This is a genomic window from Streptomyces hokutonensis, assembly GCF_000376565.1.
Lineage (GTDB): Bacteria > Actinomycetota > Actinomycetes > Streptomycetales > Streptomycetaceae > Streptomyces > Streptomyces hokutonensis.
In genome coordinates this window covers 1-55,669 of record NZ_BARG01000047.1, presented here as the reverse complement: position 1 = coordinate 55,669, position 55,669 = coordinate 1, and the positions used below count along the sequence as shown (strand labels likewise).

Annotated in this window: 51 protein-coding genes, 2 pseudogenes and 1 riboswitch (1 of these 54 cut by a window edge); of the genes and pseudogenes, 26 read left to right on the top strand and 27 right to left on the bottom strand. The window is 71.2% G+C overall.

The genetic code is table 11. The annotated features are described in order from the left end of the window. A pseudogene (locus SSP08S_RS63650) lies at positions 1-333 on the bottom strand (hydroxymethylglutaryl-CoA lyase-like TIM-barrel protein) (its annotated part extends 66 nt beyond the left edge of the window); the annotation flags it as partial. A 135-nt stretch (positions 334-468) separates the two neighbouring features. Beyond that, positions 469-1,038, bottom strand: a pseudogene (locus SSP08S_RS63645) (TetR/AcrR family transcriptional regulator); the annotation flags it as partial. Between the two features lie 161 nt (positions 1,039-1,199). Between SSP08S_RS63645 and SSP08S_RS29025 the strand changes: the two are divergent. The 5 genes from SSP08S_RS29025 (at position 1,200) to SSP08S_RS29005 (ending at position 5,711) form a co-directional block, all read left to right on the top strand. Next, a complete protein-coding gene (locus tag SSP08S_RS29025) occupies positions 1,200-2,765 on the top strand; it encodes a bifunctional 3-(3-hydroxy-phenyl)propionate/3-hydroxycinnamic acid hydroxylase (protein ID WP_019071157.1) in 1,566 nt (521 codons plus the stop codon). A gap of 8 nt (positions 2,766-2,773) precedes the next feature. Continuing rightward, the gene (locus SSP08S_RS29020; RefSeq protein WP_019071156.1) at positions 2,774-3,637 is read left to right on the top strand and encodes an alpha/beta fold hydrolase; all 864 of its coding nucleotides are present in this window, start codon (positions 2,774-2,776) and stop codon (positions 3,635-3,637) included. Then, on the top strand, positions 3,634-4,641 hold the full coding sequence (locus tag SSP08S_RS29015; RefSeq protein WP_019071155.1) for a VOC family protein: 1,008 nt from the start codon (positions 3,634-3,636) through the stop codon (positions 4,639-4,641). Before SSP08S_RS29020 ends, SSP08S_RS29015 begins: the two co-directional genes overlap by 4 nt. Before the next feature lie 69 nt (positions 4,642-4,710). Then, positions 4,711-4,839 (top strand): hypothetical protein, encoded by a 129-nt coding sequence (locus tag SSP08S_RS64255; protein ID WP_019071154.1) that lies wholly within the window; start codon positions 4,711-4,713, stop codon positions 4,837-4,839. Further along, complete coding sequence (locus SSP08S_RS29005) at positions 4,836-5,711, top strand: EthD domain-containing protein (RefSeq protein ID WP_019071153.1); 876 nt, start codon at positions 4,836-4,838, stop codon at positions 5,709-5,711. Before SSP08S_RS64255 ends, SSP08S_RS29005 begins: the two co-directional genes overlap by 4 nt. 76 nt (positions 5,712-5,787) lie before the next feature. Here the strand turns inward: SSP08S_RS29005 and SSP08S_RS29000 are convergent, their stop codons facing one another. From SSP08S_RS29000 to SSP08S_RS28980, 5 genes are all read right to left on the bottom strand, one after another. Next, positions 5,788-6,003, bottom strand: coding sequence for a hypothetical protein (locus tag SSP08S_RS29000; protein WP_158697224.1), 216 nt, complete (start codon positions 6,001-6,003; stop codon positions 5,788-5,790). Between the two features lie 61 nt (positions 6,004-6,064). Beyond that, entirely contained in the window at positions 6,065-6,721 is a 657-nt protein-coding gene (locus SSP08S_RS28995; RefSeq protein ID WP_019071151.1) for a LysE family translocator, read from the bottom strand. 96 nt (positions 6,722-6,817) lie between these two features. Beyond that, positions 6,818-7,360 carry a DinB family protein gene (locus SSP08S_RS28990; RefSeq protein WP_019071150.1) on the bottom strand — a complete coding sequence of 181 codons (543 nt, stop codon included), beginning with the start codon at positions 7,358-7,360 and terminating at the stop codon, positions 6,818-6,820. A gap of 132 nt (positions 7,361-7,492) precedes the next feature. Continuing rightward, on the bottom strand, positions 7,493-8,047 hold the full coding sequence (locus SSP08S_RS28985) for a hypothetical protein (protein WP_019071149.1): 555 nt from the start codon (positions 8,045-8,047) through the stop codon (positions 7,493-7,495). A gap of 93 nt (positions 8,048-8,140) precedes the next feature. Continuing rightward, positions 8,141-8,509 carry a hypothetical protein gene (locus SSP08S_RS28980; RefSeq protein WP_158697223.1) on the bottom strand — a complete coding sequence of 123 codons (369 nt, stop codon included), beginning with the start codon at positions 8,507-8,509 and terminating at the stop codon, positions 8,141-8,143. Between SSP08S_RS28980 and SSP08S_RS28975 the strand changes: the two genes are divergently transcribed. Continuing rightward, positions 8,508-8,852 (top strand): hypothetical protein, encoded by a 345-nt coding sequence (locus tag SSP08S_RS28975; RefSeq protein ID WP_019071147.1) that lies wholly within the window; start codon positions 8,508-8,510, stop codon positions 8,850-8,852. The two genes, SSP08S_RS28980 and SSP08S_RS28975, sit on opposite strands and share 2 nt — an antisense overlap. 70 nt (positions 8,853-8,922) lie before the next feature. On the opposite strand, the gene SSP08S_RS28970 is transcribed toward SSP08S_RS28975, so the two are convergent. Next, positions 8,923-9,456: a MarR family winged helix-turn-helix transcriptional regulator gene (locus tag SSP08S_RS28970; protein ID WP_019071146.1), complete on the bottom strand. Its 534-nt coding sequence runs from the start codon at positions 9,454-9,456 to the stop codon at positions 8,923-8,925. Positions 9,457-9,499: 43 nt separating this feature from the next. On the opposite strand from SSP08S_RS28970, the gene SSP08S_RS28965 reads away from it, so the two are divergent. Next, positions 9,500-10,441 carry an EamA family transporter gene (locus tag SSP08S_RS28965; RefSeq protein WP_019071145.1) on the top strand — a complete coding sequence of 314 codons (942 nt, stop codon included), beginning with the start codon at positions 9,500-9,502 and terminating at the stop codon, positions 10,439-10,441. An 83-nt stretch (positions 10,442-10,524) separates the two neighbouring features. Further along, on the top strand, positions 10,525-10,947 hold the full coding sequence (locus SSP08S_RS28960; RefSeq protein WP_019071144.1) for a hypothetical protein: 423 nt from the start codon (positions 10,525-10,527) through the stop codon (positions 10,945-10,947). Positions 10,948-10,966: 19 nt separating this feature from the next. On the opposite strand, the gene SSP08S_RS28955 is transcribed toward SSP08S_RS28960, so the two are convergent. Both SSP08S_RS28955 and SSP08S_RS28950 read right to left on the bottom strand, forming a co-directional pair. Further along, complete coding sequence (locus SSP08S_RS28955) at positions 10,967-11,413, bottom strand: HIT family protein (protein WP_026178916.1); 447 nt, start codon at positions 11,411-11,413, stop codon at positions 10,967-10,969. Positions 11,414-11,505: 92 nt separating this feature from the next. Next, a complete protein-coding gene (locus tag SSP08S_RS28950; protein WP_019071142.1) occupies positions 11,506-12,432 on the bottom strand; it encodes a ScbA/BarX family gamma-butyrolactone biosynthesis protein in 927 nt (308 codons plus the stop codon). Positions 12,433-12,542: 110 nt separating this feature from the next. Here SSP08S_RS28950 and SSP08S_RS28945 point away from each other — a divergent pair, with 110 nt between their 5' ends. Continuing rightward, the gene (locus SSP08S_RS28945; RefSeq protein ID WP_019071141.1) at positions 12,543-13,178 is read left to right on the top strand and encodes a ScbR family autoregulator-binding transcription factor; all 636 of its coding nucleotides are present in this window, start codon (positions 12,543-12,545) and stop codon (positions 13,176-13,178) included. Here SSP08S_RS28945 and SSP08S_RS28940 read toward each other — a convergent pair. Next, the gene (locus tag SSP08S_RS28940) at positions 13,166-13,915 is read right to left on the bottom strand and encodes a class II aldolase/adducin family protein (protein ID WP_019071140.1); all 750 of its coding nucleotides are present in this window, start codon (positions 13,913-13,915) and stop codon (positions 13,166-13,168) included. The genes SSP08S_RS28945 and SSP08S_RS28940 overlap by 13 nt on opposite strands. A gap of 61 nt (positions 13,916-13,976) precedes the next feature. Next, positions 13,977-15,428, bottom strand: coding sequence for a sodium:solute symporter family protein (locus tag SSP08S_RS28935; protein ID WP_019071139.1), 1,452 nt, complete (start codon positions 15,426-15,428; stop codon positions 13,977-13,979). Positions 15,429-15,586: 158 nt separating this feature from the next. On the opposite strand from SSP08S_RS28935, the gene SSP08S_RS28930 reads away from it, so the two are divergent. Next, positions 15,587-17,143 (top strand): PucR family transcriptional regulator, encoded by a 1,557-nt coding sequence (locus tag SSP08S_RS28930; RefSeq protein WP_019071138.1) that lies wholly within the window; start codon positions 15,587-15,589, stop codon positions 17,141-17,143. Here the strand turns inward: SSP08S_RS28930 and SSP08S_RS28925 are convergent. Further along, on the bottom strand, positions 17,140-18,747 hold the full coding sequence (locus SSP08S_RS28925; protein ID WP_019071137.1) for a purple acid phosphatase family protein: 1,608 nt from the start codon (positions 18,745-18,747) through the stop codon (positions 17,140-17,142). The genes SSP08S_RS28930 and SSP08S_RS28925 overlap by 4 nt on opposite strands. Before the next feature lie 345 nt (positions 18,748-19,092). Between SSP08S_RS28925 and SSP08S_RS28920 the strand changes: the two genes are divergently transcribed. From SSP08S_RS28920 to SSP08S_RS28880, 9 genes are all read left to right on the top strand, one after another. Continuing rightward, a complete protein-coding gene (locus tag SSP08S_RS28920) occupies positions 19,093-19,626 on the top strand; it encodes a universal stress protein (protein ID WP_019071136.1) in 534 nt (177 codons plus the stop codon). A 165-nt stretch (positions 19,627-19,791) separates the two neighbouring features. Beyond that, positions 19,792-20,280, top strand: coding sequence for an SAV_915 family protein (locus SSP08S_RS28915; protein WP_019071135.1), 489 nt, complete (start codon positions 19,792-19,794; stop codon positions 20,278-20,280). Positions 20,281-20,292: 12 nt separating this feature from the next. Then, a complete protein-coding gene (gene lysA / locus SSP08S_RS28910; RefSeq protein ID WP_019071134.1) occupies positions 20,293-21,630 on the top strand; it encodes a diaminopimelate decarboxylase in 1,338 nt (445 codons plus the stop codon). Between the two features lie 86 nt (positions 21,631-21,716). Further along, on the top strand, positions 21,717-23,522 hold the full coding sequence (locus SSP08S_RS28905) for a methylmalonyl-CoA mutase subunit beta (protein WP_019071133.1): 1,806 nt from the start codon (positions 21,717-21,719) through the stop codon (positions 23,520-23,522). Beyond that, positions 23,522-25,708 (top strand): methylmalonyl-CoA mutase, encoded by a 2,187-nt coding sequence (gene scpA / locus SSP08S_RS28900; RefSeq protein WP_019071132.1) that lies wholly within the window; start codon positions 23,522-23,524, stop codon positions 25,706-25,708. The genes SSP08S_RS28905 and scpA overlap by 1 nt, the downstream gene beginning before the upstream one ends. After that, entirely contained in the window at positions 25,705-26,688 is a 984-nt protein-coding gene (meaB, locus tag SSP08S_RS28895; RefSeq protein WP_019071131.1) for a methylmalonyl Co-A mutase-associated GTPase MeaB, read from the top strand. Before scpA ends, meaB begins: the two co-directional genes overlap by 4 nt. 83 nt (positions 26,689-26,771) lie before the next feature. Continuing rightward, positions 26,772-26,997: riboswitch (cobalamin riboswitch) on the top strand. Positions 26,998-27,136: 139 nt separating this feature from the next. Then, complete coding sequence (gene metE, locus SSP08S_RS28890) at positions 27,137-29,455, top strand: 5-methyltetrahydropteroyltriglutamate--homocysteine S-methyltransferase (protein WP_019071130.1); 2,319 nt, start codon at positions 27,137-27,139, stop codon at positions 29,453-29,455. Between the two features lie 102 nt (positions 29,456-29,557). After that, on the top strand, positions 29,558-30,136 hold the full coding sequence (locus SSP08S_RS28885; protein ID WP_019071129.1) for a histidine phosphatase family protein: 579 nt from the start codon (positions 29,558-29,560) through the stop codon (positions 30,134-30,136). Between the two features lie 145 nt (positions 30,137-30,281). Next, the gene (locus tag SSP08S_RS28880; RefSeq protein WP_019071128.1) at positions 30,282-31,016 is read left to right on the top strand and encodes a polysaccharide deacetylase family protein; all 735 of its coding nucleotides are present in this window, start codon (positions 30,282-30,284) and stop codon (positions 31,014-31,016) included. 21 nt (positions 31,017-31,037) lie between these two features. On the opposite strand, the gene SSP08S_RS28875 is transcribed toward SSP08S_RS28880, so the two are convergent. Both SSP08S_RS28875 and SSP08S_RS28870 read right to left on the bottom strand, forming a co-directional pair. After that, positions 31,038-32,252 carry a cytochrome P450 gene (locus tag SSP08S_RS28875; RefSeq protein WP_019071127.1) on the bottom strand — a complete coding sequence of 405 codons (1,215 nt, stop codon included), beginning with the start codon at positions 32,250-32,252 and terminating at the stop codon, positions 31,038-31,040. Positions 32,253-32,373: 121 nt separating this feature from the next. Next, positions 32,374-33,387, bottom strand: a complete 1,014-nt coding sequence (locus SSP08S_RS28870) for a DUF2278 family protein (protein ID WP_019071126.1) — start codon at positions 33,385-33,387, stop codon at positions 32,374-32,376. Positions 33,388-33,501: 114 nt separating this feature from the next. Here SSP08S_RS28870 and SSP08S_RS28865 point away from each other — a divergent pair, with 114 nt between their 5' ends. Then, positions 33,502-33,942: an SRPBCC family protein gene (locus SSP08S_RS28865; protein ID WP_019071125.1), complete on the top strand. Its 441-nt coding sequence runs from the start codon at positions 33,502-33,504 to the stop codon at positions 33,940-33,942. 35 nt (positions 33,943-33,977) lie between these two features. Here the strand turns inward: SSP08S_RS28865 and SSP08S_RS28860 are convergent, their stop codons facing one another. Beyond that, positions 33,978-34,619, bottom strand: coding sequence for a LysE family translocator (locus SSP08S_RS28860; protein WP_019071124.1), 642 nt, complete (start codon positions 34,617-34,619; stop codon positions 33,978-33,980). A gap of 146 nt (positions 34,620-34,765) precedes the next feature. Here SSP08S_RS28860 and SSP08S_RS28855 point away from each other — a divergent pair, with 146 nt between their 5' ends. After that, a complete protein-coding gene (locus SSP08S_RS28855; protein ID WP_043259768.1) occupies positions 34,766-36,916 on the top strand; it encodes a serine/threonine-protein kinase in 2,151 nt (716 codons plus the stop codon). 10 nt (positions 36,917-36,926) lie between these two features. Here SSP08S_RS28855 and SSP08S_RS28850 read toward each other — a convergent pair whose 3' ends face one another. From SSP08S_RS28850 to SSP08S_RS28830, 5 genes are all read right to left on the bottom strand, one after another. Next, on the bottom strand, positions 36,927-38,078 hold the full coding sequence (locus SSP08S_RS28850; protein WP_019071122.1) for an XdhC family protein: 1,152 nt from the start codon (positions 38,076-38,078) through the stop codon (positions 36,927-36,929). A gap of 46 nt (positions 38,079-38,124) precedes the next feature. Beyond that, positions 38,125-39,585 carry an NCS2 family permease gene (locus SSP08S_RS28845; RefSeq protein WP_019071121.1) on the bottom strand — a complete coding sequence of 487 codons (1,461 nt, stop codon included), beginning with the start codon at positions 39,583-39,585 and terminating at the stop codon, positions 38,125-38,127. A 113-nt stretch (positions 39,586-39,698) separates the two neighbouring features. Beyond that, a complete protein-coding gene (locus SSP08S_RS28840) occupies positions 39,699-42,095 on the bottom strand; it encodes a xanthine dehydrogenase family protein molybdopterin-binding subunit (RefSeq protein WP_019071120.1) in 2,397 nt (798 codons plus the stop codon). Between the two features lies 1 nt (position 42,096). Beyond that, a complete protein-coding gene (locus tag SSP08S_RS28835) occupies positions 42,097-42,669 on the bottom strand; it encodes a (2Fe-2S)-binding protein (protein WP_019071119.1) in 573 nt (190 codons plus the stop codon). Beyond that, positions 42,669-43,559: an FAD binding domain-containing protein gene (locus tag SSP08S_RS28830; protein ID WP_019071118.1), complete on the bottom strand. Its 891-nt coding sequence runs from the start codon at positions 43,557-43,559 to the stop codon at positions 42,669-42,671. The genes SSP08S_RS28835 and SSP08S_RS28830 overlap by 1 nt, the downstream gene beginning before the upstream one ends. 311 nt (positions 43,560-43,870) lie before the next feature. On the opposite strand from SSP08S_RS28830, the gene SSP08S_RS28825 reads away from it, so the two are divergent. Both SSP08S_RS28825 and SSP08S_RS28820 read left to right on the top strand, forming a co-directional pair. Beyond that, complete coding sequence (locus tag SSP08S_RS28825; protein ID WP_019071117.1) at positions 43,871-45,544, top strand: PucR family transcriptional regulator; 1,674 nt, start codon at positions 43,871-43,873, stop codon at positions 45,542-45,544. A gap of 117 nt (positions 45,545-45,661) precedes the next feature. Then, positions 45,662-46,444: a hypothetical protein gene (locus SSP08S_RS28820; protein WP_026178914.1), complete on the top strand. Its 783-nt coding sequence runs from the start codon at positions 45,662-45,664 to the stop codon at positions 46,442-46,444. Between the two features lie 73 nt (positions 46,445-46,517). On the opposite strand, the gene SSP08S_RS28815 is transcribed toward SSP08S_RS28820, so the two are convergent. Continuing rightward, the gene (locus SSP08S_RS28815) at positions 46,518-46,787 is read right to left on the bottom strand and encodes a hypothetical protein (protein ID WP_019071115.1); all 270 of its coding nucleotides are present in this window, start codon (positions 46,785-46,787) and stop codon (positions 46,518-46,520) included. Between the two features lie 128 nt (positions 46,788-46,915). Continuing rightward, a complete protein-coding gene (locus SSP08S_RS28810; protein WP_019071114.1) occupies positions 46,916-47,728 on the bottom strand; it encodes a GntR family transcriptional regulator in 813 nt (270 codons plus the stop codon). 157 nt (positions 47,729-47,885) lie between these two features. On the opposite strand from SSP08S_RS28810, the gene SSP08S_RS28805 reads away from it, so the two are divergent. Then, positions 47,886-48,734 (top strand): (2Fe-2S)-binding protein, encoded by an 849-nt coding sequence (locus SSP08S_RS28805; RefSeq protein WP_019071113.1) that lies wholly within the window; start codon positions 47,886-47,888, stop codon positions 48,732-48,734. A 302-nt stretch (positions 48,735-49,036) separates the two neighbouring features. Next, a complete protein-coding gene (locus SSP08S_RS28800; protein ID WP_019071112.1) occupies positions 49,037-50,068 on the top strand; it encodes a DUF2637 domain-containing protein in 1,032 nt (343 codons plus the stop codon). An 81-nt stretch (positions 50,069-50,149) separates the two neighbouring features. On the opposite strand, the gene SSP08S_RS28795 is transcribed toward SSP08S_RS28800, so the two are convergent. Together SSP08S_RS28795 and SSP08S_RS28790 are read right to left on the bottom strand one after the other, a co-directional pair. Then, on the bottom strand, positions 50,150-50,548 hold the full coding sequence (locus SSP08S_RS28795) for an ATP-binding protein (protein WP_019071111.1): 399 nt from the start codon (positions 50,546-50,548) through the stop codon (positions 50,150-50,152). Between the two features lie 518 nt (positions 50,549-51,066). Then, positions 51,067-51,537, bottom strand: a complete 471-nt coding sequence (locus tag SSP08S_RS28790) for a hypothetical protein (RefSeq protein WP_026178912.1) — start codon at positions 51,535-51,537, stop codon at positions 51,067-51,069. A 183-nt stretch (positions 51,538-51,720) separates the two neighbouring features. Here SSP08S_RS28790 and SSP08S_RS28785 point away from each other — a divergent pair, with 183 nt between their 5' ends. Beyond that, positions 51,721-52,803 carry a helix-turn-helix domain-containing protein gene (locus SSP08S_RS28785; RefSeq protein WP_019071109.1) on the top strand — a complete coding sequence of 361 codons (1,083 nt, stop codon included), beginning with the start codon at positions 51,721-51,723 and terminating at the stop codon, positions 52,801-52,803. On the opposite strand, the gene SSP08S_RS28780 is transcribed toward SSP08S_RS28785, so the two are convergent. Both SSP08S_RS28780 and SSP08S_RS28775 read right to left on the bottom strand, forming a co-directional pair. Further along, positions 52,800-54,542, bottom strand: coding sequence for a pyruvate dehydrogenase (locus SSP08S_RS28780; protein WP_019071108.1), 1,743 nt, complete (start codon positions 54,540-54,542; stop codon positions 52,800-52,802). The two genes, SSP08S_RS28785 and SSP08S_RS28780, sit on opposite strands and share 4 nt — an antisense overlap. Positions 54,543-54,615: 73 nt before the next feature. Beyond that, positions 54,616-55,669 (bottom strand): protein phosphatase 2C domain-containing protein (locus SSP08S_RS28775; RefSeq protein WP_019071107.1); only part of this gene is annotated, 1,054 nt, incomplete at its 5' end.

Below are 55,669 nucleotides of genomic sequence, written 5' to 3'. Positions count from 1 at the left end.
GCCGTGGGCGTGTCCGAGCTTGTCGGCGGCGATGAACACCTCCAGCGGAACGTTGCCGGCACCGGCGCCCATGCCCGCGAGGACGGCGTCGACGCGTTCGGCGACCCCGTGCATGGTCGACAGACCGCCGGAGTCGACGACATGGACGCAGGTGGCGCCACGACTCTCCATCAGCTTCGCCTGACGGGCGAGGTGTGCCGGGTCGGTCATGTGGCTCATCATCAGGAAGCCGACGGTGTCCATGCCCAACTCCCGCGCGGCCGCGATGTATTGGACGGAGACGTCGGCCTCGGTGCGGTGCGTGGCCACGCCGACGACGGAGGCTCCCGCGCGGGTCGTGGACGCTGCCGCTGCCGCTGCCAGGCAGGAGGAGCCGGCGTGATGTCGAGGTTTCCAGCCTGGGCGGGCAAGCAGTCGTGGGCGCTGGTGACTTCGGGCATGACCGTCAACTCTCAGCGGGTCGATCGGCGCCACCAGGTCGACGGCGTCGCCATGGATCTCCCGGTGCACGAACAGACCGTCGGCGCCGGCGACGGCGACGGCGTAGGTGGCGAGCGTGCGCACGGCGTCCTCGTCCAGATCCGGGAACACCGTCCCGGCCACCTCGGTGATCTTCTGGGTGGCGATGTCACGGACCTGGAGGAACACCGTCCGGCCCCGGGGCTCGGTGGGCCGCCGCTCCAGGGCGAGCATCAGGCCGAGGCGCAGGAAGTCCGGCGCGTCGACCAGCGACCTGGCCACGTTCGCCGCCATGACGGTGACGCGCTCCAGCGTCGTGCCCGTCTCTTCGCCGGGCAGCTCGACCGCTGCCAGCCAGGTCTCGAAACCGCGCTCGATGCCGGCGGCGATCAGGTCGTCCTTGTCCTTGAAGTGCCAGTAGATCGAGCTCGCCGGCAGCCCGCACTTCGCGCTGACCGCCGCGATGGACGTGCCCTCGTCACCGCGCTCGCCCGCGATCTCGACCGTGGCGTCGAGGATGCGCCGCCGTGACTCCACCCCGCTCGCCCGCTTCTTGCGCGTCGCCTGCGGCCTGCTCATCGGATGCGCCCTTCCTGTCGTGCCGCCACTTGACCCCGTTCCGCCACGACCTTACCGTAGCGATCGTTCCAACTGGAGTAAACACTACAGCAACATGTCAGCAACACACCGCGACAGGGACGACAGCGAGGTGCCTGGTGAGCGAGTCCAGAGCCGGAGACATGACCTACGACGTGGCGGTGATCGGCTACGGCCCCACCGGCGTCACCGCCGCGAACCTGCTGGGGGCGCTGGGCCTGCGGGTCGTCGTCCTCGAACGCGACGCCGAGATCTACACCCGCGCCCGCGCGATCTCCACCGACGAGGAGGTCCTGCGGATCTGGCAGCGCACCGGTCTGGCCGAGCGGCTGAAGCAGGACATGCTGGCCGAGCGGCCCCTCGATTTCGTCGACGCGCGCGGCCGGCCGTTCCTCAGCGCGCACCCCACCCCGCGCGGACACGGGCATCCGCCGCAGATGTTCATCTACCAGCCGGCACTGGAGCGGGTCCTGCGCGACGGCGCCGACCGGTACCCCGACGTGGAGATCCTGCTGCGGCACGAGTGCCTACGGATCCAACAGAGCCAGGACAGCGTCGAGTTGACGGTCCTGTCCGCCGCCGACGATTCCGTACGACGCCTGCGCGCCTCCTACGTCATCGCTGCCGACGGCGGCTCCAGCCTCACCCGTGCCCAGCTCAACATCGGCTACGAGGGCAGGACGTACGAGGACCGCTGGGTCGTCATCGACACCGAGATACTGAAGCCGTGGCCGGACCACGACCGGCTGCGCTTCCGCTGCGACCCGGCCCGCCCCGCCGTCGACTGCCCGACCCCGCTCGGGCACCACCGCTGGGAGTTCCCGATCCTGCCCGGTGACGACGAGCAGTACCTGACCACCGACGAGGCCATTTACTCGATGGTGGCCGCGTACGGGATCGGCCGGGACCAGATCAAGATCCTGCGGGCCACCGTCTACAGCCATCATGTCCGCTTCGCCGCCCGCTTCCGCACGGGCCGCGTCTTCCTCGCCGGCGACGCCGCCCACGCGATGCCGCCGTGGATCGGCCAGGGCATGGCCGCCGGTGTGCGGGACGCGGCCAACCTGTGCTGGAAGCTGGCCGCCGTGCTGCGCGGCGAACTGCCCGAGGCGGTGCTGGACAGCTACGAGGCCGAACGCAAGCCGCACGTCAAGGAGATCACCGAGCGGGCGGTGTTCGTCGGGCGGATCATCACCGAACGGCGCCTCCCGGTGACCCGCGTCCGGAACACCGCACTGCGCGGGCTCAACCGCGTACCGGGCTTCGGCAACTGGCTCCAGGACTCCCACTGGATACCCGTCGCCCACTACTCCGCCGGCTTCCAGGCCCGACCCCGCACCAAGGCGTCCGGCCACCAGATCCCGCAGCCCTGGGTGACCGGCCCCGGCGGTGAACGCGTACGGCTGGACGACGTCCTCGGCGGCCGCTGGCTGCTCCTGCACGGCGGGCACCCCGTGCCCCATCCCGCGTGGGACCGCCTCGGTGTTCCCTCGCTCACCGTCACGCCCGCCGGATCCGAGCCGGCCGAGGGCACGGTCGTCGACAGCGAAGGGGTCCTGCTGCCCTGGATGGCCGGGCATCGCGCGGCCACTCTCGCACTGCGCCCTGACGCCTACGTCTACGCGGCCGCACCCACCGGTGCCCAACTCCCGCCGCCGCCCGCCGGTTTCGCCCCGGCGTCGCGCGCGACCGCCTCGATCGCCCTGTGAGGACTGCCATGACCACGCACACCGAACTGCCGTCGATGCGGGAGTCCCTGCTCGACGTCGCCGGCAAGAAGATCTTCGTCGCGGAGACCGGGGACGGCCCGCCCGTACTCCTGCTGCACGGCGGCGGACCCGGCGCCTCCGGAATCTCCAACTACCACCGCAACATCGCGGAGTTGGCCAATGAGTACCGGGTCATCGTCCCGGACCTGCCCGGCTACGGCCGCAGCGCCAAGGGCGTCGACGGCGCCGACCCCTTCGGGTACCTCGCCGACGCGATCCGCGCCCTGCTCGACCAACTCGGCCTGGAGAAGGCGCACTTGGTCGGCAATTCCTACGGCGGTGCCTGCGCCCTGCGTCTCGCCCTGGACACGCCCGACCGAGTCGGGCGGATGGTCCTCATGGGTCCCGGTGGCATCGGCACCACGCGCGCACTGCCCACGCCCGGCCTCAACAGCCTGCTCAACTACTACTCCGGGGACGGCCCTTCGCGGCTGAAGCTGGAGAAGTTCATCCGCACCTACCTGGTCTTCAACGCCGCCGACGTACCGGACAGCCTCGTCGACGCGCGCTATGCGGCCAGCATCGACCCGGAGGTCGTCGCGGCTCCGCCGCTGCGGCGCCCGAAGTCGCTGCGCGCCTTGTGGAAGACGGACTTCACGCGCGACAGGCGCCTGGCCCGGCTGCCCGTGCCGACCCTGGTGCTGTGGGGCGCCGCCGACAAGGTCAACCGCCCCAGCGGCGGCCGGATGCTGGCCGAGCGGATGCCCAACTGCGATCTGTACGAGGTCGCCAACACCGGTCACTGGGTCCAGTTCGAACGCGCCGAGCTGTTCAACCGGCTGTGCGCCGACTTCCTGGCAGGCCGCCGATGAAGGCCGCCGCTTCGGTCTTCGGCGCAGTCCACCTGGGCTACGTCGTCATCGAGACCAACCGCTTCGCCGACTGGCGCCGCTTCGGCACCGAGGCCATCGGCATGCACCGTGACGACCTCGACTCCGGCCTGACGCGGTTCCGGCTCGACGACCAGGAGTGCCGTTTCCTGCTCAGGCGTGGGCCTGCCGAGGACGTCGTCGCCACCGGCTGGCACCTCGACGACCACACGACCTTCGAGCGGATCGAGGCCCGTATACGCGCCCACGGCGTCCCCGTCGCCGAAGGCACCAGGGAGGAGGCGGAGTTGCGCGGCGTCGAACGTCTCCTGCGTTTCCCCGGCCCCAAGGGCATCACCCAGGAGATCTACACCACGCCCGTCCTCTCACCCGAGCCGCTGCGGATGCTCGCGTCCGGGTTCGTCACCGGCGACTCGGGCATGGGCCACATCGCGATCACGTCCACCAGGCCGGCTCAGCTGCGGGGCTACTTCAACACCGTCTTCGACGCCCGGCTGACCGACTTCATCGACGAGACGATCAGCGGCGTCAAATTCAAGATCCGCTTCCTGCGGGTCAACGAACGCCACCACTCCATCGCCGTCGCCGCCGTCCGCGGCCTGCCGATCGACCCGGTCCGCACCCGCGTCCAGCACCTCAACATCCAGGCCGCCACCCTCGACGACATGGCCCGCAGCTACCAGCGGGTGCACGAACTCGGCTTCGACATGGCCCTGTCCATCGGACAGCACACCAACGACAAGGAACTCTCCTACTACGCCCGCACCCCCTCGGGCTTCGAGTGGGAGGTCGGCTGGAACCCCGTCGTCGTCGACGAGACCACCTGGCAGCCCAGCACCCACCAGGGCATCAGCATCTGGGGCCACACCCGCGTCGGCCAGACGATCGTCGACAAGCTCGACCAGTTCCGGCTCGGGGCCCGCTCCCTGGCCCGCCCGGAGGTCACCGTTCCCGCCCTCAGCGGCGCAGGCATACCCGACGACTGACCGCCGTTCCCACCAGCGCATCACCGCGCCCGAACGTCACCGCATCCATGAGGCAGAGGAGAGCCGCCGATGCCCACCCCTCCGACCAGCCCGCTCCTGGGTCCCCCGCGGGACCGGGTCGACCTGGCGCACGGCGGCAGCAGCCTCCTGATCGCCCAGCTCAAGAACCACATGCTGCGACGGACGGAACGAACGTGAACCACCTGCCGAGCGACCACGAACCCCTTGCCATCCGCCCGGGCAGCACGACCAGCGGGAGTACGACCGCTCCGGTACCGACCACCTCAGGGATCTTCCCGGTCTGGCTCCGCGAGGACCTGAAGCGAGAAACCGCCCTCCAGTACTGGAAGGGACCGCACGCCCAGATCGTCGCGCGGCTGCCCGGCATCACCGAGTACCTCCAGCATCACTTCTCCCCCACCGATCACGGTTACTGGCCCTCGTCCCCCACCGTGGGCACCGCCGTCCCCCCGAACTGGCGCTGCGACGGCATCGCCGAGGTCAGGATGGCGAGCACGGTCGCCGCGCTCACCATCCCGGTCCACATGCGCGAGGTGTACCTCGACGAGCAGAACCTCTTCGACCGGGTTCTCGGAAACCTGACCGGCCCACGAGCGGGCCGCTGGTGGACCGACGGCCACGACGCGGGCGTCGGCCACCGCACCGTCCTTCTGCTGCGCCGACGTCGTGGAGTGAGCCGCCGCGCGTTCCGCAGGTACGTTCACGACCGCATCGGCCCCGCGCTCCACGAGGCCGGCGTGCGTGACCTCCGTACCTACACCTTCCTGCCCTGGACCTCGCTTCCGCATCCCACGCCCGGCGTCTCGCACGAGAATCCGACCTTCCGCCGCTACCACGGATGTGTCGTCCTCGGAGCCGGAAACCGCTCCGCCGTGGCCGAGATCCTGGCGTCCAAGCAGGTCGCCGAGCTGGTCGCCGATCAGCACACGGTCATGACAGCCGTCCACGCGTTCACCGTCGAGCACACCGAGCCGGTCATCGGGACAGGCCCCCTGGTCAGACGCTGCCAGGGCCGGCTCAGGGGCAGCGGTCCGATCGACCGGCGCTGACGGGTGGGCGGCCTGATAAGGCGGACGGCGCGTCGAAGCTCCGGGCGGTGCAGGCGACTTGACGCAGCCGTACGTCTCAGTCGGTCGGCAGGCGCAGGGCCGGGCAGACCGTGGTGCGGATGCCGTGAAGTACCGGGACGGACGTGCCCGGCGGGACCTGGCGCAGGACGAGTCTGCGGAGGTCCGGCAGGGTGGCGGTCATGGTCGGCAGGTCCGCTTCCGGCGACCAGTCGAGGACGACCGTGCGGAGGCCGTCCACCTCGTCGAACCGGATCCTTCGGGCGCCGGACACCAGGCTGAGGTGACGGACCCGCAGCCCGGCGGCGGCGAGCAGAGCGGGTCTCCCGTTCGGTTCAGTCGCCGAGCGCGAGGCGGAGACCGAAGGCGGCGATGGCCGCGCCCGTGACGCGGTCGAGACCGCGGCGTACGGAAGGCCGTTGCAGGCGGCCACGGAGCACACGCGCGAAGGCGATCAGCGCGCAGGACCAGCAGACGGCCAGAAGAATGTGAACGCCGGTCAGGAGTAGGCCCGTTGCGAGGTGGGGGGCGCCGACCGGGATGAACTGCGGGAGGACCGCGACGTAGAAGGCGCCCATCTTCGGATTGAGGAGGTTGGTGGCGCTCCCCTGACGCCAGCCACCGAACACCGTGTCGTCGTCGGCGCGCGGCCCGCTGTCTGCTTCAGCCCTGTCCGTCTTCGGGTGCTCGTCCGCCGAACGGCGCCAGGAGGCCCACAGCATCCGGCCTCCCATCCACATGAGGTACGCGGCTCCGGCCCAGCGGAGTACCTCGTAGGCGAGGTGTGAGGCGGTCAGGAGCGCGGTCACACCGAGCGAGGTGAGCACGCCCCAGATCAGCGTGCCGCACTGGATGCCGAGGACCACGCCCCAGGCGCGACGGCGGTGGCCGAGTCCGGCGGTGCGCAGGATGAGCGCGGTGTCGAGTCCGGGGGTGAGGGTGAGCAGTCCCACCATCAGGGAGAAGGTCCACAAGGCGTCGATGGCGATCACGAACGACGACCATAGACACCGAGTTGCCGAACATCCACTTTCCTGCCCGAAATCGGGCAGGATACGCCCCGGCGGCTTCGCGGGACGAGCGGTCGGTCACTCCCCCGTGGCACCGTCGATGGCCTCGCGGAGGAGATCCGCGTGGCCGACATGGCGGGCGTACTCCTCGATCACGTGCTCAAGGACGAACCGCACGTCCGTGTCACCGAACTCCGGGTTCGGCGCGATGCGCGCGAGGTCGGCGGTCACCGTCGCGAACACCTGCCGCGACTCCTCGCACGCCTTCAGGTAGTCCTCGTAGACAGCCTTGGCCGGCGTGGCGTCCGACTCGTCGTACCACTCGTCGCCGTCAGCGGTGACATAGGTCCGGTAGGGGAAGAAGCTGGGCGTCGCACCGGCCAACGTCCGCTGGAACCAGGCGCGTTCGACCCCCTGCAGATGGCGCATGAGCCCCAGCAGGGTCAACGCCGAGGACTCCAGGGGGCGTAGCCGCAGTTGTGCGTCCGAAAGACCCTCGCACTTCCACAGGAAGGTCGCCCGGTGGTAGTCGAGATTCGAGGCGATCACCTCCAACCACGGTCCCGATACGGTGCGTTCGGGCCTGACGATCTTCTGGACGACGAAGTCACGAGTTCGCATGCCAAGAAGACCTCTCTTCGCGTCGGAACTCATCGCTGAATGAACCCATCAGGTCGCTGCACCGGCGACCGCATGCGCGCCGGGCGTGCCGAGGAACACCGAGGCGGATCCCGACGGCGCCTACGGACTCGGTCATGTCCTCGGCGGCTTGCGAGGCTTGCGCGCTCTGCTCCAGCCACCCGATGGCCGGTCCCGGTCCCGGGCCGCCGCCGCGTCGAACTCGGCCTTGCTGATCACCGCACGTGGTTCAGGTACGAGCATGGTCGCCGTCGACCGCCACGGGACGGCCGACGACCAGCCGACCAGCGGCATCGTCTCGTCGTAGTGGGGAGCGAACTGCGCGACGACGACGGCAGGCATCCGATGGCGCAGGCCGCGGACGTGTGCGAGGAACGCGTCCGGCAGCGAGACGTGGTGGGTCTCCACGTAGTGCGAGAAGTCCTGGCGCCACAACCAACTGCCGTCCGTCATCAGGGACGAACATCCCGCAGAGTGCCGGTGAGGGCTCCCGGTGATGACGTCGTGGCCGCCTTCCATGACGTCGACGAGGACGTGGCCGCCGTCCAGGTAGGCCACCAGTTCCGCTTCATCCGCTTCACCGACCGGCCGGACGGCGTCGCGTATCGAACCGTTCGGTTGCCCGGAGCGGTTGTCCAACTCGTCGTAGAAGCCCAGCAGTTCCAGCACCGTCGCTCCTTACTCCTTCGCCGAGCCTTTGCGCGCCAAAAGCAGGTGCCCCATGTTCCCTCAAGCAGGCACCATGCCCGGTGAGCACCATCATCAAGTTCTTCGCGGCACACCTTCGACGCCGAAGAGGCGCTGCTCGAACGGGAGAGCATCTTCACCGGTCGGAGCTTCGATGCGCTCGTGGCTGCCATTGAGCCCGAAGTCGTCGCGGATCCCGGCGACGGCGAGGGCCCGACGGTCCTCGCCGCCTCCTACGCCCTTCAGGACGCACTTGCCGCTGCCGGCCGACCCCGGCTCGTCGAAGTCGGTCGGCTGTGGGTCCAGGAGCGGTCGGTGTCCGGCGAAGCGCTCGACCGGGAGATCACGACCCGGGTGCTGAGCGATCTGGCCCGACCTGCCCACGGGCTCCGCGGGCAGGACCACCGCCTGTACTGCTGGATGACACAAGGACGGAGCAAGCATGTGGGACGGCCCCTTCTACCGAGTCCGGCGCACCGGGTACGAGATCTGCTTCGCGCCCGGTGCGGGCGAGGATCTCGACGAGGTCTGCGACGTGGACATGTGGGTCGTCCGTGACGACGGCGAGCGCTGGTCGGGAACCGTGGTCACGGTCGACGAGGTGCGCCGCGTCATGGACAGGCGGCGGGAGGCGGGCGAGCCGGAAGGCGACTACTGGTGGTGCTGGGACGGCCTGATCGTCCGCGACCCGGGCGTGCCGTCGATGGTCGAGGTCATCGACGGGCTCGTCGCAACGGGCGAGTACGAGACGGTCCTTCGCAACGTGGGCCCCGAAGAGGACGTTTGATCCGGTTCACTCCGACCGGCCTCGTAAGTCGCAGAGCGGCACGGGCGATCACCGACGACAAGCCCCCCGTTCACCCGCCCTCCCCCGGCCGCGGGCCCTCCACCCGCGCGAGCCACTCAGTGAGCAGCCCCTCCAGCTCCTCCGCCTCGCCCGGCGTCAGCAGGCCCAGCAGCCGGTGTTCGTTGCGCATGTGGTCGGTGAACGCCCGGTCGATCAGTTCGCGTCCGGGGTGGGTGAGCGCGACGATCCGGCCGCGCTGGTCGTCGGTGGAACGGCGGCGGGTGACGAGGCCCGCGCGCTCCAGGCGGTCGACGCGTTTCGTCATCGCGCCGGTGGTGACCATGGTGTGGGCGGCCAGTTCGCCGGGTGCCCGTTCGTAGGGCTCGCCGGCGCGGCGCAGGGCACAGAGGACGTCGAACTCTCCCTCACTGAGTCCGTAGCGGCCGTAGACGAGGCTCAGTTCCTCGGTCAGGTGGCCGGCCAGGCGGTGCAGCCGGCCGATCACGCCCTGCGGGGAGACGTCGAGGTCGGGCCGCTCGCGGCGCCAGTCGGCCTGGATGCGGGCTACGCGGTCCGGCGGTTGCGGGTCGTCCATGCGCACCATGATAGCTTCCCGGGAAGCTATATTAGCTTCCATGGAAGCTAATATGCGGTGGGTGGCACTCACCGCCGTCGCACCGGTGGCCTGGGGCACCAACTACTACGTCACCCACCAGTTCCTGCCGCCCGACAGCCCGCTCTACGGCGCGGCCCTGCGCGCCCTGCCCGCCGGCCTCGTCCTGCTCGCCCTGTGCCGGCGACGACCGCGCGGCGCGTGGTGGTGGCGGTCCGCCGTGCTGGGACTGATCAACGTGAGCGTGTTCTTCGTCCTCGTCTACGCCGCCTCCCAGCTGCTCCCGACGAGCATCGCCGCGACCGTCATGGCGGTGTCCCCGCTGGCGATGATGCTCATCGCCTGGGCCCTGATGTCCGAGCGGCCGGGCCTTCCGCATCTGGCCGGCGCCGCGATCGGCCTCGGCGGGGTCTGCCTGATGCTGCTCACGGGGGCGGACGGAGTGAGCGTGCCGGGGATCCTCGCCTCGGCCGCGGCGATGCTCGTGTCGGCCTTCGGTCACATCCTGACCAAACGGTGGAACAGCACCGGTACCGACGTACTCGCCTCGACCGCCTGGCAGCTCACCGCCGGAGGGCTGTTCCTGCTGCCGGTCGCCGCGGCCGTGGAGGGCCCGCCGCCCGCGCTCTCCGCGTCGGCACTCCTCGCGTTCGGCTACGTCACCCTCGTCGCCACCGCGCTCGCCTTCGCCGCCTGGTTCACCGGGCTACGGCACCTGCCGTCCGGAACGGTGGGCCTGATCGGACTGCTCAACCCCGTCACCGGCGTACTGCTCGGCACGGCGGTCGCCGGAGAGACACTGACGATCCGTCAACTGTGCGGACTGGCACTGGTCCTGGCCGGAGTCGTCCTGGGCCGGCCCACCCGCGCCGACCGCCGCAACACCGACCGGACATCACCCCGCCTCGCACCCACCGAGCGTCCCGCCCCCACCTCCGCCCCCGCGCACGAACCCGCCGCCTGCGACCCCCAGTGATGAATCGACCGCGCGACCTGACGCGATGTCAGTGCGGATGAGTAAGCTCCTTTACAGACGAGTTGACACTGTGGGGGGGGCAAATGTCGGCGGAGAATCGCTTACGGCTGGACGACAACCGGATCCGGCATCTGGAGCTGATCCAGACGATCGTGGCCCGGATGGGGAACAACTCGTTCCTGATCAAGGGCTGGTCGCTGACGGTCACCGGCGCACTGCTCGCCTACGCCGCCGGGAACGGCAAGAGCTCGGTCGCGGTGGTGAGTTTCGTCCCCGTCCTGGCCTTCTGGCTCCTCGACGCCTACTTCCTGTACCAGGAGCGGCTGTTCCGGCGCCTGTACGACCGGGTGCGCCGCCCGGAGAATCCGATAGAGCCCTTCGCCATGAACCTGGCGCCCGGTCAGGAGAGCGCGGGCGTACTGAAGGCCGCCGTCTCTCCCACCCTCGCCTTCTTCTACGGGGGCCTGGCCCTGGGCCTGGTCTTCGCCCTGGTCTTCGTGCTGTGAATGCCGGGCCGGTGCCGCCTCAGTGCCGCCGTGCGGTCAGCGCACTGCGCAGTCGCCGCGCGGACTCGTCGAGCAGCTCCGGATCCCCCTCGGCCTTCGCGGGCCACAGATACGGCATCCGGTCGCCCTGGTAGCGCGGCACCACGTGGACGTGCAGATGGAACACCGACTGGGTGGCGACCGCGCCGGACGACTGGATGACGTTCAGCCCCTCGGGGCGGTGGGCGGCCCGTACCGCGTGGGCCGCCCGGAGGACCGCCGTGCCGACGGCCGCCGCCGTCTCCTCGTCGAGGTCCCAGATGTCCGCGACATGGCGCCGGGGCACGACCAGCACATGCCCGGGGTGCACCGGTCGCACGGGCAGGAACGTCAGCGTCTCCGCGGTCTCGGCGACGACGCGGGCCGGTTCGGTGCCGTCGGCGATACGGCAGAAGACGCAGTCGACACCGTGATGATCCACTCTCATGGGTCGACAATAGGCCCGTGCGCGGGCACTCCCCTCAGCGGACGCCGCCGCCGTCGTCGGGGAACGCCAGGGCGAGGTCGGACACGTACGTCTCAGGCCCACCACAGACTCCCCGCCGCCGTCACCGCCCCGCCCTGGGTGACCCGGAACTCCCACCCCTCCCCCACCGGCTCGCACGCGACGTACGCGGGCGGGTCCCAGTCCGTGAACCGGGAGGCCGTCATACGGCAGCCGGTCAGCCGGGCGGAGGTGTCGCCGCCGGTGAGGCATGCGGCCTGGCGGGCGGCTTCCAGGAGGACCATGCCGGGGATGTGGTCGCTGGGGTGGTCGAAGAACAAGGGATGGTGGAGGTCGGCCGGTGCCACCCGGAGGGGACCGGTTCCGTCCCGGGCGATCATCACGCCACCGGGGGCGGTGGCCGAGACATCGGCGGGCGGGAGTCGCCGGATGTCCTCGCCCGGTGCCGGAAACGCACCGGCGCGGGCACCTCGCAACCCCGTGTACTCGTCCTCCGTGAGAATGCGGGCCCGGCCCTCGGCGCTGCCGAACTCGGCGTCGCCCGCGGCCAGTTCGAGCCGGAGGCTGAGTGCGACGGGATGAGGGAGGCCTTCGACGCGGCGGACGTCGTAGACCCTGGCTCGGCAGGTCACGTCGGTCGCGCCGTAGCCGACCACGGGTTCCGTGGCGGGGTCGAGCCGGAAGCCGATGGTCTTGATGACGGACCTGCTCGTCGCGGGGACGCCGAGGAAGCGCCGGCAGAGGTACAAGCAGCCCTGTCGGAGGGTTTCGGCGATCAGGAGCGGGTCGTGCCGGTCGCCGGATCCGGGGCGGAACGTGGTGTGGGAGCGTGACCACTGCGCGGCGAGCAGATACCGTCCCTCGCCGAGGGCGTGTCCGTCGGTGAGGAGGACCTCCGCGATCGACTTCCGGTGGACGAGATCGCGCGGTACGGAGCGGTCCCAGCTCAGCGCCGGTACCGCCGCCGTATCGGAGGGGGGAGACCCGGTGGATTCCTTCATAAAATAATAGGATGCGTGATCCTTGCGGGTGCGGATAAGAAATGCCGCACTGTCCGATAGATTCGCCTGAAAAGACGATTCGGCGTGAAGGGCAAGGGTCGTTGAGGGCGATGCAAGAACGCGCGGAAGCCACCCGGCGGGCCGTCCTGGCGGCGGCGGCAGTGCTGTTCGAACAGCATGGATACGTCGGGACGAGCATCAGCGACGTGGCGCGGCAGAGCGGTTACACCAGTGGTGCCATCTACTTCCACTTCGGCAGCAAGGAGGGCCTGGCCGCTTCCGTCTTCGAGGCGCACTTCGGTGAATGGCCGCGGCTGGTGGAGACTTGGACCTCGCTCGACGGCCCCGTCCTGGACCGGCTGGTGGGCCTCAGCCTCGCGGTGGCACGCGAGTTCCGCGACAACGTGATCGTGCGGGCGGGCAACAGACTCTCGAACGAGAGCAAATCCATTCCCGCCGAATTGCCGCAGCCGTTCGTGGGCTGGATCGAAACCGTCGCCCAACTCCTGGAATCCGCACGGGAGAACGGCGAACTCGCCCCGGAAACCGATACCGAGCGGGCCGCGCGGGTCATCGTCGCCGGATTCTTCGGCACCCACACCGTGTCCGACGCCCTGGACGACCGCAGACACGTCGAGCAGGCGGTGACCGACCTCTGGCTCTTCCTGCTCCCCGCCCTCCAGGCCGCCCCCGATCCGCACGGCTGCCTGGACCGGGCCCGCACGCTGCTCGGTCAGTCCTTGTAGTCCGGGGCGATGCGCTCCACCAGGCGCAGCAGCGCCGACCAGGCGAGGTCGTAGGCCTTGTCGTCCTGGAGGTCCGACTTCTCGTCCTCGCCGGTGAGTTGACGGGCGGTCAGTTCGCAGATGTCGGGGGCGGGGGTGAGCAGCGGGGTGCCCGTGGCGGTCGCGGTGGTCTGGATCTCGCAGGCCTTGTCGAGGTAGTACATGCGCAGGAAGGCCTGCGCGGGGGTCTCTCCTACGGTGAGCAGGCCGTGGTTGCGCAGGATCATCGCGGGGTGGCCGCCCAAGTCGGCGACCAGGCGCCGCTGTTCGGCGAGGTTGAGGGCGACGCCCTCATAGTCGTGGTAGCCGAGCCTGCCGTAGAACTCCATGGAGATCTGGTTGAGCGGGAGCAGGCCGCTCTCCTGGGCGGCTACGGCGCAGCCCGCCCTGGTGTGGGTGTGCAGGACGCAGTGGGCGTCGGGGCGGGCGGCGTGGATGGCGCTGTGGATGACGAAGCCGGCCGGGTTGACCGGGTGGGGGGACTCCTCGACGGGGTGGCCGGACAGGTCGATCTTGACCAGGTTCGACGCGGTGATCTCCTCGAAGAGGAGGCCGTAGGGGTTGATCAGGAAGTGGTGTCCGGGGCCCGGGAGGCGGGCCGAGATGTGGGTGAAGATCAGGTCGGTCATCCTGAAGTGCGCCACGAGCCGGTAGACGGCGGCCAGTTCGCGGCGCAGCCGGAGTTCTTCCGAGGACATGGGGACCTTTCAGCGGGATACGGCACGTGCGGGTGCGGGTGGGGGGTTCCGGTACTGCGGGTCAGGCCACGCTCAACTCCGCTGCTGCGGGCGCCGGTTCGCCTGCCAGGCGGCGGTGCCAGGCCTGGACGACGGACTCCTCGGTCGGCTTGGTGGCGAGACTGACGGCGACGTAGGCGACGAGGCCCGCCAACAGGCCGTAGTAGATGGGCTCGTTGGCGAGGAGGCCGTCGGTCACCATGAGGACGACGACCGTGGTGCCGCCCGCGATCATCGAGGCCATGGCGCCGGGCAGGTTTCCGCGCTTCCAGACGAGGCCGCCGAGGATGGGCACCAACAGGCCGCCGACCAGCAGGTTGTAGGCGACGGTGAGGGCCTCGATGACATCGCCGAGGGCACAGGCCATGCCCATGGCGGCGATGCCGAGGACGACGATCGCGAGGCGGTTGGAGCCGATCTCGTCGTCCTTCGAGCCGGTGACCGTGCGCTTGCGCAGGCGGGCCCAGATGTCGTTGTTGGCGACGGTCGCGGAGGCGATCAGAGCGCCGCTCGCGGTGGACATCATCGCGGAGAGCGCGGCGGCCAGCACCAGACCGCGGACGCCGGTGGGCAGGGCGTGCCGGACGATCGTCGCGAACGCGTCGTCGGCGGCGGCGAGGTTCGGGTAGAGGGATTTCGTCGCCATGCCGATGACGGCTCCGGCCAGGGCGTAGACCAGACAGTAGACGCCGGCGACCGTGCCGCCCCAGGAGGCGACTCTGTCGGAGCGGGCGGTGAACACGCGCTGCCAGATGTCCTGTCCGATGAGCATGCCGAAGGTGTAGATCAGCACGAAGGTGAGGATGGTCTGGCCGCCGATGGAGGTCAACGAGAAGTAGCCGTGCGGCAGTTCGTCGGCCATCGCGCCGAAGCCGCCGGCCTTCACCACCGCGATGGGCAGCAGCAGGACGAGCACACCGAGGCTCTTGACCACGAACTGCACCATGTCGGTGAGCGTGATGGACCACATGCCGCCGAGCGCCGAGTAGCCGACGACGATCGAGCCGCCGATGACCACCGCGACCCAGCGCGGCACGTCGAACAGGACGTCGAAGACGCTGGCGTAGGCGATCGTGGAGGTCACGACCAGCATCAGCGTGTAGATCCACATCACCACGCCGGAGATCACGGCGGCGGTGTCGCCGTAGCGCAGCGAGAGCATCTCGGCGACCGTGTAGACCTTGAGGCGGGCGATGCGGGCGGAGAAGAAGACGCTCAGCGCCAGCAGCCCGAGGCCGATCGCGAAAACCATGGCGGCGCCGGAGATGCCGTAGGTGTAGCCGAGGCGGACGCCGCCGATGGTGGAGGCGCCGCCGAGGACGACGGCGGCCATGGTGCCGGTGTACATGAGGGGGCCGAGGCGGCGGCCGGCGACCAGGAAGTCGCTCTTGGAGGCGGCGCGTCTCTTGCCCCACCAGCCGACGCCGATGATGCCCAGCAGGTATGCGGCCATGACGAAGTAGTCGACGGTCATCGAAGACCTCCGGTTTGAGGGGTGGTGCCCTGGGAGTGGGATGACGCTATCGGCGTTCGCACTGGCGCCGAAGTGGCGGTTCTGTCCAATATGAAGTCGCCCATTGGATGATTCCGGCAGTCCCGTACGGCACCGCCGGGTCGGGAGGATGTCCCCTCATGACCGAGTCCGAGCAGCCGTCCGTGCCGCTGAGCGTGCTGCTCGCCGACCCCGCCCTCGGTCTGCGCCAGGTCGCCGGGCCTGCCGGGGATCGCCCGGTCAGCACGGTCGGCACCACGGAGATCGAGGACCCGTCGCCGTATCTGGTGGGCGGCGAGCTGCTCCTCACGGCGGGTGTGCGGCTGCCGCCCGACGCGGAGGGCGTCGACACCTATGTACGGCGGGTCGTCGCGGCCGGGGTGTGCGCGCTCGGGTTCGGGGTCGCGCCCGTGCACGACGAGGTCCCGGCCGAGCTGGTCGCCGCCTGCGACCGCCACGGCCTTCCGCTGCTACGGCTGCCGCCCGCGACCCCGTTCGTGGCGGTCGGGCAGGCCACGTACGCGGCGATCGGCGAGGCCCGCAACCGTGCGCTGCGCGAGATCTCCCGGGCCCAGTCGGCGCTGGCCGCGGCGGCCGCCCGGCCGGACGCGCTGCGGGCCGTGCTCGCCCAGCTCAGCGGGCACACCGGCGCCTGGGCGGTGCTGCACGACGCCCGGGGCAACGAGCTGTTCAGCGCGGGACCCCGGCCCGCGCCCCCGACACCGGGACGGGTGCGCGACCTGGCCGTGCGCACCCTCGCCCGGGTCCGCACCGGTTCCGGCGTCCGGTCCGCACCGGCCGCCGCGGCCGACCACGAGGGCGGTGTCCATCTGACCGTGCACACCCTGCCCGGCGCCGACCGCACCGCGACGGCGCTCGCCCTCGGCCAGGCGGCGACCGCGGCTCCGACTCTCGTACACCGCCAGATCACCGGCACGGCGGCCGTACTGCTGGCCCTGCTCACCAGCCCCCGGCACGCCCTGGGCACCGACACGCACAGCGCGGGCGCGCTGGTACGGCTCATGCTGGGCGCGAGCCCGGCCGACGTGGCACCCGCGCTCGGGCCCGCCGGGCACTGGGTCGTGGTCCACGGCCGGTACGCGACGGCACCGCCGCCGGGGGACGATCCGGCTCAACTCGCCATGCTGGGCACCGCGTTGGGCACGTCGTATCTGTATGTCGACGGCTCCGAGCTGAAGGCGCTGGTGCCCGGTGCGCCGGGCGTACGGCCCGAAGTGCCCGCTCAGGCGGCGGACTTGGGCTGGGTGCTCGGGTTCAGTGCGCCGGTGCCGGCCTCGGAGCTGGCGTACGCGGATGTCCAGGCCGGACGCGCCCTGCAGCGCGCGCTCGCGGCGCAGGTGCCGGCCGTCGTCCACACCAGGGATCCTCTCACCGTCCACGGGCTCGTTCCGGCGGACGGCGCCCGGGAGTTGGCTCGCACCCGGTTCGCCCCGCTCGACGAGGCCGGTTCCCCGGGCGCGCCGGTCCTGGTCGAGACCCTACGAACTTGGCTGACGGTGCACGGCAGTTGGGACCGTACGGCGGCGGCCCTGCAGGTCCACCGGAACACCGTGCGGCACCGTCTGGCACGGGTGGCCGAACTGCTCGATGTGGATCTGCAGGACCCCGGAGTGCGGATGGAACTCTGGTTCGCCCTGGACTGGTTGCCGGACGAGGACCTGGGGCGTACCGACTAGCGGTGGCCGTCCGAGCGCTTGCGGTGGAGGGTGAAGTTCTCGAACACCGAGAGGTCGCCGTTGGGCTTGTTCACGTTGTAGTAGGTCACGTGCATCCGGGTGGTGTCGCCGGGGTGCGAGCCGGGGTCGACGGTGAACGCGGCGAAGCCGTAGGGGTGTTCGGTGTCGCGGACGCCGATCCAGACCGCCTCCTCCTTGGTGTAGGTGGAGGTGCGCTTGCCGTTGGAGCCGGGGGTCGCCGACACGGACGTGATCACCTTGCCGGTGCCGTCCTTGAAGAAGCTCTGGTTCGTGGTGCCCGAGACGCCACCGCCGCCGAGGATCATGTGGACGGTGCCGAGGACGGTGTCGATGTCGTCGGTGGCCGTGGAGACCGGGTTGGGGGTCAGCGTCTCGGTGCCGCTGACGACTCCGCGCACGGCCAGCGAGCGCTCGTAGTTGTGCTCGTGGCCGCAGAGGACCAGGTCGACGCCGTAGCGGTCGAAGAGAGGGCCGTACTTCTGGCGCAGGCCCAGGTCGGCGCCGTTGGCGTCGGTGGAGCTGACCATGACCTGGTGCATGGCGACGACGATCCAGTCGGTGTCGCGCGAGGCCCGGGCCGCCTTCAACTCCTTCTCCAGGAAGGCGAGTTGACGTCCGCCGGAGTAGCCGCTGATGTAGACGTCGCCGCCGTCCTGGAGGCAGTTGTCGTCGTTCTGCAGCACGATGACCCGGACCGAGCCGGCCGTGAACGCGTAGTAGAGGCCCGCGAGTTCGGCGTCGGTCTCGGTGGAGGGGAGGGAGAAGTAGGTCTGGTAGGCGCCGAGTCCGATCGGGCCGTTGGCCTTCTCGATCTCGTGGTTGCCGGCCGCCGGCATCCAGGGGCGGAAGCGGGCCGAACGGGTGTTGTTGGTGAAGAAGTTGTTCCAGGTGCGCACCCGGTCGACGTCCAGGTTGGCGTAGCAGAGGTCGCCGTTGAGCAGGTGGAAGAGCGGGGCGACCTGCTCGATGCCGGTGACGATGTCCTTCGTCGCGGGCGTGGAGTTCGCGTCGAGCCCGACGGTGCCGTTGGCGGCCCAGGTCACCTGCGGGGCGGACTGGTCGCCGAAGCTGGTGAAGGTGAGCGGCTTGCGGCCGCGCGGGGCGGTGCGGAACGTACCGCTGTCGGGGGTCGCGCCCTCGTGGGTGGCGAGGTACAGGTAGTCGGTGTCCGGGCTGAGCTTGTTCAGCGCGGCGTGGTGGACGTAGACGGTGCGGCTGGAGGTGCCGTCGACGTAGGTGACCGTGCGGGCCTTGGCACTGGAGCCGAAGCCGTGCTCCAGCGTGCCGTAGCGCACGACCGGTTTGGACACCGGTCTGTCGGTGATCCACGAGACCGTCATCTGGGTGCGCGGGTCCGCACCGAAGGTGAGGTGCAGGCCCTGGACCGGCACCGCGCCGGAGGAGTCCGCGGTGAGGTGGAGTGCCGGGGCCTCCAGCGGGGCGGCCTGTGCCGTGCCTGCTCCCAGCAAGGGGGTGACGGCGGCGCCCGCGCCCGCCGTACCGAGGAGACCGAGCGCGTGCCGTCGGCTGACCCCCTCGGACGACTGCGCCGAACCGTCCGGTGTCTCTGTCTGTGCGGTCATGATGCCCTCCCTGGCGAGCAGTTGAGCTGACAACGTCCGCACCCTGGCGCTTCCCGGCGGCTCCTGAGTGAACAGTGCGTTGCCAGACGGTCATCGCGTCTCACGGGGTGGTCCGCGGCGACGATTCTTGCCCCGCGCTTTGCCAGGGGCCGCCACTCCGTTGACACGGGCGGGCGACGGAGGGCGAGTTGAGGGATCAATTCCGGCCATCGCCGCCACGGCGTCACGGGCGCGTCAAGAACCGGCCGTCGGGCGTCAGGCCCGCGCCAACACGGCGATACGTCGGCTCTTTCCAGCACTTCGATGGGCTGCGGAAGTCTGTCGTACGGCGAGGAGTGAGCGACGATGAGCGGTGCCGGGCGGCCGCGTGCGGTGGTCGGAGTGAGCGGTTCACCGGGGAGCCTCGCGGCGCTGCACCGGGCGGTGCGGGAGGCCCGCCGGACCGGCGCCGAGGTGCTGGCCGTCCTCGCCTGGGAGCCGCCCGGCGGCGAACTCGCCCACGGGCGCTCGCCGTTGGCGCTGCCCCTGGCCGACCTCCGCCGCGATGCCGGCGAGCGACTCCTCACCGCCGTCGACGCGGCCTTCGGCGACGCGGGTCCAGGGGTTCCGTTCCAGGGGCTGGTCGTCCGGGGTACGGCGGGCCGCGCGCTGGTGGAGACCGCCGACCGGTCCGACGACCTCCTGGTGATCGGCGCGGGCCCCCGGGGGACGCTCCGCGGCCTGTTCCCGTCCGTCACGCGGTACTGCGTCGCCCACGCCGGCTGTCCGGTCCTGACGGTGCCGCCCTCGCCGCTGGAGGGAGAACTGGCCGCCCTGCACCGGCGGATCGCCCTGCGGCGGGCGGTCGACGCCCGCGAGCTGACGGACGGCGGGCGCTGACCAGCGGTTCCCGTCCTCGTCAGCGGGGCGTCAGGAGTGCGGCGCCCGCCGTCAAGCATCCGTCAGCGACCGTCCCGGACCCCGATCGCCCGGGCATAGCTTCGAGTGAGCGCCCAGCCGAAGAGGCCGTACGGCGCGCATCGCCTTCCTTCAAGGAGCCGCACGATGTCTTCAGCCGAACCCTCCGAGTCCCCCGCCGAGCCCTCCGAACCCGTCCCGGCCGGACTTCTGTACGTGCCCGTCCGGTCGGGGCCCGCGGGCTGTACGGCCCGGTACTTCCGCACCCCGCTGGGCGGCCGTACAGCCGTCGGCTTCACCTCGGCGGCACGGCTCGCCGCCACTCTCGGCCCCGAGCAGGCAGCCATCAGGCTCTCCGAACCCGCGCTGCGCGCCCTCGCCGCGCCGCTGGGCGTCACGGCTCTCACCGTTGATCCACAGTTCTCCGCAGCCGCGCCCGCACGCAGGACCGCAAACGCAACCGCCTCCACGCGCGCGACTGCCGCTGTGAGCCCGAAGCCCTCCGCCGCCGCCATCGCGGCGGCGAACCCCGAGCCCGCGCCCTCCTGGCGCCGCCTGCACCCCCAGCACATCGGAGCCCTGCGGGTGACCGGCGCGGCCGCCGCCGTCGCCTGCCTGAATCTGCTGATCGGCTGAGGAGACCCGCCCATGTCCATCCTGGACGCCCCCGTCACCGAAGTCGCCGACACCGACGGCCTGTCCGTCTGGCCGCGCTCCACCCGCCTCGCGCCCGGCGGCGACCTGACCGTCGGCGGTGTCCCGCTCGCCGAGGCCGCCGACCGTTTCGGCACTCCCGTCTACGTCCTCGACGAGCGCGAGGTCCGCGAGCGGTGCCGCGCGTACCGCACGGCGTTCCCGGAGGCCGAAGTCGTCTACGCGGCAAAGGCGTTCCTGTGCCGTGCGATGGCCCACTGGGTGGAGGAGGAGGGGCTCGGCCTCGACGTGTGCTCGGCGGGCGAGCTCGCCCTCGCCGTCACGACCGGCTTCCCGCCGGAGCGGATCGTGCTGCACGGCAACGCCAAGAGCCCGGAGGACCTGAGCACCGCGCTCCGGCTCGGGGTCGGCCGTATCGTCGTCGACAGCGCCTCGGAGATCGCCCGGCTGGCCGCGCTCACCCCCGCCGGGAGCCGGCAGAAGGTCATGGTGCGGGTCGTGCCTGGTGTGGCGGCCGGCGCGCACGTCAAGGTGCGCACCGGCACCGACGACCAGAAGTTCGGCCTGTCGATCACGGACGGTTCCGCGCTGCACGCCGTCACCCGGATCCTCGACCAGCCGCACCTCGAACTCGTGGGCCTGCACTGCCACATCGGCTCGCAGATCACCACGGTCAAGCCGTACGTCGCCGCGGTGCGCCGCACGGTCGGGCTGTTGGCCCGTATCCGGGACCAACACGGCGTCGTCCTCCCGCAGTTGGACATCGGCGGTGGGCACGGCATCGCGTACCGCCCGGGTGAGGAGCAGTTGAACGTCTCCGTCCTCGCCGGGCGGGTGCGGGCCGAGTTGGAGGACGGCTGCGCCCGCACCGGGCTGCCCGTGCCCCGGCTCATCCTCGAACCCGGGCGGGCGGTCGTCGGCCCCGCCGGAGTCGTCGTGTACCGGGTGCTGGCGGTCAAGCGCACCGGCGACCGTACGTTCGTCGCGGTCGACGGCGGGATGAGCGACAACCCGCGGCCCGCCCTGTACGGCGTGCGGTACGCGCCCCGGCTGATCGGCCGCCCGGCCTCCGCGCCACCGCGACCGGTCACGGTCGTGGGCCGGCACTGCGAGGCGGGCGACGTCCTCGCGGACGAGGTGGCACTGCCCGGCGACGTACGCCCCGGCGACCTGCTCGCCGTACCGGCGGCCGGTGCCTATCACCTGTCCATGGCGTCCGGTTACAACCTGGTCGGCCGCCCGCCGGTCGTCGCGGTGGCCGACGGTATCGCCCGCGTCCTGGTCCGGCGCGAGTCGCTGGAGGACATGAGCCGACGGGACGTCGGACTTTGAACAGAGTGGTCTAGACCGCCGGGCGAGGCAAAGGTCACAGCCGCGTCCTCTGCTGCTCACCTGCACGTTTGCCCTAGCATCCGAGCATGACGGTCCTGCCTGACGACGGGCTCTCGCTGGCCGCCGAGTTCCCTGACGCGACCCATGAGCAGTGGCAACGCCTGGTGGAAGGCGTACTGCGCAAGTCGGGCAAGGAAGTCTCGGGTACGGCAGCGGAAGACGCCCTGTCCACCCCACTCGAGGACGGGCTGCGCGCCCGCCCCCTGTACACCGCGGACGACTCCGCGCCCGAGCCCGGCCTTCCCGGTTTCGCCCCCTTCGTGCGGGGCGGCCGGGCCGAGGGCAACACCCTCGGCGGCTGGGACGTACGGCAGCGGCACACGACGGCCGACAACGCCGCGGTCCTCGGCGACCTGGAGAACGGCGTCACCTCGCTGTGGCTGACCGTGGGCGAGCAGGGCATCCCGGTCGCCTCGCTGGAGCGGGTCCTCGACGGTGTCTTCCTCGATCTGGCACCCGTGGTCCTCGACCCGGGGCCCGAAGTCGCTTCCGCCGCAGCCGAGTTGCTACGGCTGTACGAGGAGCGGGGCATCGCGCGCGAGGCCGCCCGGGGCAACCTGGGCGCCGACCCGCTGGGCTTCGCGGCCCGCACCGGGGCCGAGGCCTTCGACTTCGCGCCGGTCGCCGCACTCGCCCGCCGCTGCGCCGAGGAGTACCCGGGGCTGCGCACGCTGACCGTGGACGCGCTGCCGTACCACGAGGCCGGCGGTTCGGCGGCGCAGGAGCTGGGCGCCTCGCTGGCGACCGGTGTCGCCTATCTGCGGGAGCTGACCGATGCGGGGCTGAGCGTCGAACAGGCCGTCGGGCAGCTGGAGTTCAGGTACGCGGCGACCGCCGACCAGTTCCTCACCATCGCCAAGTTGCGCGCGGCGCGCAGGTTGTGGGCGCGGGTGGCCGAGGTGTGCGGGGCGCCGGGCGGGCAGGTGCAGCACGCGGTGACCTCGCCGGTGATGATGTCCCGCCGTGATCCGTGGGTGAACATGCTGCGCACGACGGTCGCGACGCTGGCCGCCGGGGTGGGCGGCGCCGAGTCCGTGACCGTGCTTCCGTTCGACCACGCGCTGGGCCTGCCGGACGCGTTCGCGCGCCGGATCGCCCGCAACACCTCGACGATCCTGGTCGAGGAGTCGCATCTGTCCCGGGTGATCGACCCGGCGGGCGGCTCCTGGTACGTGGAGCGGCTCACGGACGAACTCGCCCACGCGGGCTGGGAGTTCTTCCAGCACATCGAGCAACAGGGCGGCCAGGCAGCCGTGTTGGCCTCCGGCAGCCTCCGCGAGGACCTCGCCACCACCTGGGCGGCGCGCAGCGCGAAGCTGGCCAAGCGCCGTGAACCCATCACCGGCGTAAGCGAGTTCCCGAACCTCGCCGAACGCCTCCCGGAGCGCGCGCCCGCCCCCGCCGAACCCTCCGGCGGCCTGCCGCGCGTGCGCCGCGACGAGGCCTACGAGATCCTGCGCGCCCGCTCCGACGCCCACCTCGCGGCCACCGGCTCCCGGCCCCGGATCTTCCTGGCCGCGCTCGGCCCGGCCGCCGCGCACACCGCCCGTCTCGCCTTCGCCTCGAACCTGTTCCAGGCGGGCGGCATCGAGACCGTCACGGAAGGCACGTTCGCGGACAGCGGCGCCACCGAGGCCTGCCTGTGCTCCAGCGACGCGCTGTACGAAGAGCAAGCGGCAACGATCGCCGGGGAGTTGAGGTCGGCCGGTGCCGGGCACGTGTTCCTCGCGGGCCGTCCCGGGGAGTATCCCGGTGTCGACGCCTATGTCTTCGCGGGCTGTGACGCCGTGGCCGTCCTGTCCGCCACCCTCGACCGCATGGGAGTGTCCTGATGGCAGCGAAGGGGCGGATCCCCGACTTCTCCGGGATCGAGCTGGGGGCCCCGGCCGCCGAAGCCGGTCCCGACGAGTGGCGTGACGCCGTCAAGAAGGCGGCGGGCGGCGACGACCTGCTCTGGGAGACCCCGGAGGGCATCGCGGTCAAGCCGCTGTACACCGGGCAGGACCTGGAGGGCCTGGACTTCCTCGCCACCTACCCGGGCATCGCGCCGTATCTGCGCGGCCCGTACCCGACGATGTACGTCAACCAGCCCTGGACGATCCGTCAGTACGCGGGCTTCTCCACGGCCGAGGAGTCGAACGCCTTCTACCGGCGGAATCTGGCGGCCGGTCAGAAGGGCCTGTCGGTCGCCTTCGACCTGCCCACGCACCGGGGTTACGACAGCGACCACCCGCGCGTGACCGGTGACGTCGGCATGGCGGGCGTGGCGATCGACTCGATCTACGACATGCGCCAGCTCTTCGACGGCATCCCCCTCGACAAGATGACCGTGTCGATGACGATGAACGGCGCGGTGCTGCCCGTGCTCGCGCTGTACATCGTGGCGGCGGAGGAACAGGGCGTACCGCCCGAGAAGTTGGCCGGGACCATCCAGAACGACATCCTCAAGGAGTTCATGGTCCGCAACACCTACATCTATCCGCCGAAGCCGTCGATGCGGATCATCTCCGACATCTTCGCCTACACCTCGCAGCGGATGCCCCGCTACAACTCGATCTCCATCTCCGGCTACCACATCCAAGAGGCGGGCGCGACGGCCGACTTGGAGCTGGCGTACACCCTCGCCGACGGGGTCGAGTACATCCGGGCCGGGCGCGAGGCGGGGATGGACGTGGACGCGTTCGCGCCCCGGCTGTCCTTCTTCTGGGCGATCGGCATGAACTTCTTCATGGAGATCGCGAAGCTGCGGGCGGCCCGGCTGCTGTGGGCCAAGCTGGTCAAGCAGTTCGACCCGCAGAACGCCAAGTCCCTCTCCCTGCGCACCCATTCACAGACCTCGGGCTGGTCGCTGACCGCGCAGGACGTCTTCAACAACGTGACGCGTACGGCCGTGGAGGCCATGGCGGCCACGCAGGGCCACACCCAGTCGCTGCACACCAACGCCCTGGACGAGGCCCTCGCGCTGCCCACCGACTTCTCGGCCCGCATCGCCCGCAACACCCAGCTCCTCATCCAGCAGGAGTCCGGCACGACCCGCGTGATCGACCCGTGGGGCGGCAGCACCTACGTCGAGAAGCTGACGTACGACCTCGCGCGCCGGGCCTGGCAGCACATCGAGGAGGTCGAGGCCGCGGGCGGTATGGCCAAGGCCATCGACGCGGGCATCCCCAAGCTGCGCATCGAGGAGGCGGCGGCCCGCACCCAGGCCCGTATCGACTCCGGGCGCCAGCCGGTCATCGGCGTCAACAAGTACCGGGTGGAGACCGACGAGCAGATCGACGTCCTCAAGGTCGACAACTCCTCCGTCCGCACCCAACAGATCGAGAAACTACGGCGGTTGCGCGCCGAGCGCGACGAACAGGCCACCCAGGACGCCCTGCACGCCCTGACCCGGGCGGCCGAGGGCAGCGGCAACCTCCTGGAGCTGGCGGTGAACGCGGCCCGCGCGAAGGCGACGGTCGGTGAGATCTCCGACGCGCTGGAGAGGGTGTACGGGCGGCACGCGAGCCAGATCCGTACGATCTCCGGTGTGTACCGCACCGAAGCCGGCGAGTCCCCGTCCGTCGAGCGCACCCGCGCCCTCGTGGCCGAGTTCGAGGAGGCCGAGGGCCGCCGCCCGCGCATCCTGGTCGCCAAGATGGGCCAGGACGGCCACGACCGCGGCCAGAAGGTGATCGCCACCGCGTTCGCCGACCTCGGCTTCGACGTCGACGTCGGCCCCCTCTTCCAGACCCCGGGCGAGGTGGCCCGCCAGGCCGTCGAGGCGGACGTGCACGTCGTCGGGGTCTCCTCGCTGGCCGCCGGACACCTCACGCTCGTACCGGCGTTGAAGGAGTCCCTCGCCGAGGAGGGCCGCGAGGACATCATGATCGTGGTCGGCGGGGTGATCCCGCCGCAGGACGTGCCCACGCTCCTGGAGATGGGCGCGGCGGCCGTCTTCCCGCCCGGGACGGTGATCCCGGACGCGGCCTACGACCTGGTCGAGCGGCTGGCCACCGACCTCGGGCACACCCCGTGATCGATGTCGACACCTATGTGAAGGGCGTACTCGACGGCAAGCGGTCCCTGGTGGCCCGCGCCATCACCCTCGTCGAGTCGACGAAGCCCCAACACCGGGCCATGGCACAGGAGTTGCTGACCGAACTGCTGCCGCACAGCGGAAAGGCCCGGCGCATCGGGGTCAGCGGTGTGCCGGGCGTGGGCAAGTCGACGTTCATCGACGCGTTCGGCACGCTGCTCACCTCGCTCGGCTTCCGGGTCGCGGTCCTCGCCGTCGACCCGTCCTCGACCCGCACGGGCGGCTCGATCCTCGGCGACAAGACCCGCATGGAACGCCTGGCCGTGGACCCGGCGGCCTTCGTCCGCCCCTCCCCCACCGCCGGCACCCTCGGCGGCGTCGCGAAGGCGACCCGCGAGTCGATCGTGGTGATGGAGGCGGCGGGCTACGACGTCGTCCTCGTGGAGACGGTGGGCGTAGGCCAGTCCGAGACCGCGGTCGCCAACATGGTCGACTCCTTCCTCCTGCTGACCCTGGCCCGCACCGGCGACCAGTTGCAGGGCATCAAGAAGGGCGTCCTGGAGCTGGCGGACGTCATCGCCGTCAACAAGGCGGACGGCCCGCACGAGCGGGATGCGAAGAGCGCGGCGCGCGAACTGGCAGGCGCACTGCGGCTGATGCATCCCGCAGACGCGGCCTGGACCCCGCCGGTGCTGAGTTGCAGCGCGCGTGAGGGCACCGGCCTGGACACGGTCTGGGAACGCCTGGAACAACACCGGTCCCTCCTGGACTCGACCGGCCGCCTTGCCGCGAAGCGCAGCGAGCAGCAGGTGGATTGGACATGGACGATGGTCCGCGAGGAACTGCTGGGCAGGCTGCACGCGGATCCGGCGGTGCGTGCGCTGGCCCCGGACCTCGAACGGCAGGTGCGAGAGGGCGAGTTGACAGCAACCTTGGCGGCAGAGGAAATCCTCCGAGCCTTCGAATCCCGGCTCAGCTAACGCTTTTAGGGGCGCGGGGAACTGCGCGCCCGGCCCCCACCGGCCTGCACCCAAAAATCGACGCACAACACCCCCCACCCCGTAGGCTGGCTATCGCAGCTGGTTCGCCCCGTCAGCCAGACGGACGCGTCGCAAGAGGGAACCCGGTGAAACTCCGGGACTGCCCCGCAGCGGTGAGCGAGAACGACCGCCGTCATACGCACTGGGTCCACGACAGGACCTGGGAAGCGACGGCCAGTAGGTGTCCTCCGGTCAGAGAAGGAGGACGTGCCCGCGAGTCCGAAGACCTGCCAACTGCCCGCACGCGAAGCATTCGCGCGCGGAATCCCGGTGACCTCGTGGGCGGGTCGGCGTGCATACCGGCAGGCACAAGCTCCGGTCTGAACGTTCCTTCGCGCTCTCGTCCCGTCCCGGGATCTCAGGGAGACAGCTCGCGAAGGAGAGTTCCGTGACAACGAAGTCCGCAGCCGCGGCAGCACGGGCCACCGTGTACGGCTACCCCCGTCAGGGACAGGGCCGGGAACTGAAGAAGGCCGTCGAGGGCTACTGGAAGGGCCGCGTCGACGCCGACGCCCTCCGGGCCACCGCCGCCGAACTGCGCCGCGCCAACTGGCGGCAGCTGGCCGAGGCCGGCATCCACGAGGTGCCGACCGGCGACTTCTCGTACTACGACCATGTCCTGGACACCAGCGTCATGGTCGGCGCGATCCCCGCCCGCCACCGCGCCGCCGTCGAACTCGACGCGCTGGACGGGTACTTCGCGATGGCGCGCGGCACGCAGGACGTGGCGCCGCTGGAGATGACGAAGTGGTTCGACACCAACTACCACTATCTGGTGCCCGAGTTGGGGCCGGACACGGTCTTCACCGCCGACTCCGGCAAGCAGGTCGGCGAGCTGAGGGAGGCCCTCGCGCTGGGTCTCACGGCGCGCCCGGTGCTCGTCGGCCCGGTCACCTATCTGCTGCTTGCCAAGCCCGCGCCCGGAGTCGCCGCGGACTTCGATCCGCTGACGCTCCTCGACCGGCTGCTGCCCGTGTACGCCGAGGTGCTGGCGGATCTGCGGGCGGCCGGCGCGGAGTGGGCGCAACTCGACGAGCCCGCGCTCGTCCAGGACCGGACTCCGGCCGAACTGAACGCCGCCGAGCGCGCCTACCGTGACCTCGGCGCGCTCACCGACCGGCCGAAGCTGCTGGTCGCCTCCTACTTCGACCGGCTCGGCGACGCGTTGCCAGTACTGGCGAAGGCTCCGGTGGAGGGGCTGGCGCTCGACTTCACCGGGACCGCCGCCGCCAATCTGGACGCGCTGGCCGCGGTGGGCGGGCTGCCCGGCAAGCGGCTGGTCGCCGGGGTGGTCGACGGCCGCAACATCTGGGTCAACGATCTCACCAAGTCCCTTGCCGCGCTGGGCACGTTGCTCGGTCTCGCCGACCGGGTCGACGTGGCCGCCTCCTGCTCGCTGCTGCACGTCCCGCTCGACGCCGCCGCCGAACGGGACATCGAGCCGCAGATCCTGCGCTGGCTCGCGTTCGCGGGGCAGAAGACCCGCGAGATCGTCACCCTCGCCAAGGGCCTGGCCCGGGGCACCGGCACGATCTCCGCCCAACTGGCCGCGAACCGCGCCGACCTGGCCTCCCGCGCGGGCTCCCCGATCACCCGGGACCCCGCCGTACGGGCGCGTACCGCCGCCGTCACGGAGGCCGACACCCGCCGCTCGCAGCCGTACGGCGAGCGGACCACCGCCCAGCGGGCGCGGCTCGGTCTGCCGCTGCTGCCGACCACCACGATCGGCTCCTTCCCGCAGACCGCCGAACTGCGCACCGCCCGCGCCGACTTGAGGGCGAACCGGATCGACACGGCCGGGTACGAGGAGCGCATCAGGGCGGAGATCGGCGAGGTGATCTCCTTCCAGGAGAAGACCGGCCTCGACGTCCTGGTGCACGGCGAGCCCGAACGCAACGACATGGTCCAGTACTTCGCCGAGCAGCTCACGGGCTACCTCGCCACGCAGCACGGCTGGGTCCAGTCCTACGGCACCCGTTACGTCCGCCCGCCGATCCTGGCCGGCGACATCTCCCGCGCCGAGCCGATGACGGTCCGCTGGACGACGTACGCCCAGACCCTCACCTCGCGGCCGGTCAAGGGCATGCTCACCGGGCCGGTCACCATGCTCGCCTGGTCCTTCGTCCGCGACGACCAGCCGCTCGGCGACACCGCCCGGCAGGTCGCGCTCGCCCTGCGCGACGAGGTCGACGACCTTGAGGCGGCCGGGACTTCGGTCATCCAGGTCGACGAGCCCGCCCTGCGCGAGACGCTGCCGCTGCGCGCGGCGGACCGGGAGGCTTATCTCGCCTGGGCGACGGAGGCGTTCCGGCTCACCACCGCCGGGGTCCGGCCGGACACGCAGATCCACACGCACATGTGCTACGCCGAGTTCGGCGACATCGTGCGGGCCATCGACGATCTCGACGCGGACGTCATCAGTCTGGAGGCGGCCCGTTCGCACATGCAGGTGGCCCGCGAGCTGGCCGGGCACGGTTATCCACGTGAGGCGGGACCCGGCGTGTACGACATCCACTCGCCGCGCGTCCCGGGCGCGGACGAGGCAGCGGCCTTGCTGCGCAAGGGACTTGAGGCCATTCCGCCCGAGCGGCTGTGGGTCAATCCCGACTGCGGGCTGAAGACCCGCGGCTGGCCCGAGACCCGCGCGTCGCTGGAGAACCTGGTCGCGGCGGCCCGTACGATCCGTGAGGAACTGGCGGGTTCCTGAGCCGAAGGCGGGGGCGGCCGGGCGGGTGTCCGCCCGGCCGCCCCCGCCGTGCGGTGTACGCGAGACGATGTTCCGTACGGCCCGGAGAAGTGGAGCAAGCGAGTGACCAGCCGCATCACCCTGATCTCACCGGCGTTGAACCGGTCCCTGCGGGAGGCCCGGTTCGACGACGGCAGCGCGCTCGACCCGAGCGGCAGGGCCCGAGCCGAGTCCGCCGCCGGTTCGCTCGGGGCGGCCGACCGGGTGCTGGTCTCCCCCACCGCGCGCTGCCGGGAGACGGCGTCCGCGCTCGGTCTCGCGGCCGTGCCTGCGCGGGGGCTGGCGGGGCTCGACATGGGCCGCTGGCGGGGTCTGACCCTCGACGAGGTGATGGCGCGGGAGCCGGACGCGGTGTTGTCCTGGCTGTCGGACCCGGACGCGGCACCCCACGGCGGCGAGTCGGTGCGGGCGCTGTGCGAGCGGGCGGCCGGGTGGCTGGAGGCGGCGGCGACGTTCGAGGGCAGGACCCTGGCGGTCGTAGAACAGGAGCTCGTACGGGCCCTGGCGGTCACGGTCCTCGGCGCGCCCGGCCCTGCCTTCTGGCGGCTCGACGTGCCCCCGTTGACCGCGACCGACCTCAGCGGGCAGTCCGGGCGATGGAACCTGCGTCTCGGGCGGGAGTTGGGGGCCGAGGGCCGCTGACGCGGGTACGGGGTTTCCTTCCCCGAGCACCTGCGACCGACTATACACACCGTATATACTCGGTATGTATAGTCTGGACATGCCATCTCTGAGGTCTCTGAGTAAGAAGAGGAAAAGAACCCGGGCCGGGTTGCGTGCCGTCGGCATGTTTGTGGCGGTCGCCTCTCTGGGCCTCGCGTCGAGCGGGTGCACCAAGCTCGACACGACCGCGCCCGCCGCCGCCCGGACGCACGACGTGTCGGCGACCGCGCAGGCCCGTTTCGGGACCGTCGACTGCCGTGAGGCGAAGTGCATCGCGCTGACCTTCGACGCCGGGCCGAGCGAGAACTCGGCGCGGCTGCTCGACATCCTGAAGGAGAAGCGGGTCCCGGCGACCTTCTTCCTGCTCGGCAAACGGCACATCGAGAAGTACCCGGAGCTGGTGAAGCGCATGGCCGCCGAGGGGCACGAGGTGGCGAGCCACACCTGGGACCACAAGATCCTGACCCGGATCACGCCCGCGCAGATACGCGGCGAACTGGAACGCACGGACGACGCGATAGAGCGGATCACCGGGAAGAAGCCGACGCTGATGCGTCCGCCGCAGGGCCGCACCGACGACACCGTGCACAAGATCTGCCGTGAGCTGGGCCTCGCGGAGGTCCTGTGGAGCGTGACCGCCAAGGACTACGCGACCACCGACTCCGCCCTCATCACCAAGCGCGTCCTTGCCCAGGCCACCCGGGACGGGATCATCCTGCTGCACGACCTGTACCAGGGCACCGTGCCCGCCGTCCCCGGGATCATCGACGCGTTGAAGGCACGCGGGTACGCGTTCGTGACCGTGCCGCAGCTGCTGGCGCCCGGCAAGGCGGAGCCGGGGAAGGTCTACCGGCCCTGAGTCGCCCAGGGCCCGCTTCTCTCACCAGGTCAGGTGCAGGGCGTACGGGGAACGGTGGATCATCGTGGGCCGCATGGTGACCGGACGGTCCTCCGCTAGCCGCAGTCCGGGCAGCCGGCGGGTCAACTCCTCCAGGGTGAGCCGGAGTTGCTCCCGGGCGAGCTGCGAGCCCGGGCAGCCGTGCACCCCGAGGCCGAAGGCGAGGTGGCGGGCGACCGGGGAGCGGGTGATGTCGAAGGTGTCGGCGCCCGGGTGGCGCCGCTCGTCCCGGTTGGCCGCACCGAAGGCGATGAACAGCGTTGCCCCGGCGGGGAGTTCGGTACCGGCGAGGACGACCGACCGGGTGGTGATTCTGCGGAAGCCCTGCAGCGCGGTGTCGTAGCGGGCCGCCTCCTCGATCGCCGCGGGGATGCGCTCGGGCTCGGCGCACAGCAGCTCCCACTGGCGCGGGTGGCGGAGCAGATGCAGGACGGTGGTGCCGATGAGCGCGGTGGTGGTGAGGTGTCCGGCGATCAGCAAGTTCTGGAGATCGGCGACGAGTTGGTGCCGGTGGTCCAGGGTGAGCGGGCCCTCGACGACGGAGGCGACCAGCTCCGAGCAGAGGTCCTCGCGGGGCTGGTCGTAGCGCTCCCGGGCGTAGCGGTCGAGGGTGTGCTGCATCGCGACGACGTCCTGGGCCGCGGCGACCTGCTCGGCCTCCTCCAGGGGACGGAACAGCAACTCCTCGGCGCGGTGGCCGCCGTGGACGACTCCGGGCACGTCGGCGGGGTCGAGGCCGACGATCCGGCCGATCACCTCGCCGGGGAGCCTGCGGGCGTACGCCGACATCAGCTCCACGTGCCCGTCCCCGGCGAAGCCGTCGACGAGAGCGGCGGCGCGCTCGGCGGCGTAGGGCAGGACGGCCGTGACGCGGGCCGGGGAGAGGCCGCGGACGATGGGCGCGCGCAGGCGCTGGTGCTGTGCGCCGTCCGCGGTGACGACGACCGGCCGCCCGCCGAAGCCGCCGCCGAGGACGGCGAGCGCGGCGGGCGACGGCAGCACGTCGGGCCGGAGCGCGACCGCCGAGGAGAACTCCTCGGGGCGGCGCAGGACTTCGCGGACGTCGGCGTCCCGGGCGACGAGCCAGGCGTCGAGTTCGGCGACGTGGGTGAGGCCCTCGGTCCCCCGGGCCCGGGTGTAGAGCGGGTACGGGTCGCGCTGCAACTCGTCGAGCCTGCCGTGCAGTTCGCGGTCCACGGGACACCCTCCGGCCGGTGGTGCGGTGCGGGTCGGGCTCATGGTGCCGTACGCGCACGCGGTGCGGAAGAGAGCGTCCGGGCGGCGTCGTAACACCACGGCAGGAAGGTTTCCCGCAGCGTCAGAACACCACCGTCCAGCCCTCCCGCGCGGCCTGTTCGGCGGTGTACGAAACGCCGTGCACCTTCAGGCCGCCCGCGTCGAGGAGGGTGATCTCGCCGCCCTTGTTGCCGAGTTGGACGCCGTCCGTGAGCGGGACGAGGAGCGGGGCGCCGGCTGCGAGGGGGCCGGGGGCCGGTACCGCGCAGGAGTTGCCCAGCCGGTCCCGGACGTGCCAGCCGGTGAGGTCGACGGGGTCGGGCGAGGCGTTGAGGAGGGTGACGCTCTCCGACTCGGGGGCCGGGCCACGGGGGTTGACCAGGGCCGCCACGAGCCGGACCGGCTGCCCGCCGGGCTCGTTGCGGCTGCCGTCGGTGCCCTCCAGGGTGTGGCCGGTGGTGTCGTCGGTGTGCCAGGACTGGCTCTGGAAGGCGAGGAAGATGCCCACCCAACGCGACTGCGCCGGGAAGTGGATCAGGATGCCGCCGTCCTGCCAGACGCCGTCGTCGCCGCTGAAGCGGCGGCTGTTGCCCTGGTTCATGTGGATGTCGTGGACGCCGTTGCCGGGCAGGAAGCCGAACACCTTGTCCTTGACGGTCGGTTCGGGGCCGAAGCGCTCGCCGAACACGTACAGCCGGGCGTCCGGGTCGTCGACCGCGCGCCGCACGTAGTGGTCGAGGAGGTCGGCGAGGTCGTTGTCGGGGCCGCTCGCGTCCGGCGGGAGCGTGCGCAGCTGTGCCGGGTCGAAGAGGTTGCCGCGCACGAAGTCGAGGTTCGGGCCGCCGGGTCCGGGCAGCAGGGTGTTCCAGCCGCTCGGCAGACCCTCCAGGCGGGCCGTGACCGGGTGCTGGAAGTCCTCGCCGACGAGGTAGAGCAGCTCGGAGGGCTTCTCCTGGGACAGGACGTTGACGGCCGCGCGGTAGTGCGTGCCCGCGTCGTCCGTGAGGTGGATCTGGTAGTGCGGTGTTCCGGCGGCGCCCTCGCGCCGGGTGTCCACCGCGCGTGTGATCAGTACGCCGTAGGCCTTCAGTGGCATGACGACCGACTCCCCCTGTGGTGTACGTCTGCGTGCCTATGAACCGCTGGGCCAAGGGTGTGAGCCCCCCGACGAAAGTACCGCCGACGGTGATGCGTTCTCTACGATCCCTGCATGGTCGACTTCCGTCTCGAACGCACGGCACCGCTCCCCCTGGAGGAGGCGTGGCGCCGGTTGACGGAGTGGCCGCGCCACGGCGATGTGGTCCCGCTGACCCGGGTCACCGTGCTCACCCCGCCGCCGACCGGTGAGGGCACGGTCTTCGTGGCCCGCTCCGGTCTCGGCCCGCTCGCCTTCGACGACCGTATGGAGGTCACCGTGTGGCGACCGCCGACCGACGACGAGCCCGGTCTCGTGCGGCTGGAGAAGCGAGGGCGGGTGGTGCTGGGCTGGGCGGAGATCGAGGTGCGGCCGGGGCCGGGGGGCCGCAGCCGCGTGGTCTGGCGGGAGGAGCTGCGGGTGCGGTTCCTGCCGCGGCTCTTCGACGGGCCGCTGCGGTGGGCGGCGCGGTCGATGTTCGGGCGGGCGGTGAACCGGCTGCTGAGACGGCCGTAGCGGAGTCCGTCGTAGCGGGTCAGTTCCTTGCGGAGTCAGTCCTTGCGGCCCGTCACCGCCACCGTCACGCCCAGGCCGATCATCGTGAGGCCGCCGGCGCCGCCGACCGCGGAGAGGCGGCGGGGTGAGCGGGCGAACCAGTCGCGGGCGGTCGCGGCGACCAGGCCCCACACGCTGTCGGAGAGCACGGCGATGAGGTTGAAGACGAGGCCGAGCAGCAGCATCTGGGCCGTCACATGGCCGCTTTCGCGGTCCACGAACTGGGGCAGTACGGCGGCGAAGAACACGATCGTCTTGGGGTTGGCGACCCCGACGGCGAAGCCCTCCCAGAGGGTGCGCAGGCCGCTGTGCGGGGGCGCCTCCTCGCCGGTGAACGCGGCCCGCAGCGAACCGCGTTGACGCCAGGCCTTCACCCCGAGGTAGACGAGGTAGGCGGCGCCGGCGAGCTTGAGGGTCGTGAAGACGAGGACCGAGCGCTCCACCAGCGTGCCGACGCCGAGGGCGACCGCTACGACGAGGAGGTAGGCGCCGAGCGTGTTGCCCAGCACGGTGGTCAGCGCGGCGCGGCGGCCGTGGGCCAGCGCCCGGCCGATCACGAACAGCACGCTGGGGCCGGGGACGATGATCAGCAGGAAGGACAGGGCCGCGAAGGCGAGCAGTCGGTCGGTGGACACCATGGGCCCATGGAAAGCGGCGGCACCCCGGGCTCGCAACCCATTTCCCGCTCCCCCGACGGCAGTGTCCGGCGAGCGGTGCGCACGCTCTAGTGTGATGGTCCTGAACGGCCTTTGCGGGCACGGGAATCGGGAAGGGTGACCGGCCGATGGCGCTTCACCGCGGGGATGCGGAGTCCATTGGCGGCTATGTGCTCGGAGACCGGCTCGGCAGCGGCGGGATGGGTGTCGTGTATCTCGGGCGGTCGGCCTCGGGGCGGCAGGTCGCGGTCAAGGTCGTGCACGCGCAGTACGCGCAGGACGAGGAGTTCCGGGCCCGGTTCCGGCAGGAGATCGCCGCCGTCCGCCGGGTGAGCGGCGCGTTCACCGCGCCCGTCGTGGACGCGGACCCCGATGCCGAGGTCCCGTGGATGGCGACGCTGTACGTGCCGGGCCGTACGCTCGCCGAAGTCGTCGAGAAGGACGGCCCGTTGGGCGGCCGGACCCTGCGCACCCTGGCCCTCGGGCTCGTCGAGGCGCTGCGGGACATCCATCAAGCCGGTGTGGTGCACCGGGACTTGAAGCCGAGCAATGTGCTGCTCGCCGAGGACGGTCCCCGGGTCATCGACTTCGGGATCTCGCGCGCCGCCGACAACCAGACCCTCACCGTGACAGGCCGGCTGATCGGCACTCCGCCCTTCATGTCCCCGGAGCAGTTCGCGGCGCCCCGGGACGTGACGGCCGCCTCCGACATCTTCTCGCTGGGCTCGCTGCTGGTGTACGCGGCCACCGGCAACCGGCCCTTCGACGGCGCCAGCCCGTACTTGACGGGCTATCAAGTCATGCACGAGCAGCCCCGGTTGGACGGTGTACCGGAGCCGCTGCGGAGCATCGCCGAGCGCTGTCTCGACAAGGAGGCGACGGCCCGTCCCCGACTCGCCGACCTCCATGGCATGTTGCTGACCCTGCCCGAGTCCGCCACGGTGGTGTCCCCGCCGGGAGGAGAACGCCCCCGCCCCGGCACTTCCGTGACCGTCCCGGAGAGCGGGCCGCGCAGGCGCCGGACGCGGCGGCTCGTCATCGCGGTCGCCACCGCACTCGCCGTCACGGGCCTCGGCCTCACGACCCTGCACTGGGTGTCGAGCGGCACCACGGGCACGACCGCACCCGCCGCGGCCACGCGCTCCGCGTCCGCCGTGACCCTGCCCGCCGGCTGGCGGCCGTGGCGGGCGAGTCTGCTCACGGCCAAGACCGGCGAGCCCCTCGACGAGCTGGAGTCCGGGTGTGTGACGGGCGCCGGCACCCTCGTCTACTGCGCCGGCACCGGCTTCACGGTCACCGCGCTCGACGCCGCCTCCGGCCGGGTCGCCTGGCGGTCGGGCACCAGTCCGGAGACCTCGCGCCCCGTCGGCGTCGAGGACGGCCGCGTCTTCACCTACGTGAAGCCGGACTCGACGCAGACCTTCGTCACCCGGCGGCTGGTCGCCCTGGACGCGAGGACCGGCAGCCAGCTGTGGGCGCACCCGGTGAGCGAGGACCGGAACGCCGTCATGTTCGACGGCGGAATCCTGGCGATGGACGAGAACGCGACGAAGTTCGTCGCCTACGACCCGACGGGCCACGAACTGTGGACCGCGCCGGCCAAGTCGTCCGCCGGGGACGCCTGCACCCCGGCCGTCCTTGACGGCACCCCCTACGGCCTGTGCACTCCGGCGGACGATCCCAGCAAGGGCGGCGTCGCCCTCCTGCACCTCAACCCGGCGGACGGCACGTCCAAGGAGATCGCCCAACTGCCCACGGGCGCCGAGCCGTTGGGCGTCAGCGGCGAACGTCTGGTGTTCGCGGTACCGAAGCTGGCCGAGGGCTCCTTCGGCAGTGGCGAGGACCAGCCGTACACCGCCCTGGAAGAGGTGGACCCCGCCGACGGGGGCGAGCGGATCCCGCTGCCGGGCGCGGCGCGCGGCACCCCCACCCTCCTCAAGGGCGTCATCCACTTCGTCCGCCCGAACGGCACGGTCACCGCCGTGCGCGCGAGCGACGGCAAGCAGCTGTGGCAGCGGGCGACGGAGATCGAGAACCTGTCGGCGCCGGTGCTCTCGGCGAAGTCCAACACCCTTTACTTCGCCAACCGGTTCGGCCGGCTGCTGGCCGTGAACGCGCGTACCGGCACGGTCCGCTGGCGCACTTCCGCGCTCCAGAACCCCGGTGATTCCACGGACGACACCGTCCCGTACACCCTGCTCGTCAAGGACGCCCTGGTGGCGGTGGCGGGCGACACGGCCTTCTCCGTACGCACGGACCGGCCCGTTCTGCCGCGCTGACAGCGGGAGTTCAGGCCACCGAACCGATCCGCCGGGCGGGCAGCGAGGTCGTGTCGTGGTGGATCGGGGTGTGTGCGCCGGTGAGCGAAATGCCGCTGCCGCCGCGCCTGTTGGCGACGATCTCGGAGGCGATCGACAGGGCCGTCTCCTCCGGTGTCCGGGCGCCGAGGTCGAGGCCGATCGGGGACCTCAGGCGCGCCAACTCCAGTTCCGTGACGCCGACTTCGCGCAGTCGCTCGTTGCGGTCGAGGTGGGTGCGGCGGGAGCCCATCGCGCCGACGTACGCCACCGGGAGGCGCAGGGCGAGCTGGAGCAGCGGGACGTCGAACTTGGCGTCGTGGGTGAGGACGCACAGGACGGTACGGGCGTCGACGTCCGTGCGCTCCAGGTACCTGTGCGGCCACTCGACGACGATCTCGTCGGCCTCGGGGAAGCGGGCCCTGGTGGCGAAGACGGGGCGGGCGTCGCACACCGTCACGCGGTAGCCGAGGAACTTGCCGATGCGGACCAGCGCGGAGGCGAAGTCGATCGCGCCGAACACGATCATCCGGGGCGGTGGCACCGAGGCCTCGACCAGGACGGTGAGCGGGGCCCCGCAGCGGGAGCCCTGCTCGCCGATCTCGACGGTGCCGGTGCGGCCGGCGTCCAGCTGGGCGGCGGCCTCGGCGGCGACCGTACGGTCCAGTTCGGGGTGGGCGCCGAAGCCGCCGTCGTAGGAGCCGTCGGGGTGGACGACAAGTGCGCGCCCCCGCAGGTGGGTCGGGCCCGAGACGATCCGGGCCAGTGCCGCCGCCCCACCGCTCGTCGCGGTCGAGAGGGCGGCGGTGATCACCGGGCGGGCGGGGTCTTCGGCCCGTACCGGTGTGACGAGGATGTCGATGACTCCGCCGCAGGTGAGGCCCACGGCGAAGGCGTCCTCGTCGCTGTAGCCGAAGCGCTCCACGACGGTTTCGCCGTCGGTGAGGGCCTGTTGGCACAGTTCGTAGACCGCGCCTTCCACGCAGCCCCCGGAGACCGAGCCGATGGCCGTGCCGTCTGCGTCCACCGCGAGGGCGGCGCCCGGCTGGCGGGGTGCGCTGCCGCCGACGGCCACCACGGTGGCGACGGCGAAGTCGCGGCCCTGCTCGACCCACCGGTGCAGCTCTTCGGCGATGTCCAGCATCTCGGTCTCCTGACGGGGTTGCGGGGAAGGGGAGTTGGGGCGCCGGCTAGTGAACGCCGAGCCAGCCCTCGATCGGGTGGAGGGCGAAGTACACCAGGAAGATGACGGTCAGGCCCCACATGAACGCGCCGATCTCGCGTGCCTTGCCCTGGGCTGTCTTGATCGCGACGTACGAGATGACGCCCGCGGAGACGCCCGCCGTGATGCTGTAGGTGAAGGGCATCACAACCACCGTCAGGAACACGGGAATCGCGGTGGCACGGTCGGCCCAGTCCACGTGCCGGGCGTTCATCAGCATCATCGAGCCGATGACGACCAGGGCGGCGGACGCGACCTCCTGCGGGACGATCGCGGTGAGCGGGGTGAAGAACAGACAGGCGGCGAAGAACAGTCCGGTGACGACCGAGGCGAGGCCCGTGCGGGCGCCCTCCCCGACTCCCGTCGCCGACTCGATGAAGACGGTCTGGCCCGAGCCGCCCGCGACACCGCCGATCGCGCCGCCGGCGCCGTCGATGAACAGCGCCTTGGACAGGCCCGGCATCCGGCCCTTGTCGTCGGCGAGTTTCGCCTCCGTGCCGACGCCGATGATGGTGGCCATCGCGTCGAAGAAGCCGGCCAGCACGAGCGTGAACACGATCATGCCGACCGTCATCGCGCCGACCTTGCCCCAACCCCCGAACTCCACATGGCCGAAGAGCGAGAAGTCGGGCATCGAGACCGCGCTGCCGTGCAGTTCGGGGGCGGAGCCGCTCGCCCACTGCTTGGGGTCGATGACTCCGGCGGCGTTCAGGACCGCGGCGACGACCGTGCCGGTGATGATGCCGATGAGGATGGCGCCGGGCAGGTTGCGGGCCTGGAGCATGAAGATGAGGAGCAGGGTGCCGGCGAACAACAGGACGGGCCAGCCCGCGAGTTCGCCCGCCGGGCCGAGGGTGACCGGGGTCGCCCTGCCCTGGTGCACGAAGCCCGACTTGTAGAAGCCGATGAGCGCGATGAACAGGCCGATGCCCATCGTGATGCCGTGTTTCAGCGCGAGCGGGATCGAGTTCATGATCATCTCGCGCAGGCCGGTGACGACGAGCAGCATGATGACGACGCCGTAGATCACGCACATGCCCATCGCCTGCGGCCAGGTCATCTGCGGGGCGACCTGCGAGGAGAGCACTCCGGAGACGGAGAGCCCGGCGGCCAGGGCCAGCGGCACCTTGCCGACGAAGCCCATCAGGAGCGTGGTGAGGGCCGCCGCGAACGCGGTCGCGGTGATCAGGCCCTTCTGGCCGAGCGTGTCCCCCGCCGCGTCCTTGCCGGACAGGATCAGGGGGTTGAGCAGCAGGATGTACGCCATCGCCATGAAGGTGGTGACTCCGCCGCGCACCTCGCGCGCGACGGTCGATCCCCGTTTCGAGATGTGGAAGTAGCGGTCGAGCCAGGACCGGCCGGCCGGGACGCGGGTTCCTTCACCCGCGTCTTCGGCGGCGGTCCTGGGTTCCAGGGACTGTTGGGTCATGGGGCCATCTCCCAAGGTTCACAGGGGCACCCGCCCGCCGCGTTCGACGGCGTGCGGGATTTGGGATGGACGACCCGGGGGACGGCCCGAGACGAACAAGGGGGACCCGGAGGTCACATACCGGTGAGGTGCTCCGGGCGTACCGGTGTCCTGTTCAGTTCCAGCCCGGTCGCGTTCCGAACGGCCGCGAGTACGGCCGGAGTCGACGACAGGGTGGGTGCCTCGCCGATGCCGCGCAGCCCGTACGGGGCGTGCTCGTCGGCGAGTTCGAGCACATCGACCGGAATGGTCGGTGTGTCGAGGATGGTGGGGATCAGGTAGTCCGTGAAGGACGGGTTCCTGACCTTGGCGGTCTTGGGGTCGACGATGATCTCCTCCATGACCGCGATGCCGAGGCCCTGGGTCGTACCGCCCTGGATCTGGCCGATCACGGACAGCGGGTTGAGCGCCTTGCCGACGTCCTGCGCGCAGGCCAGCTCGATCACCTTCACCAGGCCGAGCTCTGTGTCGACCTCGACGACGGCGCGGTGCGCGGCGAAGGTGTACTGGACGTGGCCGAAGCCCTGTCCGGTACGGAGGTCGAAGGCCTCGGTCGGCCGGTGCCGCCACTCCGCCTCGATCTCCACGGCCTCGCCTTCGAGGACGTCGACGAGATCGGCGAGGACCTCGCCCGCGTCGGTGACGACCTTGCCGCCCTCCAGCAGGAGTTCGGCGGTGGCCCAAGCGGGGTGATACGTACCGAACTTGCGGCGGCCCATCTCCAGGACCTTCTCGCGGACCAGCTCGCAGGAGTTCTTCACGGCGCCGCCGGTGACGTACGTCTGCCGGGACGCGGAGGTCGAACCCGCCGAACCCACCTGCGTGTCCGCCGGGTTGATGGTCACCTGGGTGACGCCCAGCTCGGTGCGGGCGATCTGCGCGTGCACGGTGACACCGCCCTGGCCGACCTCCGCCATCGCGGTGTGCACGACGGCGACGGGCTCACCGCCCACGACTTCCAGGCGGACCTTGGCCGTCGAGTAGTCGTCGAAGCCCTCGGAGAAGCCGACGTTCTTGATGCCGACTGCGTAGCCGACGCCTCGTACGACGCCTTCGCCGTGCGTAGTGTTGGACAGACCGCCCGGCAACTGCCGTACGTCGGCGGCCTCTCCGGCCGCGAGCCACTGCTGCTCGGGCGGCATGGGCATCGCCTTGACGCGGCGCAGGAGTTCGGCGACCGGGGCGGGCGAGTCGACGACCTGCCCTGTCGGCATGACGGTGCCCTGTTCCATCGCGTTGAGCTGACGGAACGCGACCCGGTCCATGCCCACCTTGTCGGCGAGCTTGTCCATCTGGGCCTCGTAGGCGAAGCACGCCTGCACCGCGCCGAAGCCTCGCATCGCGCCGCAGGGCGGGTTGTTGGTGTAGAGGGCGATGGCCTCGATGTCGACGTTGTCGACGGCGTAGGGGCCTGCGCCGAGCGACGAGGCGTTGCCTACGACCGCCGGGGAGGCCGAGGCGTAGGCGCCGCCGTCCAGGACGATCCTGGCCTTGAGGTGGGTGAGCTTGCCGTCCTTCGTGGCGCCGTGCTCGTAGTGGAGCTTGGCGGGGTGGCGGTGGACGTGGCCGAAGAAGGACTCGAAGCGGTTGTAGACGATCTTCACGGGTTTGCCGGTGCGCAGCGCCAGCAGGCACGCGTGGATCTGCATCGACAGGTCCTCGCGGCCGCCGAACGCGCCGCCGACTCCGGAGAGCGTCATCCGGACCTTGTCCTCGGGCAGGCCGAGGACGGGCGCGATCTGGCGCAGGTCGGAGTGCAGCCACTGGGTGGCGATGTAGAGGTCGACGCCGCCGTCCTCGGCGGGGACCGCGAGGCCGGACTCGGGGCCCAGGAACGCCTGGTCCTGCATGCCGAAGGTGTACTCGCCCTCGACGATGAAGTCGGCGCGCTCGCGGGCGGATTCGACGTCTCCGCGGACGATCGGCTGGCGGTGCACGATGTTCGGGTGCGGGACGTGGCCGATGTGGTGGTCGTCGCGGTTCTCGTGGACGAGGATCGCGTCCGGCGCGGTCGCGGACGACTCGTCGGTGATGACCGGGAGTTCGCGGTACTCGACCTTGATCTTCGCGGCCGCACGGCGTGCGGTCTCCGGGTGGTCGGCGGCGACGATCGCGACCGGCTCGCCGTGGTGGCGGACCTTGCCGTGCGCGAGGACCGGGGTGTCCTGGATCTCCAGGCCGTAGTTCTTCACGTCGGTCGGGAGGTCGTCGTAGGTCATGACGGCGTAGACGCCGGGCGTCTTGAGCGCCTCGACCGTGTCGATGGAGACGATCTCGGCGTGGGCGACCGTGGAGCGCAGGATCTGGCCCCAGAGCATGTCCTCGTGCCACATGTCGGAGGAGTACGCGAACTCGCCGGTGACCTTGAGGGTGCCGTCCGGGCGGAGCGTGGACTCGCCGATGCCGCCCTTGGTCTTGGAGCGCTGGGTGACCTTGGCGGGAGTGCCGATGGGGGTGCCTTTTACGGGCATGTCAGACCGCCTCTCCCTGCCGGGCGGCCGCCAGGCGGACCGCGTCCATGATCTTCTCGTAGCCGGTGCAGCGGCACAGGTTGCCCGAGAGCGCCTCGCGGATGTCCGCGTCGGTCGGGTTCGGGTTGTGCTCCAGCATCTCGTCGGCGGCGACGAGGAGACCGGGGGTGCAGAAGCCGCACTGGACGGCGCCGGCATCGATGAACGCCTGCTGGATGGGGGCGAGTTGAGTGCCCTCGCCGGTCTGGGAGTCGAGCGGTTTCGCTTTCCGGTCCTTGGCCTCGTCAAGTGACGTACCGCAGGCGCCTGTTCCGCAGGAGCGTTGTGCGGCGTAGTCCGCGAGGCCCTCGACGGTGACGACCTCGCGGCCCTCGACCTGCCCGGCGGCGACCAGACACGAACACACCGGAACGCCGTCCAGCCGGACCGTGCAGGAACCGCACTCGCCCTGCTCGCACGCGTTCTTCGAACCCGGCAGGCCCATCCGCTCGCGCAGTACGTACAGCAGGGACTCGCCCTCCCACACGTCGTCCGCTTCCTGCGGGCGGCCGTTGACCGTGAAATTGACGCGCATTACGCGACTCCCTCCGTGTGAGCGGCGGTGCCGCGGTACGACTCCCAGGTCCAGGTCAGGGTGCGGCGGGCCATGATGCCGACCGCGTGGCGGCGGTAGCTCGCGGTGCCCCGGACGTCGTCGATCGGGTTGCAGGCGGCGGCGCACAGGTCCGCGAACTGCTTGGCGACCGACGGGGTGATGATCCGGCCGTTGTCCCAGAAGCCGCCCTCGTCGAGCGCCGCGTTCAGGAATTCTTCGGCGGCCTTCGCCCGGACGGGTGTCGGCGCGGCCGAGCCGATGCCGGTGCGGACCGTGCGGGTGTCGGGGTGCAGCGCCAGACCGAAGGCGCACACGGCGATCACCATGGCGTTCCGTGTCCCGACCTTCGAGTACTGCTGCGGGCCGTCCGCCTTCTTGATGTGGACGGCGCGGATCAGCTCGTCGGGCGCGAGCGCGTTGCGCTTCACGCCGGTGTAGAACTCGTCGATCGGGATGAGCCGGGTGCCTCGCACCGACTCGGCCTCGACCTCGGCGCCGGCCGCGAGGAGCGCGGGGTGGGCGTCGCCGGCCGGGGAGGCGGTGCCGAGGTTGCCGCCGACGCCGCCGCGGTTGCGGATCTGCGGGGAGGCGACCGTGTGCGAGGCGAGGGAGAGGCCCGGCAGCTCGGCGCGCAGGTGCTCCATGATCCGGGTGTACGGGACCGAGGCCCCGAGCCGCACGCTGTCGGCGCCGACCTCCCACTCGTAGAGATCACCGATGCGGTTCAGGTCGAGCAGGTACTCGGGCCGGCGGTGGTCGAAGTTGATCTCGACCATCACATCGGTGCCGCCCGCGATCGGTACTGCGGTGGGGTGCTCTGCCTTGGCGGCGAGCGCCTCCTCCCAGCTTGCGGGGCGAAGGAAGTCCATGACCGGCTCTCTTCTTCGTCTCGTGGGTCGTACGGATCAAGCCAGTTCGTGTGCGGCGGGCCCGGCTCGTTCATGCGCTGTTAATGCAGCGTGAGGTCAGTACACAGGGCCGTGCTCCCGGGGGTCAGTCACGGAAACCATGAAGGAGTTGGCTGGCCAGCGCGGGCATCTTGTAGATTCGTATGAACGGAGGTCATCAGTAACCCCTCCGATTCCCTGTGGAAACGTGGGAAACAGCCCCGCACGGCCCCGCACCCACAGAACCTCTTGGTTCATCGTAGTTTTCTAGACAAAGAACGGCGGCGACGGCGATGCGGCTGCGCGCACTTCTGGACACCGATGCGCTGGGGCTGCGGCTGCTCGGCGGGGCGGACGAGCTGGACCGCACGGTACGCGGGGTGATGACCACCGACCTGCGGGACCCCAGCCGCTATCTGTCGGGCGGCGAGCTGGTCCTGACCGGTCTGGCCTGGCGCCGGAGCGCCTCCGACTCCGAGCCGTTCGTACGGCTCCTGGTGTCCGCCGGGGTGGCCGCGCTGGCCGCCGGCGAGGCCGAGCTCGGCGACATCCCGGACGACCTCGTGACCGCCTGCGCCAAGCACCGGCTTCCGCTGTTCGCGGTCAACGAGTCGGTGGCGTTCGCGACGATCACCGAGCACGTCGTACGGCAGGTGTCGGGTGAGCGGGCCGGTGACCTGGCCGCCGTCGTGGACCGGCACCGGCGGATGATGACCTCGGGTCCGGCGGGCGGCGGCCCGGACGTGGTCCTGGACCTGCTGGGCTCCGACCTCGATCTGCGGGCGTGGGTGCTGTCGCCGACCGGGCGGCTGATCGCGGGCTCGAAGGTGGCGGGGGCCGCGCTGCCCGTGGACGTGTGCGCCAAGCTGGCCGCCGAGCACCTGGCCGCCGCCCGCACGGGCCGCCGGGGACCGCACCGGCTGGCGCTGGGGGCGTCGACGTACTCCCTGTTCCCGATCCGCAGCAGCGGACGTTCGCCGCAGGGCTCGCGGGACGTGCGCGAGACGGTGCTGTCGGACTGGCTGCTGGCCGTCGAGGCGGACGCCGGGGACTGGCCCGACGAACGGCTGGACCTGCTCCAGGGCGTCACGCAGCTGATCGCGGTCGAGCGGGACCGGCGGGACGCGGCCCGCACGGTCCGCAGACGGCTCGCGCAGGAGGTCCTGGAGCTGGTCCAGACGGGTGCCGCGCCGGCCGAGATCGCCGCGCGGCTGCGGGTGGCCGCGCCGGTTCTGCTGCCCGGGCTGGGGGCCGCCCCGCACTGGCAGGTGGTGGTGGCCCGGGTCGAGTGGGACGGCGGCGACATCGAGGCGGGACCGGTCGCCCAGTCGCTCCTGGAGGAGATCCTCGTCGACCCGCTGACGACGGGTCCCGAGCCCTCCGACCGGATCGCCGTGGCCCACACGGGCGACGAGGCGATCGCGCTCGTACCGCTGCCCGCGGTGTCGGCGGAGCACGACGGCTCCGAGTCCGGGCTCCACGCGGACGTGCTCCTGGCGGCCGTACGGGATCCGCTGTCGGCCGGGCTCGACGACGACGGGCGGGTGACGCTGGGGGTGAGCGCGGCCGTGCACTCGGCGGAGGGGCTGCGCGGGGCGCTGGAGGAGGCGCGGCACGCGCGGCGGGTGGCGGCGGCGCGCGCCGGGCGGGTGTGCGCGGCGGGCCACCAGGAGCTGGCCTCGCACGTGCTGCTGCTGCCGTTCGTGCCGGACGACGTACGGCGGGCGTTCACCGCGCGGCTCCTCGACCCGCTGCGCGACTACGACCGCAGGCACCGCGCCGAGCTGATTCCGACGCTGGAGGCGTTCCTGGAGTGCGACGGCTCCTGGACCCGCTGTGCGACCCGGCTGCACCTGCACGTCAACACGCTGCGCTACCGGGTCGGCAGGATCGAGCAGTTGACGAGTCGGGACCTCTCGCGCCTCGAGGACAAGCTGGATTTCTTCCTGGCACTGCGAATGAGCTGACCCGGGGATCCCACGACTTTGTGAATTCTTTCACCCACCCTCTTGGCCGGGCCGCCTGATCCGTGCTGAGATGCGGCCACCACTCAACAGCTCAATGGTGTGCTCGGGGAGGGCAACGTGGCGCATTCCGCCATGTCTGGATACGGAACGACCGCTGGTGACGATCCCCTCCAGACCGCGGTGTGGCGGCTGCGCTCGCGGGCCTGCTGGGTCGACGCGGCGGCGCTGCTGCGGCCCGACACCGCGGCGACGGCCCTCCAGCGGACCGCCCTGTTCGTGGAGCGGTGCCTCTACACCGAGCAGGGCTGGGAAGAGGCCGACGACGCGCTGCGGACGGCGGAGGCGCTGGCCCACAGTGACGACGAGCGGGGCGCGGCGGCCTGTGAGCGCGGGTACCTCGCCTACGCGGCCACCCTGCACGGGGTCCGTGACCGCGCCGACGAGGCACGGGCCGCGCTCGGGCGGGCGGCGGCGCTGATCCCGCCGGGCGGCGGTGGACGGGCACTGCTGGACTTCCGGCGCGGGCTGCTCGCGGAGAACCTGGCGCGTTCGCCGCAGGCCGCCCGGGCCGCGTACCGACGGGCCCACGCGGGCGCCGCCGACCACGCCGACCCGCTGCTGCTGTCGTTCACCTGGCGCCATCTGGCCGGACTCGCCCTGCGCGACGGGGAGTTGGCGGAGGCCCGGCACGGCTTCGCCGAATCGCTGCGCATCCGGGAGGAGTTGGGCTACCTCGTCGGTACGGCACCGGCCCTCGCGTCGCTCGCGGACGCGGAGGCCGAGCCGGAGGCGTCCCGGCTGCGCGAGGAGGCGCGGCGGCTGTTCCGGCTGCTCGGCGGTGTACCGACGTGGCTGGCACGGCAGTTGGCGGTGCCCGCGCCGGGGGCGGCCACGGCATAGGTGACGGTACCGGGGGCGGGCGCGGCCACGGCGTAGGTGACGGTACCGGGGGCGGGCGCCGCAACGACGTGGGTCAGGAGCCGTCGGCCCGGTTCTGGACGACGTTCACGACGTGGTGGACGAAGTGCAGGACGGACGCCCAGAGTTCGGGGTCGCGCGCGACCAGCACCACGACGGCGACGAGCAGCAGAAAGCTCAACAGGCCGCCGCCGGAACGGGAGTTGCCGCGCCGGGCTCCCGCCTGCGCGGCCCGCATCCCGTCCTGTGCCGCCTGTCGCGCCGACTGCTCGGCACCTCGCTGCGCGGCTCGCTGCGCGGCCTGCTGGCCGGGATCCGGAAACATCGGCGCTCTCCCCCACGGAACGGACATCCCTTTCCGTGGGGCACGTCACCATCGGCCGGGCGGGTTCCCGTCGGGGCCGACGGTCGCCGGACCCGGACCCGCTCGTGACCGGAGTCACATATTCGGTGTCACTCGGCGCCCGCGAAGTGCTCCCGCACCAGTGACTGCGCCACGTCCCACTCCCCCGCGCCCAACGCCTCGACCAGCGCGAGGTGTTCGGCCGCGTCGGCCACCAGGTCGGCCCGTCCGCGCGTGGCGGAGCCGCCGGCCGGCGGCCACTGGGTGCGGCGGTGCAGGTCCTCGGCGAGGTGGACGAGCTGTTCGTTGCCGGAGAGGGCGAGGACCGCGCGGTGGAAGGCCCGGTCCGACTCGGCGTAGGTCGCCCGGCACCCGGAGGACGCGGCGCGCACGGTCCGCTCGGCCAGCGGGCGCAGGTCGGCCCAGCGGGCGGTGGGCACCGTACGGGCCAGCCGCAGCATCACGGGGACCTCGATCAGGGCGCGGATCTCCGCCAGCTCGGCGAGTTCCCGGGCGCCGCGCTCGACGACGCGGAAACCCCGGTTCGGCACGACCTCGACGGCACCCTCGGTGGCGAGCTGCTGCATGGCCTCACGCACGGGTGTGGCGGAGACACCGAACCGGTCGCCGAGCGCGGGCGCGGAGTAGACCTCGCCCGGGGTGAGTTCGCCGCCGACGAGCGCGGTGCGCAGGGCGTCGAGTATCTGGCCGCGCACGGAGGGCCGCTGGAGGGCCTGCCGGGGCCGCGGGAACGGCGTCTCGCTGTGCGTGTGCTCGCCGCGCACGGCGTCCGCGCCGTCCGCGAGGTCCCGGTCCCGGTCGCGGTCCACGTCGGCGGCGCGCGGCTGGGGCGGCACCCGGGTTCCTCGGGTACGCGGGTCCGGTATGCCGGTCCCGGCGGAGCCCTGCGCGCCCTGCTTCACGGGTCCTCCTCCGGACGTGTCGGTACTTGGGGTCATTACGGCTGCTTGTTACTCGCCCGTCAAGCACCTTAGGCGCAGATCGGACTAGTTCAAATCTCGATTCACTTGGGTAAGGTAAGCCTTACCTTTAAACCAACGGCGAATCGGTGGTCCCGGCATGCCCCTGCCCTCTTCGGCCGTAGCGGACGCGTACGCCCGCCTCACCGAGGTCGTCCCCGGGCTCGCGATCACCGAACTCCCCCTGGAACAACCACTCCCGACCGGCGGCGGCTGGGCCTCGGCCGCCGCGCTCGCCGAGGGCGGCTCGGGTCTGGATGCCTTCCTGGCATGGGACGACGCCCAGGTCCTGCGCGACCACGGCCGACCGGGCCGCCCGGACGTGATAGCCACCTTCGGCCTGCACCGCTACGCCTGGCCGGTCTGCCTCCTGTTCACGGTCCCGTGGTTCCTGCACCGCCGGGTCCCCCGTCTCCCCGTGAACCACGTCACATACGACCGCACCGCCGAGGGCCTCGACATGGGCCACCTCGTCGTGCGCACCGACTCGTTCGCCTGTCTGCCCGGCGATCCGGCGGCGGCGCTGCCCGGTGCACGCGTGGTCGCGGACGAGGAGGCGCTGCGGGCGGAGGTGCGGGCCGCGGTCGCCGAGCACATGGAGCCCCTGCTGGCCGGCTTCGGCCCGCGGATGCGGCGGCGGGGCCGCGCGCTGTGGGGCATGGCGACCGACGAGGTCGTGGAGGGGATCTGGTACGTCGCCGATCTCTTCGGCGAACAGCCGCGGGCAGTACGGGAGTTGGAGCGGCTGCTGCCGGGCGCGACCAAGCCCTACGTCGGGTCCGCCGCGTTCCGCGAGGTCACCGGGCCGAACGGCGAGGTGCTGCCGACCCGGGACCGGGCGAGCTGCTGCATGTACTACACGCTGGACGCGCTGGACGCCTGCCCGACCTGTCCGCGCTCCTGCGAGGCGGAGCGGGTCACCAAACTGCTGGCCGCCGCCGCGAGTTGAGGGACCCTCAGTGCGGGGCCCGTTTCCGGGCCCGCTAGGATCGCCGCGAACGAGACGCCCGCCCGGTTACAGGTGCTTCACAACTTCCTCACTTGTCGCAGGAACTTTCCGTGGAACCACCCGTACGGGTAGTCTTATTCGAACTCAACTCCCGCCCCTCAAGCGGCAGTTCGAGCAGAAAGCCGCCCTGGGCATCCCCTTGCACCTCCTTGGCGGCCTCTTGCCCCGAAAACGCCTGAGGGCCGTTGGGATTGGGCCACTATGGCGGGCGTTACGCCCTATCCCAATGCAAGGGACCCCAGATGAGACTGACCGACATATCGCTTAACTGGCTGCTTCCCGGCGCCGTACTGCTCCTGGGCATGCTGGCGGCGGTTGCGGTGCTCGCGCGGAGCAAGCGGTCCGGCGGGGAGCACGCGAAAGACGACTCGTGGGAGCGCACGGAGGAGCGCCGCAGGCGCAAGGAAGCCATATACGGCATCGCCTCCTACGTCCTTCTGTTCTGCTGTGCGGCGGTCGCCGCGGCACTCTCCTTCCACGGACTGGTCGGCTTCGGCCAGGAGAACCTCGGCCTCACCGACGGCTGGGAGTACCTGGTCCCGTTCGGCCTCGACGGCGCGGCCATGTTCTGCTCCGTCCTCGCGGTCCGCGAGGCCAGCCACGGTGACGCGGCCCTCGGCTCCCGGATACTCGTATGGACGTTCGCGGCCGCGGCCGCCTGGTTCAACTGGGTGCACGCGCCCAGGGGTGTCGACCACGCGGGCGCTCCGCAGTTCTTCTCCGGCATGTCGCTGTCGGCCGCGGTCCTGTTCGACCGCGCGCTGAAGCAGACCCGTCGTGCCGCGCTGCGCGAGCAGGGTCTCGTGCCGCGTCCGCTGCCCCAGATCCGTATCGTCCGCTGGCTGCGGGCCCCCCGTGAGACCTACAGCGCCTGGTCGCTGATGCTCCTGGAGAACGTGCGCAGCCTGGACGAGGCGGTCGACGAGGTGCGCGAGGACAAGGCGAAGAAGGAAGAGACCCGACTGCGCCGCCGCGACCAGCAGCGGATCGAGCGGGCCCAGCTCAAGGCCATAAGCCGGGGCCAGCGCGGCCTCATCGGCCGCCGGTCGCCGGAACCGCAGGCCCTGGAGCGCGGCTCCGCCCAGCCTTCCGCGGAGCCTGCTCTATCGACCGGAGAACCGCTGCCAGTTCGCACGCGTCCCTCACTCCAGCCAGTCCGCGGGGCATCTGACCCGATAACCGTCGACCTCACCGCGGAGGACGACACCATGGCCCTGCCGCGGCTCGACTCCCTCGAGCGCAAGCTCAAGGACCTGGAGCAGCAGTTCGGCTGAGATCCGGGACCACGAGGTCCGGGACCGGGCGACAACGGGACGGGGGCGGCATCCAACTGGACGCCGCCCCCGTCCCGTTGCTCATGCCGCGTCCGAATCGAGCTCGAACCAGACGGACTTGCCCACCCCGTGGGGCGACACTCCCCAGGCGTCCGCGAGGGACTGCACCAGGACCAGGCCCCGCCCGTGCGTACCGTCGTCGGCGATCGGTGCGCGCAGTCGCGGCCTTCGCGCCACGAAGTCCCTTACCTCCACGCGCAGTCCACGCGGTCCGACCGTCGCCGTCAGCACGGCGTCGTGGTCGGTGTGGATCAGCGCGTTGGTGACGAGTTCACTCGTGAGCAGCTCCGCTATCTCCGATCGTCCCGGCCTCCCCCAGTGCCGTAACAGTTCACGCAACGCCCTGCGGGCTTCGGGCACCGCCCCCAGGTCCGCGCGTCCGAGTCTGCGCCTCAGTTGAGGCGACTGCGCCGGTTCCATGGCGCTGTCGGCCGTTTCCTCCACCGTTTTCGCCGAGGAGGCCCCGACCGCCGTGGGACCGCCCCCTCGTGCCTGCCTCTTCATGACCCCCGCCTGCGCCGGTTTTCCGGTTCCCCTCCTGTCGAACATGTTCACGGGGATCCATGCCCTCGTGCGGAACGGGCCAGTCATGTCGAATCGTCAACGACCAGGTGTTCGGCCATGGTTGGGCCGAATCCGGCGGGGCGGAGGAATCGGGGGCAGCGGCGTCCGTACGGTCGAACGGCCACCGTACGGAGCATGCGGCCCCGGCGGGCCGGTCGGGACGTTCCCCTCCGCGAAGTCGTGGTCTCCGGCGCCGGGACCAGACACCTCGTGCCGTCCTGACCACCGGCGATCGCACCGACTGCCGATGCCGGGCTGCCGATCCGGCCGTAGTCCGCGAAGGCGTGGGGCGGTTGGGCCCCCGACGGCTCACGCTTCACGAATCTGGCCGGAATCAGCCGCTCAGGAACCCGCCGACGGCCCCTTGGCGAGGCCTACTTGCCGCCGATGCCCTTCGTCCCGATGTGGAAGATCTTGTGGGTCGTACGGGTCATGTCGACGACCAGCTCGGTCGTGTCGCCGCCGCCCCAGGTCAGGGTGATGACGGCCTCGGTGTAGCCGGCGGTGCCGTGGTCGGTGACCTTCCAGCCGAGGGGCGTGTTCTGCGCCTGGAGGACGCCGTCGGCGTGGTTCCTGTCCTCCCAGGCCGTCAGCTGCTTCTGGTAGGCGGGCGTGAGGTAGTACGCGCGCAGCTGCCGGGCGAGCTTGCCGCCGCCGTTGTCGAGGTCGCTCTCGGCGTCGATGTAGGCGCCGTAGAAGTCGGCGATGCGGGTGATGTTGTCGTTGGGTGAGCCGCTGACAGTGCGCGGGCCGCCTGCGGAGGCCTGGGCCGCCACGCCCAGCCCGAGGGCGAGGGCGAGGCCGGCGGCGAGGGCGGTGCGGCGCGTGGCCTTCTTGCTGTTCACGTGGGTTCCCCGTTTCGGTTCGGTGCCGTGCTGTGTGGTCGCTCCGAGCTTCGGCGCCCGGCCCGGCCGACCGCAACGGCCGACACCGAACCCGCGACGGTGGAACCGTCCCACCCCCGCTGACCTCCTCATATACGGAGTGCCTGGGATGCCGTCCCGGGACGCGACGCGCACGGGGGAACGGTGTCGGGCGAGGGCGACGACAAGGATGTCGAGGAGTTCGCGGCGCTGCTACGGCGCCTGAAGGACCGCACGGACCGCAGCTACGGCCAGTTGGCCCGCCGCCTGAACATGAACGCCTCGACCCTGCACCGCTACTGCGTGGGCGAGGCGGTCCCGCTCGACTTCGCCCCCGTGGAGCGGTTCGCGGCCCTGTGCGGGGCGACACCGGAGGAACGGCTGCGACTGCACCGGTACTGGATCCTGGCGGTGGCGGCCCGGCAGCGGCCCAGGCCCGCCGGGAATCCGGTCTCCGAGCCGGTGCCGGAGGAGGTCCCCGCGCCGACGCCCAGCCGCGGCCCCTGGTACCGACGCCGGCTCCCGCTCACCGCCGCCGCGATGTGCGCGGTACTCGTGGTGTGGGGCACCCTGTCGGCGATCACCACCCACCACACTGCCGAGCCCAGGACCACACCCACACCGTCCGCACCCGTCGCTCCCCTCACCTGGACCGCCAACTCCCAGGCGTGGGCCATCCATTGCAGCCACGACTACGTCGTCGAGAAGCCACCGGCGCGGGTTCCACCGCCCCCGGCCCCGGAGGACGCCGGGACCTGGGCGGCGAAACAGCGCGCGGTGCACGGGCGGGAGACCGACGTCGAGATCTCGGTGCAGGGGCGGACGTCCACGGCGGTCGTCCTGGAGTCGCTGCGCGTACGGGTCGTGGGCCGGGCCGCCCCCGTCCACGGCACCGCGTACGCCATGGACCAGGGTTGCGGCGGCGAGGTCAGCCCCCGCTACTTCGGGGTGGACCTGGACGCCCGCCGCCCCCTGGCCCGCCCGGTCGCCGGCAGCGACCTGGGCACGCCGGTCCCCGCGGTGCACCTGCCGTACCGGGTCTCCGCCCAGGATCCGGAGGTACTGCTCGTCAAGGCCCGGACCCAGACCTGCGACTGCCGCTGGTACCTCGAACTCGGCTGGTCCTCCCAGGGCCGCACCGGCACCCTCCGCATCGACGACCACGGCAGGCCGTTCCGCACGACGAGCATCAAGGGCCTGCCGCACTACTGGTACTCGGCGAAGGGCTGGGCGCCGTACGACGGTTAGAGCCCGCGCACGTTCCTGATGTTGGAGCGGGCCATCTGCAACATCCGCCCAACTCCCCCGTCCAGCACGATCTTTGATGCCGAGAGCGCGAAGCCCGTCACCATCTCGGCGCTGATCTTCGGCGGGATGGACAGCGCGTTGGGGTCGGTGACGACATCGACGAGGGCCGGGCCCTTGTGCTTGAGAGCCGCCTTCAGCGCGCCCTCCAGGTCCTTGGGCTTCTCGACCCGCACACCGTAGGCACCACAGGCGCGCGCCACGGCGGCGAAGTCGGGGTTCTTGTTGGTGGTGCCGTACGAGGGGAGACCGGCGACCAGCATCTCCAACTCGACCATTCCCAGAGAGGAGTTGTTGAACAGGACGACCTTCACCGGCAGGTCGTACTGGACGAGGGTGAGGAAGTCGCCCATCAGCATGGAGAATCCGCCGTCGCCGGACATCGAGATCACCTGCCGCTCGGTGTCGGTGAACTGGGCGCCGATCGCCATGGGCAGCGCGTTCGCCATCGACCCGTGGGAGAACGAACCGATCACCCGGCGGCGGCCGTTGGGCGTGATGTAGCGGGCGGCCCACACATTGCACATGCCCGTGTCGACGGTGAACACGGCGTCCTCGTCGGCCAGTTCGTCGAGTACGGAGGCCACGTACTCGGGATGGATCGGGACCTGCTTCTCGACCTTCCGCGTGTACGCCTTGACGACCCCCTCCAGCGCGTCGGCGTGCTTCTTGAGCATCCGGTCGAGGAACTTCCGGTCCCCCTTCGGCTTCACCCGGGGGATGAGACAACGCAGCGTCTCTTTCGCGTCGCCCCACACCGCGAGGTCCAACTTCGAGCGCCGGCCGAGGTGTTCGGGCCGTACGTCGATCTGGGCGATCTTCACGTCGTCGGGCAGGAACGCGTTGTACGGGAAGTCCGTGCCGATGAGGATCAGCAGGTCGCACTCGTGGGTGGCCTCGTAGGCGGCGCCGTAGCCGAGCAGTCCGCTCATGCCCACATCGAATTTATTGTCGTACTGAATCCATTCCTTGCCGCGCAGGGCGTGTCCGATCGGGGACTTGATCTTTTCGGCGAACTCCATCACCTCGGCGTGCGCGCCGGCGACGCCGCTGCCACAGAACAGAGTGACCTTGTCCGCCTCGTCGATCATCTCGACGAGCTTCTCGATCTCGGCGTCGCCGGGGCGGACGGAGGGGCGGGAGGTGACGAGGGCGGTCTCGGCGGCCTTCTCCGGGGCGGGCTCGGCGGCGATGTCGCCCGGGAGGGAGACGACGCTGACACCGCTCTGGCCGACCGCGTGCTGGATGGCGGTCTGCAGGAGGCGGGGCATCTGCTTGGGGCTGGAGATCAGTTCGCTGTAGTGACTGCACTCCTGGAAGAGCCGCTCGGGGTGGGTCTCCTGGAAGTAGCCGAGGCCGATCTCGCTGGACGGGATCTGCGAGGCGAGGGCGAGGACCGGGGCCATGGAGCGGTGGGCGTCGTAGAGGCCGTTGATGAGGTGCAGGTTGCCGGGGCCGCAGGAGCCGGCGCAGGCCGCCAGCTTCCCGGTTATCTGCGCTTCCGCGCCGGCGGCGAAGGCGGCGGTCTCCTCGTGCCGGACGTGGATCCAGTCGATGGCGGAGTTGCGGCGGATCGCGTCGACGACCGGGTTGAGGCTGTCGCCGACGACGCCGTAGAGGCGCTTGACTCCGGCGCGGACGAGGATGTCGACGAACTGTTCGGCAACGTTCTGCTTGGCCATGGTTCTCGCGTGCCCTTCGGTTTCCGGTGTACTGCGGATCCCTCTGGGTTCCATGAATTCACAGCCCGGGGCCTCACGCCTCCCAAACGGCGGCGGCCGTGCGGTCGTCGGCATAACCCTTGACCCGCACTTGGGTGTCGGCGAGGAACGCGGCAAGCCCGGGCGGGGTGGCGGCCGACCACCGGCCCGCCAGATGGGCGGACAGCTCGGGCTCGCCGCGCAGCGGTTCGGCGAGGCCGCCCGTGCACATCAGGAGGGTGTCGCCGGGGCGGGCGACCGAGGCCCGGAAGCGGAAGGGTTCGCGGGGCGGTTCGGGGGCGGGTTCGTACGGGCTCGGCGGGGTCGGGATGCCGAGGTCCATGGTGAGCCGGTCGCCCTCGGGGGTCTCGGCGGGCTGCGAGCCGAAGCCGACGACGGCCTCGCCGGTCAGGTCTCCGACGCTGGGCTCGATGTCCTGCCACTCCCCGTCGCGCAGCCGGAACAGACCACCGGGGCCGACACCGAAGAAGACGCGGGTACGGCACTCCGGGTGCGCGGGCAGGAGGAGACAGCGCAGGGTGGCCGCGTACTCGTCCGGGTCGATGCCCTGCTCGGCGGCGCTGGCGCGGAGCTTGCCGAGACTGCGGTCGGTCAGCCGGTGCAGACCGGATTTCAGGTCACCGCGCCGGGCGGCCCGGATGTCCTCCGCGAGCCGGGCGTGACTGCGTCCGACGGCCCGCCCGATCCAGTGACAGGCCTCGGCGGCGGCACGGTGCGCCCCCGGTGTGGCCCGGGCCCCGGTCGCCATCGCGACCAGCACCAGGGCTTGGTCCCCGACCCCGAACCGCGCGGTCAGCAGCGAGTCCCGGCGCGGCTCACCCCGGAACCTCGCTGAGTCGCCCCGCACGGAGGCGGCCCGCAGCGTGCTGCTCCCGTACCGCGCCCCGTCCAGCACGGTGTCCGCGACCAGATCGTCGAGGTCGTCCGGGTCGGCGGGCGGGAGGGCGGTGGGCTCGGCGTCGTAGGTGGGAGGGCCGGAGCCGACGTAGTCGAGGGCGAGGGAGGCGGGCGGGGGTGTGGGCGGCGGAGGGGGTGGTGGTGCGAGGACGGGGAGGCTGGGGGGCGGGCCGGTGAGGGCGGCCGGGGGC

Excerpts from the sequence above, each read along its gene's own strand:
- SSP08S_RS28800 (WP_019071112.1), top strand. The coding sequence starts at position 49,037 with ATGAGACTGACCGACATATCGCTTAACTGGCTGCTTCCCGGCGCCGTA.
- SSP08S_RS29025 (WP_019071157.1), top strand. The coding sequence starts at position 1,200 with ATGACCTACGACGTGGCGGTGATCGGCTACGGCCCCACCGGCGTCACC.
- SSP08S_RS28945 (WP_019071141.1), top strand. The coding sequence starts at position 12,543 with ATGCAAGAACGCGCGGAAGCCACCCGGCGGGCCGTCCTGGCGGCGGCG.
- SSP08S_RS28840 (WP_019071120.1), bottom strand. The coding sequence starts at position 42,095 with ATGCCCGTAAAAGGCACCCCCATCGGCACTCCCGCCAAGGTCACCCAG.
- SSP08S_RS28955 (WP_026178916.1), bottom strand. The coding sequence starts at position 11,413 with ATGAGAGTGGATCATCACGGTGTCGACTGCGTCTTCTGCCGTATCGCC.
- SSP08S_RS28940 (WP_019071140.1), bottom strand. The coding sequence starts at position 13,915 with ATGTCCTCGGAAGAACTCCGGCTGCGCCGCGAACTGGCCGCCGTCTAC.
- SSP08S_RS28915 (WP_019071135.1), top strand. The coding sequence starts at position 19,792 with ATGTCTTCAGCCGAACCCTCCGAGTCCCCCGCCGAGCCCTCCGAACCC.
- SSP08S_RS28905 (WP_019071133.1), top strand. The coding sequence starts at position 21,717 with ATGACGGTCCTGCCTGACGACGGGCTCTCGCTGGCCGCCGAGTTCCCT.
- SSP08S_RS28980 (WP_158697223.1), bottom strand. The coding sequence starts at position 8,509 with ATGCTTGCTCCGTCCTTGTGTCATCCAGCAGTACAGGCGGTGGTCCTG.
- SSP08S_RS28845 (WP_019071121.1), bottom strand. The coding sequence starts at position 39,585 with ATGACCCAACAGTCCCTGGAACCCAGGACCGCCGCCGAAGACGCGGGT.
- SSP08S_RS28920 (WP_019071136.1), top strand. The coding sequence starts at position 19,093 with ATGAGCGGTGCCGGGCGGCCGCGTGCGGTGGTCGGAGTGAGCGGTTCA.
- SSP08S_RS28855 (WP_043259768.1), top strand. The coding sequence starts at position 34,766 with ATGGCGCTTCACCGCGGGGATGCGGAGTCCATTGGCGGCTATGTGCTC.
- SSP08S_RS28865 (WP_019071125.1), top strand. The coding sequence starts at position 33,502 with ATGGTCGACTTCCGTCTCGAACGCACGGCACCGCTCCCCCTGGAGGAG.
- SSP08S_RS28965 (WP_019071145.1), top strand. The coding sequence starts at position 9,500 with ATGCGGTGGGTGGCACTCACCGCCGTCGCACCGGTGGCCTGGGGCACC.
- SSP08S_RS28870 (WP_019071126.1), bottom strand. The coding sequence starts at position 33,387 with ATGCCACTGAAGGCCTACGGCGTACTGATCACACGCGCGGTGGACACC.
- SSP08S_RS28975 (WP_019071147.1), top strand. The coding sequence starts at position 8,508 with ATGTGGGACGGCCCCTTCTACCGAGTCCGGCGCACCGGGTACGAGATC.
- lysA (WP_019071134.1), top strand. The coding sequence starts at position 20,293 with ATGTCCATCCTGGACGCCCCCGTCACCGAAGTCGCCGACACCGACGGC.
- SSP08S_RS28795 (WP_019071111.1), bottom strand. The coding sequence starts at position 50,548 with ATGGAACCGGCGCAGTCGCCTCAACTGAGGCGCAGACTCGGACGCGCG.
- SSP08S_RS28935 (WP_019071139.1), bottom strand. The coding sequence starts at position 15,428 with ATGACCGTCGACTACTTCGTCATGGCCGCATACCTGCTGGGCATCATC.
- SSP08S_RS28830 (WP_019071118.1), bottom strand. The coding sequence starts at position 43,559 with ATGGACTTCCTTCGCCCCGCAAGCTGGGAGGAGGCGCTCGCCGCCAAG.
- SSP08S_RS28835 (WP_019071119.1), bottom strand. The coding sequence starts at position 42,669 with ATGCGCGTCAATTTCACGGTCAACGGCCGCCCGCAGGAAGCGGACGAC.
- SSP08S_RS28950 (WP_019071142.1), bottom strand. The coding sequence starts at position 12,432 with ATGAAGGAATCCACCGGGTCTCCCCCCTCCGATACGGCGGCGGTACCG.
- SSP08S_RS28860 (WP_019071124.1), bottom strand. The coding sequence starts at position 34,619 with ATGGTGTCCACCGACCGACTGCTCGCCTTCGCGGCCCTGTCCTTCCTG.
- SSP08S_RS28960 (WP_019071144.1), top strand. The coding sequence starts at position 10,525 with ATGTCGGCGGAGAATCGCTTACGGCTGGACGACAACCGGATCCGGCAT.
- SSP08S_RS28925 (WP_019071137.1), bottom strand. The coding sequence starts at position 18,747 with ATGACCGCACAGACAGAGACACCGGACGGTTCGGCGCAGTCGTCCGAG.
- SSP08S_RS28825 (WP_019071117.1), top strand. The coding sequence starts at position 43,871 with ATGCGGCTGCGCGCACTTCTGGACACCGATGCGCTGGGGCTGCGGCTG.
- SSP08S_RS28930 (WP_019071138.1), top strand. The coding sequence starts at position 15,587 with ATGACCGAGTCCGAGCAGCCGTCCGTGCCGCTGAGCGTGCTGCTCGCC.
- SSP08S_RS28970 (WP_019071146.1), bottom strand. The coding sequence starts at position 9,456 with ATGGTGCGCATGGACGACCCGCAACCGCCGGACCGCGTAGCCCGCATC.
- scpA (WP_019071132.1), top strand. The coding sequence starts at position 23,522 with ATGGCAGCGAAGGGGCGGATCCCCGACTTCTCCGGGATCGAGCTGGGG.
- SSP08S_RS28805 (WP_019071113.1), top strand. The coding sequence starts at position 47,886 with ATGCCCCTGCCCTCTTCGGCCGTAGCGGACGCGTACGCCCGCCTCACC.
- SSP08S_RS29015 (WP_019071155.1), top strand. The coding sequence starts at position 3,634 with ATGAAGGCCGCCGCTTCGGTCTTCGGCGCAGTCCACCTGGGCTACGTC.
- SSP08S_RS28815 (WP_019071115.1), bottom strand. The coding sequence starts at position 46,787 with ATGTTTCCGGATCCCGGCCAGCAGGCCGCGCAGCGAGCCGCGCAGCGA.
- SSP08S_RS28990 (WP_019071150.1), bottom strand. The coding sequence starts at position 7,360 with ATGCGAACTCGTGACTTCGTCGTCCAGAAGATCGTCAGGCCCGAACGC.
- SSP08S_RS28850 (WP_019071122.1), bottom strand. The coding sequence starts at position 38,078 with ATGCTGGACATCGCCGAAGAGCTGCACCGGTGGGTCGAGCAGGGCCGC.
- SSP08S_RS28880 (WP_019071128.1), top strand. The coding sequence starts at position 30,282 with ATGTTTGTGGCGGTCGCCTCTCTGGGCCTCGCGTCGAGCGGGTGCACC.
- SSP08S_RS28780 (WP_019071108.1), bottom strand. The coding sequence starts at position 54,542 with ATGGCCAAGCAGAACGTTGCCGAACAGTTCGTCGACATCCTCGTCCGC.
- SSP08S_RS29020 (WP_019071156.1), top strand. The coding sequence starts at position 2,774 with ATGACCACGCACACCGAACTGCCGTCGATGCGGGAGTCCCTGCTCGAC.
- SSP08S_RS64255 (WP_019071154.1), top strand. The coding sequence starts at position 4,711 with ATGCCCACCCCTCCGACCAGCCCGCTCCTGGGTCCCCCGCGGGACCGG.